Raw genomic sequence first — 50,444 nt, forward strand, 5'->3', positions numbered from 1 at the left:
TATATAGGAAACTAGGTAAATATAAAACTATTTAAATAGTTGTTTTATTCATGCTGGTTTGAGGAGTCTTTGATTTTCAAAAACATTAATAAATTATATTAAGCTACCTCTCATTGAGGTATATTTTTTTGTGTAATACCCCTTATTATCTACAATTTTCTTTATGGCATATAAGAATTTATCAATTTCATCTATTGTATTGTAAATACCAAAACTAATTCTAACCATACCAGGCTGAATATCCTTAGATGCAAGAGTCATTTCTTCTATCATTGATTTAGGAATTTTTAAAAGCCTTTGTAGATATGGATGAGCGCAGAAACATCCACTTCTTACAGCAATGCCAAATTCATAGGATAGTATTTTGGCCACTATAGTATGGTGTATTCCTTCTATATTAAATGGAATAATACTAACTTTATTTTGAAAATCGGAATAATTGCTATATATTTTTACTGAATGTATAGATTGAAGATGTTTTGTAGTATATACAGTTAAATATTTTTCATATTCATCAATATTAGACATTCCAATTTTTGAAAGCTCATTTATAGCAGCACCTAAAGTTATTGAACCAATAAGGTTTGGAGATCCAGATTCTTCCTTATAAGGGGAAGCAGTCCATATTACTTTATCATGAGATACGAATTTAATGGTTCCTCCACCGGTATGGTCAGGTTCATACTCATTAAAAAAATCTTTAGGTCCAATTAATACACCACAACCAAAGGGTGCATACATCTTATGTGCTGAAAAAGCAACAAAGTCAATAGGTCCTAAAGGGAGTTGAAGGCCTATAGAAAATTTACTGTGAGGAATCAGTTGAGCTCCGTCTACTAAAATTTTAGCCCCATAACTATGAGCTAAATTTGCTATGGTATATATAGGATTTTTAATGCCAGTAACATTTGAAGCTCCGGTTATTGCAACTAAAGAAATTCTTCCATTATATAGTTCTAGTTTAGACTTAAAATCATCCATATCTAAATAACCTTCATCATCTACTTCTACATATTTCACTTCAAAATTTTTTCTCCATGGTAAATCATTAGAATGATGCTCCATAGAAGTGGATAGAATAATTGACTCCTTATCTTGACTAGCTAATATACCAGCTAGCTTATTTATAGCTTCAGTACAGTTTTTTACATATATAACATCCATCATATCACTATAATCATTAATGAAAAATTTCACAATTTCCCTTGAAGTTTCATACATATAGGTGGATAATTGAGATTTATATCCATCTCCTCGATGTATTGAGGAGTAATAAGGAGAAAAGTTTATTACTTCATCAATTACAGATTTTAATGGAGGCGTTGTAGCTGCATTATCGAAATTGATACCTATGCAATATGATTTATCTATCAATGGTACTTTAATATCTACTCCATAAACTAATTCTCGATATGGATTATCCCTAAAGTTACTCATTTTTTACCTCCTTAATTAAATAGTTGTTATTATATAATATTAAAGATATATTTTATTGGTGCAGATATTAAAAGAATAGTTGACATAAATACTCTGATTTGATATTATTAAACCATAGTAAAGTACTCAACATTAAGGAATGATTTTTATGAAGTTATCAACTAAGGGAAGATACGGGGTTAAAGCTATGGTTGACCTAGCTATTAACTACGGAAAAAGCCCTATATCTATTAAGAGTATTTCAAGTAGACAAAATATTTCGGAATATTATCTTGAACAGTTATTTTCTGTGTTAAGAAAAGCAGAGCTAATAAAGAGTATAAGAGGAGCCAATGGAGGATACATTCTAGCCAAGGATCCAAAAGAAATTACAGTATATCAAGTATTAGAGGTGCTAGAAGGACCTATCGAAATTTCAACCTGCTTAGATAGTGATGGCTGCAATAATATTGATTGTTGCGCAACTAGAATAGTATGGAAAAAAATTAAGGATAGCATTGATTCTGTAACAATGGCAATAACTTTACAGGATATTGTAGACGATTATTCTAACATATTGAAAATTAAAGGAGTGAACCTAAATGAATAAAACAGTTTATATGGATTATGCGGCAACAACATACACAAAACCAGAAGTATTAGAGGATATGATACCTTACTTTACGGAGTTTTATGGTAACCCATCATCTATATATTCGATTTCAAGGGAAACTAAAAAAGCTATAGATAAAGCAAGAAATAGAATAGCAAAAGCTATTAATGCGGATCCAGCAGAGATATATTTCACTGGTGGTGGATCAGAAGCAGATAACTGGGCAATTAAGGGAATAGCCCTTGCTAACAAAAATAAAGGAAATCATATTATAACTACTAAAATAGAGCATCATGCTGTACTTCACACTTGTGAATATCTTGAAAAACAAGGATTTGAAGTAACTTATTTGGATGTGGATGAAGAAGGGTCTATTAGGTTAGAAGAACTAAAAAATGCTATAAAGCCAAGTACTATATTAGTGACTATAATGACTGCCAACAATGAGATTGGAACTGTACAACCTATTAAAGAAATAGGCGCTATATGTAAAGAAAGAAAAGTTTTCTTCCATACAGATGCAGTTCAAGCTATAGGTCATATAGATATGGATGTTAAAAATATGGATATAGATGCACTATCTCTATCAGGACATAAAATTTATGGTCCTAAAGGTGTTGGAGTTTTATACCTAAGAAAAGGCATAAAAATTCACAACTTGGTTCATGGTGGAGCTCAAGAAAGAAACAGAAGAGCTGGAACAGAGAACGTAGCTGGAATAGTTGGATTAGGAAAGGCTATAGAGCTAGCTATGGAAAATTTAACTGAAGAAAAAGAAAGATTAACTTATTTAAGAGATAAGCTTATAAAGGGATTACTAGAGATCCCATATTCTAAACTTAATGGTTCTGTAGGAGATAGAAGACTTCCAGGAAACGTAAATATTAGTTTTGAATTTATAGAAGGAGAGTCAGTTCTTTTAATGCTTGATGCTAAAGGAATATGTGCATCAAGTGGAAGTGCTTGTACATCTGGATCTTTAGATCCATCTCACGTATTGTTATCTATAGGGCTTCCTCATGAAGTTGCCCATGGTTCATTAAGACTTACGATGGGTGCTAAAACAACTGAAGAAGAAGTAGATTATGTAATAGAAACTGTACCTGCAATAGTACAAAGGCTTAGAGATATGTCACCATTATATGACAGTTTCTTAAATGGAAAAATAAAAAGTTTTTTTAACAAGGAGGACAAATAATTATGATATATAGTGAAAAAGTAATGGATCATTTTACAAACCCAAGAAACGTTGGAGAAATAGAAAATGCTAGCGGAATTGGAGAAGTTGGGAATGCTAAATGTGGAGATATAATGAGGGTTTATTTAAAAGTTGAAGATGAGAAAATCGTAGATTGTAAATTTAAGACTTTTGGATGTGGATCTGCCATAGCATCTTCTAGTATGGCTACAGAGCTAATAAAAGGAAAAACTTTAGATGAAGCGTGGACACTTACAAATGTAGCTGTAGCAGAAGCTTTAGATGGACTTCCACCAGTTAAAATGCATTGCTCAGTTCTTGCAGAAGAAGCTATTCATAAAGCTATAAATGATTACAGAGAGAAACAAGGATTACAGCCTTGGGATTACGAAGAACATGATGATATACATGATCAAGTTCATGGAGAATAGGTGTGATACTTAGATGAAGAAAAAAGTTGTAATAGGGATGAGTGGAGGCGTTGACAGTTCTGTAGCAGCATATCTTTTAAAAGAACAAGGATATGATGTCACTGGAATAATGATGAAGTTATCTCCAGATAATCCTGAATATGCAGAAAATGAAGGTGGTTGTTGTTCTCTTTCAGCAGTTAATGATGCAAGACGAGTAGCAGATGTTTTAGATATACCCTTCTATGTTATGAATTTTAAAGCTCCTTTTAAAGAGCATGTAGTAGACAATTTTATAGAGGAGTATTTTAGTGGGAGAACCCCAAATCCTTGTATAGAATGTAATAGAAAAATTAAGTTTGAAGAATTTTTAAGAAAAGTTCAAGGGCTAGGCGCTGATTATATTGCTACTGGGCATTATGCTACTATAGATTTCAAAGATGGAAGATATAGATTAAAGCGTTCAGAAGATGATAGAAAAGACCAAACCTACGCGCTATATACTCTAACACAAGATCAATTGGCACATACTTTGATGCCTTGTGGAGCTTATTCTAAAACAGAAATCAGGGCTATCGCTGAAAAAATAGGTTTGGAAGTATTTAGAAAGAAAGATTCTCAAGAAATTTGCTTTATACCTGATAACAATCATGGTAATTATCTTTCTAGATTTAGTGGAAGAGAAGTTGTACCAGGAAATTTTGTAGATAGTACTGGAAAAATTTTAGGTAAGCATAAGGGCATAGTATATTATACTATAGGTCAGAGAAAAGGTCTTGGAATTGCTCTTGGAAAACCTGTATTTGTAACTAACATAATCCCAGAAAGAAATGAAGTAGTTTTAGGCGAAGAATCAGAAATCTTTAATACTACGCTTATTGCTAAAAACATAAATTTAATTCCTATGGATAAAATAGAAGGAGAGATTATGGTTGAGGCTAAGGTAAGATATTCAGCTAAACCGGCTCTTGCAAAACTAACTCAATTAGATGAAAATCATATTAAGTTAGACTTTGAAACCCCTCAACGGGCTATAACTAAGGGTCAGTCTGTAGTTTGTTATCAAGGGGACCTTGTTGTTGGTGGAGGAATTATTGAAAGAGTTATAAAATAGTAAATTAAATATAATTTTAAAGTACAATAAAAAGATTGAATGATATTTTAGGGTTGTCTTAAAGAGAATCAGCTAGATTTATTGATATAAGTTTAGCAATCTTTAAGACAATCCTTGAAGTCATTCTAGGAGGGATTTTTATGGATTACAGTGATAAAGTTCTAGAACATTTTTATTCACCAAGAAATGTAGGTACTTTACCTGATGCTGATGGCATAGGTGAATGTGGAGATGTAAGGTGTGGAGATGTAATGAAGATATATTTAATTATAGAAGATAATGTGATTAAAAATGCTAAATTTATGACCTTTGGTTGTGGATCTGCTATTGCATCATCCAGTATTGCCACAGAACTTATTATTGGAAAGACTCTAGAAGAAGCTTGGAATCTTACTAATGAATCTGTTATAGAAGCTTTAGATGGATTACCATCTTCTAAAATTCATTGCTCCGTACTTGCAGAACAAACTATACACAAGGCTATTAATAACTATAGAGAATCTCATGGACTTGAAAAGTGGAAGGATAAGTATAACAATGAATAGATGATGTTTTTGGTTATATAACTTAGTCCACATTAATATTAGTATAAACTCTCTTTAAATAGGCAAGGATAGAAATATCATTTCCTATGAAGGGAGTTTATTTTATGGCTAAAAGTAGAGATTACATCTATATGGATGTAATGAATATCCAAGGAAAAAAGATAGGATATATAAAGGATTTATTAGTTGATTTTAATAAGGGGGAAGTGATAGGATTTAAAATTAGCCCATATAGATTATTGGGTAAGGAGTTTAACGTACTAAAAGAGAATATAGTATATTATAAGTCTCAGCTAGTAATTAACAATATAGTTAAGGATAAGTACTTAGAATTTTCAAGTATTCTGAATATGCATGTTATAGATAAATGTTCTAATATATTAGGTTTAGTAAGTGAGGTTATATTCGGTGATGATGACTTTAAAATAAAAGGACTTGCAGTAAAAGATTATAATATATTCAGCATGTTTAAAAGTAGAAGTATTTTATTAAAACCATACTTGATACTAGGAGACGATTATATATTATATACAGCTGAAAACACTAATATAGCTTTGGAATGTATGCCTAATGTAGGAAAGAAAAAAGCTACTAATAAGGATGTATATTATGAAAAAGATTGATTGGAATTGGAGTAACTTAGGTAGGTTAGCAATAGCTCTATTAATTATAGGTATAATAATATTTTTATTGTGGAAGTTTCCTATTTTTACTGAGGTTTTAGGAGTAGTGATAATATCCTTTATAATTTCATATAGTATTAGACCTTTTCATAAGTTCTTTATGGAAAGGGGACTTAATAGAAAGTTAAGTGCTTTAATAGTAATTCTATCTATTATATTATTTGTAGTTATAATATTTTCTATTTTAGTTCCATGGATATATAATGAAAGCTCCAATTTTGCTGAAGTAATAGGTGAGATGAAAGGTTATTATGAAAGAATTACTGGAGATATTAAATATGTTACTGATAGTCCTTTCGTTAAGGAAGTATTATATAATTCCTATGAAAGATTCAAAGACGCTCTTATGGTAATTATATCGAATTTTTTATCAAAAATTGTATCTATAGCTGAAAATTTGTTATTGCTATTTATAATACCAACTTTAGTGTATTTCTTTTTAAGCGACGGAGATAGTATTTCAAAAGGAATCATGAAGTATATGCCTTTTAGCAATAAATATGCCATTAGAAGAGCTTTAAATCACATGGATAAGGTAATGGAAAGATATATAATAACTCAGTTTGAATTGTGTGGAATAATTGGTATATTGACCTTTATAGCACTAAAGGTAAGTGGTATAAAATATGCTTTAATATTATCTTTAGTAAATGCAGTGTTTAATATAATACCATATTTTGGTCCGGTTATAGGAGCTATTCCAATAATTTTAATAGCACTTTTAACATCTACTAAGAAAGCTGTTATTGTTATATTTTGGTTGTTTGTAATTCAACAGCTAGAAGGAGATATTATATGCCCTAAAATTTTAGGTGAAACTGTAGATTCTCATCCAGTAACCATATTATTACTACTTATAATAGGTGGAAGTATAGGTGGAATTTTAGGGATGATTATTGTAATTCCAGTATGGGTAATGATTAAAATAGTTGTAGGAGAAATAGATTATTATTTATTTTAGTTTAGAATTATTGACAATTGCTGAAATGCTAAATATAATTTATCATATAAGTAGAGAACCAGAATCTATGATTTGGTGTGACTCACTTACTTAACGAAGGCAGTGAGTCGAGTTTCAATTAAATAGAGAACTCAAATCTATGATTTGATGTGAATCACTTACTCAGCGAACGTAGTGAGTCGAGTTCCAATTGAATATGAAGTTATGATAAGAATTAGTAGATATGGGAAACTTTCAGAGAGAAAGTGGTAGGTGAAAACTTTCAGTGAAACATATTGAAGCTGTCTTGGAGCTATAATTAATTAAGAGATACTAGTTAATCTAGTATAATTAGGGTGGTAACGCGGAAAACTTTCGTCCCTTTTCAGGGATGGAAGTTTTTTTTATTTTATTTTAGAAAAATTGAATAAAAGTCATTGTTATTAGAAATAATTAGGAGGAATGTAATATGAATAATATGGGTTTAAATGAAATAAGAGAAAGCTTTTTAAAGTTCTTTGAAAGTAAAGAGCATTTAAGACTTAATAGCTTTTCTTTAGTACCTAAGAATGATAAGAGTCTTTTACTAATAAATGCGGGGATGGCTCCATTAAAGCCATATTTTACTGGTATTCAGACGCCACCAAGTAAAAGAGTAACAACTTGTCAAAAGTGTATAAGAACTGGTGATATTGAGAATGTAGGAAAAACCTCAAGGCATGGTACTTTTTTTGAGATGTTAGGAAATTTTTCTTTTGGAGATTATTTCAAAGAAGAAATTATAGTATGGGCTTGGGAGTATATAACAGAGGTTTTAAAAATATCTAAGGATAAACTATATGTAACTATATATCTTGAAGATGATGAGGCTTTTGATATTTGGACTAAGAAAACTGATATAGAGTCAAGTAGGATCTTTAGATTAGGTAAAGAAGATAACTTCTGGGAACATGGTGCTGGTCCATGTGGTCCATGTACAGAAATTCACTATGATAGAAAATCAGATCTTCCGCAAATAGAAACTACTGAAGAATTTATTAAAGCTGGTGATGATGATAGAGTAATTGAATTTTGGAATTTAGTTTTCACACAGTTTGACGGAGATGGTAAGGGTGGATATGAGAGATTAGCAAATCCTAATATAGATACAGGAATGGGACTTGAGAGAATATCTACTATAATGCAAGGTGTAGATAATATCTTTGAAGTAGATACAATTAAGGATGTTTTAAGTGCAGTTTGTAAAAAAGCTGGAAAAACCTATGGCAAAAATAAAGATTTAGATGTGTCTATAAGAATAATAACTGACCATGTAAGAAGTATTACCTTTATGATTGGAGATGGAATATTACCATCTAACGAAGGTAGAGGATATGTATTAAGAAGACTTCTTAGAAGAGCTGCAAGACATGGAAGAATTTTAGGAATCACAGGTACATTTCTAAATGAACTTTGTAACGTAGTTATTGATAGTTCAAAGGGAGCTTATAAAGAATTAGAAGAGAAAAAAGACTATATTAAGAAAGTCATTAGCTTAGAAGAAGAAAGATTTGCAGAAACCATAGACCAAGGTATGGATATATTAAAATCCTATATCGATGAAATGAATACTGAAAAGATAAATGTATTAAGTGGAGAAAAAGCATTTAAACTTTATGATACTTTTGGATTCCCAGTTGAACTTACCGAAGAAATTTTAGTTGAAAAGGGAATGAAAATTGATTTTGATGCTTTCCATAAAGAAATGGAAAATCAAAGGAATACAGCAAGAGCTGCAAGAGGTACATCAAACTACATGGGAAATGATGAAGGTGCTTTAAACAATATTCCAATGGAAATAACTACTGAGTTTTTAGGCTATGGAACTATAAGTAGTAAAGGTAAAGTTTTATCTATGATAAAAGATAATGAGTTTGTAAGCAAAGTAGGAGAAGGGGAAAGATTTGTAGTTGTTACTGAAAAAACTCCATTTTATGCAGAAATGGGGGGGCAAGTAGGAGACATTGGAACTATACACACGGATAAATTCCAAGGAAAAGTTTTTGATTGTAAAAAAAGTACCAGAGGTCATATACTTCACTTTGTAGAAGCTATTAAAGGAGAACTTAAGATAGATGAAATTGTTGAACTGTTAGTAGATTCCACTGTGAGAAGTAATATATGCAAAAATCATACTGCTACTCATATGCTTCATGAAGCTTTAAAAGAAGTCTTAGGAGACCATGTAAATCAAGCTGGATCTTATGTAGATGGGGATAGATTAAGATTTGACTTTACCCATTTCTCAGCTATGACTTCAGAACAACTTAAAGAAGTAGAAGAAAGTTTAAACAGTGAAATTCTTAAAGCTTATGATGTAAACACGGAGATTATGACTATAGATGAAGCTAAAGAAAAGGGAGCTGTGGCTTTATTCGATGATAAATATAAAGAGGATGTTAGGGTTGTATCTGTAGGTGAATATAGCAAGGAACTATGCGGTGGAATTCATGTTAAGAATTCTGGCGAAATAGGGCTGTTTAAGATTCTAAATGAGAGTGGAGTAGCAGCAGGAATCAGAAGAATTGAAGCTGTTACAGGTATTAAATCTGAAAGTTATGTAAATGAAAAAGAGGAGTTATTAAAAGAAATATCGGCAACTTTAAAGTGTGGAGAAAAAGATTTATTAAATAAGTTAAATGGATTACTTACTACTTTAAAAGAAAAAGAAAAAGAAATACAAGGATTAAAGGAAAAATTAGCTAGTGGTATTGAAGATGAAATAATTAATAAAGCTGAAAATATTAAAGGAATCAATGTAATTGCAGCTGCGCTAGATGATATTGAAGGAGATGCACTTAGAAATCTATGTGATAAACTTAGAAATAAGGTTTCAGATGCAGTTGTAGTTCTTGGGAGTAGAGTTGCTGGAAAGGTTCAATTTGTTGTAATGGCTAGTAAGGAAGCAGTTGCAAAGGGTGCTCATGCTGGAAAGATTATTAAAGAGGTAGCTATCATCACTGGCGGTGGTGGTGGTGGAAGACCTGACATGGCACAAGCAGGTGGAAAGAAACCAGAAAAACTAGATGAAGCAATTTCAAAGGTAAGTCAAATAGTAGAAACTTTAGTAAAATAGTATACTTTTTGCATCCAATGATGGTATAATAGAAAATAAAGTAAGGTTGAGAAGGTGATATAATGGATAAACAACATACAGTTCAGTTTGATGTAATGAAAGATAAGAAAGATATGACAAAAGTTATACTAACTGATGTATATGATGCTCTAATTGAGAAGGGCTATAATCCAGTTAACCAGTTAGTAGGCTATCTTATATCTGGCGACCCAACTTATATAACCAACTATAATGGCGCAAGAGCATTAGTAAGTAAACTAGAGAGAGACGAGATATTAGAAGAAGTTTTAAAATCTTATCTAGATATAAAATAAAAATGCCTTTTAAGGCATTTTTATTTTAAAATTACACATAATATGTAATAGGTAAAAGTATAATACAGTCCATTAAAGATGTATATAGTGTTGGAATAATAAATTGATTTTATCCATTAGTGTTAATTATAATAGCATATAATTATTAATTTGTAATGATCAGAATAAGGAGCACCCATATAAGGATAAAGAAGAGGTTTATCCTATGACTACCCGCTCTAATACTCCCATCTTCTTTAAAGTGGGAGTAAAGAGCGGCTACGACCCTGGATAACGATTTCTAACCTTCAGGGGGAGTAAAAACTCCCTCTGAAGCAAAGAACTCTGTTTATCATAATGGAGCTCCTATATTTGTAATATACAGTTAGGAGAAGAGCATGAGAGTACTTGGATTAGATGTGGGTGATAGAACTATTGGAGTAGCTATAAGTGACCCACTAGGCTTCACAGCTCAAGGAATTACCACCATAAGACGTAAAAAGGAAGAGGCAGATATAGAAGAAATTATAAAAATATGCAACGAATATAATGTTGAAACTATAATTTCAGGATTACCTAAGAATATGAATGGTACTATAGGTGAGCAAGCAGAAAAGGTACAAAGATTTTGTGAAGCGTTAAGGGAGCACGTAAACATAGAAATTAAATTTTGGGATGAAAGACTTACTACTAGGGCAGCACATATGGCTATGTTAGAAGCTGATATGTCAAGAAAAAAAAGAAAAGGCTTGGTTGATAAGATAGCTGCTACTTATATTTTACAGGGGTACTTAGATAGTCTTAGTAAATAATATTATCATGAATAAGATAATATATAGTATAAACTTAAATAGGCACTTATAGCTTACAGAATAGAATTGTAATATAGATAATTTCTATATAGAAAAATACTACCAATATGTAGAAGGAGGAAATTTTTATGGAAAATTTTTTAGAAAATATAACATTGACTGACGAAGAAGGTAATGACGTTGAGTTTGAAGTTATAACCAAGTTAGAAATAGAAGATACAGAGTATTTTATAGTAGCGCCTATTGATGATGAAAATGAGGATGCTATTGCATTAAAGGTTCTTAAGGATGAAGATGGAGAAGAATACTTTGCAACAGTAGAGGATGAAGAAGAGTTTAACATGGTTAATGATGCTTTTGAAACTCTATATGATGAAGGTGTTATAGAATAAATATACTTCACCTAGTGGTGAAAGGAGTAGTGTTAATTTATGTCTAATGAGAAAATTGAAAATTTAAAACTTATTCTAAAAGAAAAGGGCTATAAATTGACACCTCAAAGAAGGTCTATACTTGATGAGATTATTAAAAATGAAGGTAGCCACTTAACCACAGAAGAAATATATGATTTAGTAAAGGTTAATTGTCCGGAAATCGGACTTGCAACTGTGTATAGAACTGTTCAGTTATTAGAAGAAATGGGAGTGCTATATAAACTTGATTTAGATGATGGATGCAGTAGATACGAACTTTGTGATGAAGATGAAAGTCATCAACATCATCATTTGATTTGTCAAAATTGTGGTAAAGTCATTGAGGTTGAAGGAGATCTTTTAGAGGAGTTAGAGCAGGGAATAGAAAAAAAGTATAACTTTAAAATAAAAAATCATAGTTTAAAGTTTTATGGAATTTGTGATAATTGTTCTTTACAATAATAACTTTATTATTAGTAGAGATGTTATATAAATCTATACTATATGATATTAAAATTTCTATTAGAAATTAAATGTATATATGTACAGATTAGATTAAGATGCTCAAAAACCTAATCTTTTATATTAATAAAGTTAGGCAGAGCATAAAGAAAATTATGTAGAAAAGGAGGGTAGGTTTTGAAAAAAGAAAAAGAGAAGATTAAAATAATTCCTTTAGGGGGATTAAATGAGATAGGTAAAAATCTAACTGCTATAGAATATAAGAATGATATAGTTGTTATCGATTGCGGATTGAAATTTCCAGATGATGAGATGTTGGGAATTGACGTAGTTATACCAGATGTTACTTATCTAGTTAAGAATATTGATAGAGTAACTGGAATATTTTTAACCCATGCTCATGAAGATCATATTGGTGCTTTACCATATGTATTAAAGCAAATTAATGTTCCTGTTTATGGGACTAAACTTACACTGGGAATTGTGGAAAGTAAATTAAGAGAGCATGCATTATTAGGAGTGGTTGACTTAAGAGAAGTTAAGCCAAAGGATATCATAAAGCTTACTAGTGTATCTGTAGAATTTATTAAAACAAATCACAGTATAGCAGATTCGGTAGCTATAGCTATACACACACCATTAGGTGTAGTACTTCATACTGGAGATTTTAAGATTGACTTTACACCTATAGATGGCAAGGTTACAGATTTAACTAGATTTGCAGAGCTAGGGAAAAAAGGAGTAACTGTACTCTTAGCAGACAGTACTAATGTAGAGAGACCAGGATACACTATGTCTGAAAGCATAGTTGGAGAAAGTTTCGAAAAGATTTTCCATGGTGCTAAGGGAAGAGTTATTGTTGCAACTTTTGCTTCTAATATTCATAGGGTTCAACAGATAATAACAGCAGCTAGAAAGTATAATAGAAAAGTTGCACTTTCTGGTAGAAGTATGGAAAATATAATCGCAGTTGCTATAGAACTTGGATATATTACTATAGAAGAAGATGCATTAATAAGTATAGATTCTATGGGGAAATATCGTGATGATGAAATAGTTATGATAACTACTGGAAGTCAAGGAGAACCTATGGCAGCTCTTTCAAGAATGGCAGCTTCTGAGCATAAGAAGGTAAATATACAAAAGGGAGATCTAGTAATATTATCTGCATCGCCTATACCAGGAAATGAGAAATTAGTTTCTAAGGTTATAAATCAATTGTTTAAACAAGGGGCAGAAGTAGTATATGAATCACTAGCAGAAGTTCACGTATCAGGTCATGCATGCCAGGAAGAGTTAAAACTTATGCATTCTTTAGTAAAACCGAGATTCTTCATACCAGTTCATGGTGAATATAGACATTTAAAACAACATGGTGAACTAGCTGTTAAGTTAGGTTTGTCGGAGAAAAATGTGTATATAGGAGAAAATGGAGATCTTATTGAAGTAAGTAGAACATCTATAAGAAAAGCAGGTACAGTAGCTTCAGGGCAAGTTTTTGTAGATGGACTTGGAGTTGGAGATGTAGGAAATATTGTTCTAAGGGATAGAAAACATCTATCACAAGATGGTATCCTAACTGTTGTAGTTACCATGGGTAAAGATACTGGAAGTGTTATTGCAGGTCCAGATATAATTTCAAGGGGCTTTGTCTATGTTAGAGAATCTGAGGATTTAATGGATAAGGCTAGAGAGGTTGTTAAAGAGGCCCTTGCACATTGTGAAGAAAAACACATTACGGAATGGCCTACTATAAAAGCAACAATTAGAGAAGCTCTTAGAGAGTACCTTTATGAAAAGACTAAGAGAAGACCAATGATTTTACCTATAATTATGGAAGTTTAAAAAACTTCATTTTTCATTAATTGTTATAAGTTAAGATTACACAAATAGTAATTAATGATAAATCTATTCTGTATTGGGATTTAATAATGTTTTAATAACATTGACTTTTTATCCACATAATATTAGAATTGAAATAGTTAATTTAAATTGGATACTTAAGTATCCAATTTTATTTTGTGGTTTATTATTAAAATAAAATTTTGGAGGAAAAATATGAATTTATATACAAGAGAAGATATAAGAAACATCGCTATAATAGCTCACGTTGACCATGGTAAGACAACTTTAGTGGATGCGCTTTTAAAGCAGAGTAAAGTATTTAGAGAAAATGAAGTAATGCAAGAGAGAGTTATGGACTCAAATGATTTAGAGAGAGAAAGAGGAATAACTATTCTTTCAAAAAATACTGCAGTAATGTATAATGGAGTAAAAATAAACATTATAGATACTCCAGGCCATGCTGATTTTGGTGGAGAAGTTGAGCGTGTACTTAAAATGGTAGATAGTGTTTTACTTGTAGTAGATGCTTATGAAGGAGCTATGCCACAAACTAAATTCGTTCTAAAAAAGGCCCTTGAGCTTGGATTAGATCCAATGGTTGTTATCAATAAAATTGATAGAAAAGATGCAAGACCAGAGGCAGTTATAGATGAGATCTTTGACTTATTTGTAGAATTAGGTGCTACAGATGAGCAATTAGATTTTAAAATAATATATGCATCTGCTAGAGATGGAGTTGCAGTATCAGAACTTGAAGATGAACCTGTAGATATGGTTCCATTATTTGAAGCAATTATTGAAACTGTGCATCCACCAAAAGGTTACATAGACGAGCCACTACAAATGCTAGTAACATCAATAGATTACAACGAATATGTTGGTAAAATTGGAATAGGTAAGATTGAAAGAGGAACTATTAAAAAGAATCAAACCGTAGCTCAAATGTCAAAGGACGGATCAAAGAAAAATGTAAAAGTATCAAATGTTTATACTTACGATGGATTAAAAAGAGTTGAGGTAGAAGAAGCTAAACTTGGTGATATTATAGCTATATCAGGAATTCCTGGTATAAATATTGGAGAAACAATAGCAGATGCTACAAACCCAGAAGCATTGCCATTTGTTGATATTGATGAGCCAACGCTTAGTATGAACTTTATAGTTAATAACTCACCTTTCGCAGGTCAAGATGGAGATTTTGTTACATCTAGACACTTAAGGGATAGACTTATGAAAGAACTTGAAACTAATGTAAGTTTAAAAGTTGAAGAAACTGATTCAGCAGACTCATTTAAAGTTAGTGGAAGAGGAGAACTTCATCTTTCAATTCTTATTGAAACTATGAGAAGAGAAGGATATGAATTCCAAGTATCTAAGCCATCTGTTATATACAAACATGAAAATGGAGAACTTTTAGAACCTATGGAAAACTTAACAATGGACGTACCAGAAGAGTATATGGGAGTTGTTATGGAAAAAATGGGTCCAAGAAAAGCAGAGATGGTTAACATGACTAGTGCTGTTAATGGATATACTAGACTTGAATTTAAAGTTCCATCAAGAGGAATAATTGGATTAAGAAATGAGTTTATGACTGAAACTAGAGGAAATGGAATAATGAACCACGTTTTAGTTGGTTATGAAAAATACAAAGGTGATATAGTAGAGAGAAACAGAGGATCTCTAGTTGTGTTTGAATCTGGAGAGTCTATTGGATATGGATTATTCAATGCACAAGAAAGAGGAAGATTATTTATAGGACCAGGAGTTCCAGTATATCAAGGAATGGTTTGTGGAGAATGTTCAAGAAATGAAGATATAGAAGTTAATGTATGTAAGAAGAAACATCTTTCAAATACAAGATCTTCAGGATCAGATGATGCACTTAAATTAATACCAGTACCTAATATGTCATTAGAGCAATGTATAGAATTTATAGCTTCTGATGAGCTTGTAGAGGTTACTCCAAAAACTATAAGATTAAGAAAGAAAATACTAGATCCAACCCTAAGAAAGAGAGCAGCATTAAAGAAATAATATTTCCGTTCATGGGGGTGTAATATGAAGAAAATTGTAAGTATAATTGTAATAGTATTAATAGTAATATTAACAGTCAGTGGTTTTTATTACAATTATTCGACAAAGTCTCCATTAAAAGGTGAAGAAGTCACCGTAGTTGTAAATGAAGGGGATTCGCTTTACAACGTATTAGATAGGTTAGATAATCAAGGTTTTATAAAAAGTAAAACATTAATCAAGATTTATATGAAGTTGCATAATACTTCAGCAGAACTTGTACCAGGAACATTTAAGTTATCAGGTAATTTAAGCTTTGAGGAGATAATTGCTGTTTTAGAGAATAAAAATAATGAAGGCTCTATATCTGTAACTATTCCAGAAGGATATGATATAGAAAAAATGGCTATATTATTTGAGGAAAAGGGATTATTTACTAAGGATGAGTTCTTAAAAGCTATAAAAGAATATGCAGCTCCTGATTATATTCCATCAAAGGAAGGAAGGAGATATGATTTAGAAGGATTTTTATTTCCTGATACATATTTCTTTAATCAAGGAGTTAAACCTAATGAAGTTATAGCTACTATGAATAATGCTTTTAATTCTAAAATTAATAGCATTATTCCTGAAGGAACTAATATTTACGATATAATAACTATAGCTTCTCTTATTGAAAATGAAACTAGAGTAGATGAAGAGAGACCATTAGTTTCCTCAGTTATATACAATAGGTTGAAAAAGGAGATGAAGCTACAGATTGATGCTACAGTTATTTATGCTTTAGGTGAGCATGTAGATACTGTTTTAAATAAACATTTAGAGGTAGACTCACCTTATAATACTTATAAAAATCATGGATTGCCATTGGGGCCTATATCTAGTCCAGGAATATCATCAATTTTAGCAGCAGCTAAGCCTGAAAGTACTGATTATTTATTTTACGTTTTAGAAAAAGATAAAACACATCATTATTTTACTGATAATGATGTAGACTTTATGAATAAGTTAAAAGAATTAGGATACTAAGATATTAAATTTAGAATAAAAAGTTGTAAGCTCAATAATTTTGAGCTTATAACTTTGTATTATAAAATTATTATATTCTTAATAGTAAATGTATATGATATGTATAAGAGATTTTAAATAGAGTATATAAATAATGATTAAATTATATAGGATTATATGGAGGAAGAAATGAGCGGTATTACATATGATTATATGGAAAATTACTTAAGAGGTCTCATAGGAGATTCTAAAGGGATGTTAAAAGAGTTAGAAAATTTTGCAGAAGAAAATGCAGTGCCTATAGTTCAAAAGGAAACTGCTAGATTAATAGAGTTTATGATTAATTTAAAAAAACCTAAAAAGATACTTGAGCTTGGCACAGCAATAGGATACTCCTCCATTTTAATGTCCTTAGCATCGGAAAATAATGTTACTATAACTACCATTGAAAGAGATGAAAAAATGGTAACCATAGCAACTGAAAATATAAAAAAAGCAGGTTTAGATGAAAAGATATCAATAATACAAGGTGATTGTTTGGAAGTTCTTGAAGGATTAGATGATGAGTATGATCTGATTTTTATGGATGCAGGTAAAGGTCATTATAGTGAATTTTTACCTCATTGCATAAGAATGTTATCAAAGGATGGAATAATTATATCAGATAATGTATTATTTAGAGGTATGGTTGCATGTAAAGACTTGATGATAAGAAGAAAAATTACTATAGTAAAAAGAATGAAGAAATATATGGAAACAATCTCAAAGGATGAAAATTTACTTACAACAGTAATACCAATGGGAGATGGTATAGCACTGACAGTTAGGAGGAATGAAAATGAAAACACCGGAACTATTAGCTCCAGCAGGGAACTTGGAGAAGCTTAAAGCAGCATTAAATTTTGGAGCAGATGCAGTATATCTAGGTGGTAGCAAGTTAAATCTTAGAGCTTTTGCAGATAATTTTAGCAATGAAGAATTATTAGAAGGTATAGAATTTGCTCATTCAAAAGGTAAAAAAGTATATGTAACTTTAAATGTATTTCCACATAATGATGACTTAGATGGTTTAGAAGATTATCTGAAGGAATTATATGAAGCAGGAGTAGATGCAATTATAGTATCAGATCCTGGTATAATTTTGATGGCTAGAGAAACTGTACCAAATATGGAGTTGCATTTAAGTACTCAAGCAAATACTGTTAACTGGAAGACTTGTGAGTTTTGGCATAAGATGGGGGTAAAAAGAGTTGTTTTAGCTAGAGAATTATCCCTTGAAGAAATAAGAAAGGTACAAGAGAAAATACCTGAAACTATGGATTTAGAGATATTTGTTCATGGTTCTATGTGTATGGCATATTCAGGAAGATGTCTTATATCTAACTATATGGTAGGGAGAGATTCTAATAGAGGGTCTTGTGCGCAACCATGTAGATATAAATATCATCTAGTAGAGGAAAAACGTGAAGGAGAATATTATCCTATCATGGAAGATGATAAGGGAACATATATAATGAATTCTAAGGATTTATGTATGATTGAGCATATTCCAGAACTTATGGAAACTGGAGCACTGTCATTTAAAATAGAGGGTAGAATGAAGAGCACTTACTATGTGGCAAGTGTTGTTAAAGCTTATAGAGAAGCTATAGATGAATATATGAAGTCTCCAGAAGACTATAAGTTTAATCCAAGATGGTTAGAAGACTTAAATAAACCTAGTCATAGGCAATACTATACTGGATTCTATTTCAATGAAGAAAATAAACAAGTTCAAGATAGTTCAGCCTATGTAAGAAATTATGACATTATAGGTATAGTTAAGGATTATAATAAAGGAACAGGAATAGTTACAATTGAGCATAGAAATAAAGTAGTTGAAGGAGCTCAAGTAGAGGTTTTAAGACCAATAGGAGAAAATAAGCAAGTTGTTCTTAGAGACCTTCATGATGAAAAAGGAAATAAAATTGAGTCAGCACCTAGTGCAAAAATGATATATACGGCTAAAGTTAATGAAGAATTAGAAGAAAATGATATTATAATAAAGGCTAAGGAGGAAGTTTAATGAAACGTCCAGTTATAATAGGAATAACAGGTGGAACTGGTTCAGGGAAAAGTACCATAGCAAAGGAAATATGCAAAAGTTTTGATGGAAATTGCATAGCTATGATAGAACAGGATTGTTATTATAAGGACCAAAGCCATTTAACTATGGAGGACAGAGTAAAGACAAACTATGATCATCCATATGCCTTCGATACAGCCTTATTAGTAAATCATTTAAAATCTTTAATTGATGGTAAAGCTATTGAGAAGCCTCAGTATGATTTTGAGGTACATAATAGAAAAAAAGAAACTATAATGGTAGAACCAAGAGAAATAGTAATAGTAGAAGGAATACTTGTTCTTGAGGATGAATCTCTTAGAGATATGTTAGATATAAAAATATATGTAGATACTGATGCAGATGTAAGATTCATAAGAAGACTAGTAAGAGATCTTAATGAAAGAGGAAGAACTGTAGATTCAGTAATAACTCAATATTTAACTGTAGTTAAGCAGATGCATGAACAATTTACAGAGAATACTAAGAAGTATGCAGATATTATTATCCCAGAAGGTGGACATAATAAAGTAGCTATAGAAGTTATTAAAGGAAATATCCACCAGATATTAGCAAGACAAGAGTAATTATTACATAGGTCAGTATAATCAAATTTCAAAAATTTGGTATTAAACACCTTTCTTTAGTCAAAGATTATACTAAGGGAGGTGTTTTTATTGTTTCAAAAAAGTAATAAAGGACAGGTAACTAAGAGAAATTATTACCTATTATCCATTATGATATTAATGTTTATAGGATTAATTATTAGGTTTATCTATGTTCAATTAATGGAGGGGCCTACACTTTCAGTATCTGCTAATGAACAATATTACTATGAAGAGGATATAAATAATATTAACTTTAAGTTGCTTGATCGAAATGACAATAATATTTTTGAAAGTACATTAAAATATTATATAGTGATAGATCCATTAACTTTTTATACATTAAATGAGGAAGCAGCTTTTATTTCAATGAAAAATGTATCCTATATACTGCGAAGTTTTAATAGAGATTATGATATTTCCTTATTACAATATGAAATTGAAAATGGAAATAAACAATATGAAATTGATAAAGAGTGTTATGAAAAGTTAAAAAATATAGAAGATGTAAGAGGGATGTATGTATACGAATATACTGAATATAAAAAGTATAATGATTGGAATATAAAGAATATACTAGCTAGTGGAGTAAAATATTCTGATAATTCAAAGCTGAAAGATGAGGGAACACTAGAAAGAGAAATATATGAATATATTAAGGATAATAAAAAAGAGCAATTAAAGCTTGAAAAGGATGTTAGTGGTAATATTATTAAAAAAGTATTTAGTGATATAAAAGGTAATAATAATGTAGCTACAACCCTAGATTATAATATTCAAAAAAAAGTAGAAGAGATTTTAAAAAGTAAAAATTATGAAGAGTACGGTCAAATTGGAGCAGTACTAATGGAAAGCACCACTGGGGATATATTATCAATGGCGCAGAAAAATGATAGCTTATCTAATGTAAATATTGGAATACCTAGTGGAAATGGTTTTTTACTTGGTTCTACCTTTAAAACTATACTATATGAAGCAGCTTTAGAAAATCAATTAATAGGAAGAGATGAAAAGTTCTATTTAAAGAAAATTTTCCCCAAAAGTATTGAAAAGCTAGGTTCATATAATATGGAGCAAGCATACATAGCATCATCTAATGATACTTTTGCTCAAATTGGATGGAAGGTTGGAATGGATAGAATATATGAATTATCTAATAGATTAGGGTTATTTAATAAGACGCTAAATCTTCAAGATGAGAAAAGTGGAACGATAGAAGGATATAAGGTAGAAAATAACTTAGATATCATTACTAATACATCTATAGGACAAACGGTGAGAACTACACCGCTAGCAGCATTATCCATTCCTAATACAGTAGTTAATGGTGGTAAATATATTAAACCTAAAATTATAAATAAAATAATAAGTGAAGAAGGAAAAATTTTAAAGAAGTATGAAAGTGAATCTATAGAGGTCTTCAGTGAAAGTACTGCTAATATAATTAAAGAAGGTATGATAGGTGTAGTAAATGATGAGCTTGGTACAGGAAGCAATGCTAAAATAGATAATATAGAAATCGGCGGCAAAACTGGTACTACTGAATATTTGAATGGAGATAAAAAGTGTTCTGATGGCTGGTTCGCAGGGTTTTTCAAATATGATAACAAGTATTATTCAATGGTTATATATTTACCACAGGTAGAAGAAAAAAGTGGTAGTAGTCAAATTGCATGTTCTGTATTTAAGGATATAGTAGAAAGTTTAACTCATAGTAATATTATGAAACTAAACTAAAGTTAGATTTTACATTGTATAATATAATATTCCTAAAATTTAAAATTTTTCTTTGAAATAAATATTACCATATAGTCACTTTTCCCCTAAAGTAAACATATTATAATAATAAGCACTATTAGGGGGAGCATAAATGTTTTGCTTGAGTTGGTTATTGAATGTAATTAGCGAATATGCCTTACTTACAGGATATGTTTCAGGAAATAACTCTTTTCCACAGCCACTTACAGAAGTAGAAGAAAAAGAATATTTACAGAGATTAAAAGATGGAGATCCTGAAGCAAAGGGTGTCTTAGTTGAGAGAAATCTAAGATTGGTAGCACACATAGTAAAAAAATATTCATTTCCTGGGAAAGAAGTGGATGATTTAATATCAATTGGAACAGTAGGATTAATTAAGGCAATAGATTCATTTGATATGGATAAGGGAACTAGGTTAGCGACTTATGCTGCAAGATGTATAGAAAATGAGATTCTTATGCTTATTAGAAACAATAAGAAAATTAGAAGTGAAGTATACTTGCAAGATCCCATAGGTCTAGACAAAGAAGGAAATGAAATATCCCTTATGGACATATTAAGTAGTGATAAAGATTCCATTTTGGAGGTAGTGGAAAATAAGATACAAGTGAAAAAATTATATTGTATACTGCAAACATGTCTTCAAGAAAGAGAGAGAAGAATAATAGAAATGAGGTACGGGTTAATAGATGGGAAACCAAAAACACAAAGAGAGATAGCTTCAATATTAGGTATTTCAAGATCCTATGTATCTAGAATAGAAAAAAGAGCATTAAAGAAACTACTTAAAGAGTTAAATTTTGGAGAAGGCTAATAATATATATTAATTAATTATTTACTATATAATTATATTTATATTATAAAAGGTATTGATATGTATTGATTCATATATATTTATGAATCAATACATATCATATTTTTTAGAAAACTTTAACTAATGTTAAAGAATTATATAAATATAAATATATTTAATACGATTATATAAATTGATATACTAATTAAAATTATAGTAAACTTAATGTAAAGTAGATAATTATAAATATAGCAATGTAGGTGGAAATGTATTTTATTATATGTAAGGAGATAAAAAATGGAACTAAAGGAACTTTTAAAATATGTGGTTGAAAATCAAGGTTCAGATTTGCATCTGTCTGTAGGAGCACCTCCTATTCTACGAAGAAATGGAGAATTATCAAATATAATAGAAGAAGTTTTATCTGAAGAAATAGTTAAGAAATATAGTAAGGAAATCCTTGGAGAAGATTACTTTATATATAATGAAATAGGGGAGAGAGATATACTATATACTCTACCGGATGTAGGCAGGTATAGGGTTAATGTATATAAAGAAAGAAGTTTTGATACTATTGCAATTAGAGTAATACCAGTAAAAGTTCCAACTCTAGAAGATTTAAATATGCCTACAATTATAAAGGAATTTACAAATAAAAAGGATGGTTTAATTCTTATAACTGGGCCAACTGGAAGTGGTAAGAGTACTACTATGGCAGCTATGATAAATGAGATAAATTCAAATAAAAAAACTCATATTGTGACTTTGGAGGATCCTATAGAGTATTTACATAATCATAAGAAGTCTCTAATTAATCAACGGGAAATAGGAAGGGATACGGAAAGCTATGATAGTGGGCTAAGAGCCATACTTAGAGAAGATCCAGATGTAATTTTAGTTGGAGAAATAAGAGATTTAGAAACTATGTCAGCAGTACTTCTGGCAGCAGAAACAGGACATCTAGTAATTTCTACATTACACACCATAAGTGCCTACAAAACAATTGATAGGATCATAAATTATTTTCCGTCAGAACAGCAATTAAGGATAAGAAATCAGCTTTCTACGGTGTTAAAAGGTATAGTATGTCAAAGATTATTTAAGAAGGTGGATGGTAGTGGAAGAGTTGCAGCTCTTGAGGTAATGGTTAATACCCCAGCAGTTCAAAATTTAATTAGAGAAGGGAAAATACATCAAATACCATCAACTATGGAAACTTCGTCAAAATATGGTATGCAGACTATGGAAATGGCTATAAGTAAAATTATAAGATATATTGATAAAGAAGAACTGTAAACAGAGTTCTTTGCTTCTTAGAAAACCTATAATATCAATGGTATAGGGAATTTAACTATTGTGTTTTTTTTAATTAAGTTTTATACTATAGATAGAATATAAATGATTAAATGGCGTATTTATAATATATTGAGATAATTTCGTTATTTACCTGTATATGGTAGTAAGGTATTATAGAGACTAGGCATTATATAAATATATTCTAAAAATATTCTGCTATTTTGAAGGAATTTCATTTTTCATGTTGAATATACCTTTGTACACTGTAAACTTCTTAGGGAGTAGAATGTGGGAGGAATATGTTATATGAATAATTACATTGTTGGAATAGATATAAGTTCTTCAAAGGTATGTGGAGTAGTTGGGAGATTAGACCAAGAAAACAAAATACAAGTTATGGGAATTACTACTTCAGATTATGAGGGAGTTAAGGATAATGTAATGTTGGATGAAGAGGATATTTCTTATATTTTACGCAATGTAGTAGAGCGTTTAAAGGAAATTGTAAATTCACCATTAGAAGAAGCATACTTATCTGTACCAATTTCTTTATGTGAAATCGTAAAGACTAAAGGTGTTTTGTCTTTCCCAGAAATGAAAGAGATTAGCAAAGAAGATATATTAAATGTGGGAGAAGTTGCAAAGTTTTGTGTTGGCAAGGAGCAAGAAATTGTCCAAGTTGATATTGAAGAATACATAGTTGATTCTATGAAGAATATTACTAATCCATTAGGAATGAAAGGGAAGGTACTAGAATCAGAAGGCAACGCATTTATACTAGGTAAAAAATATGTTGATGGATATAAAAAATGTTTAAAAGAAACTGGAATCGAGATAAAGGGATGGGTAGTTAATGCTATAGGTATAGGCAAGGATATAATTGAAGATCTTGAACTTGCCAAAGGTGTAGCAATTATCGATATTGGAAGTTCTAATATGGAAGTTACAGTTTTTAAGAATAATAGATTCTTAGATTACTTTTCAGTACCCTTAGGTGGTAATAATATTACAAATGATATTTCTATTTGCCTAAAGTTATCATTACAAGATAGTGAGAGATTAAAATTTAAATGTAATACTTTATTGAACGATAATTCAACTGAAAGTCATAAAATAAAGATTAATACTAGTGGAAATAGTATAGTGGAAATTAATTATGAAATGTTAGTAGATATAATAGGTGAAAGAGTTAAAGAACTACTTGAAATAATAAATAAGCGCATTGAAAAAGAGCAATTAAGTGATCAAATTGGCAGTTTCGTAATTGTTGGAGGTGGAATATCTTTATTTAGAGATATTACGACTATAGCTTCAGAAATATTAGGAAAGCCAGTTAGAATAGGTGTTCCAAATTATGTTGGAGCAGCAAACCCAATATATTCAACAGCTACAGGAATCATAAGAGATGTTTTAAGTAAAGAAGAAATATTTAATAAAGAAAAAAGTTCCTGTGAAAGTTGTAATGAAAAGTTGAGTAGTAGCAATAATAGAAGTAAAGAAAATAAGTTTATAGCAAGACTAAAAGGAATTCTAAAGAGTTTTTCTAATGAGGAGGTAATAAAGTGATTGATTTCGATGTTCAAAATGATGATTTATGTAAAATTAAAGTTGTAGGTTGTGGTGGCGGTGGAAACAACGCTGTAAATAGAATGATTGAAGAAGGACTTAAAAATGTTGAATTCATAGGTATTAATACAGATAAACAAGCATTAGTTTTATCTAAGGCTGAGTTTAAAATCCAATTAGGAGACAAGCTTACTAGAGGCTTAGGTGCAGGTGCAAATCCCGAAATAGGAAGAAAAGCAGCAGAAGAAAGTAAGGAAGAAATAATTGAAGCATTAAAAGGTGCAGATATGGTATTTGTTACTTGTGGAATGGGTGGAGGAACTGGTACAGGAGCTGCACCAGTAGTAGCAGAAATAGCTAAATCTATGGGGATTTTAACTGTAGGTGTTGTAACTAAACCGTTCCCTTTTGAAGGAAGAAAAAGAATGATTCATGCAGAAGCTGGAATTAAGGCTTTAAAGGAATCAGTTGATACATTAGTAACAATTCCAAATGAAAGATTATTATCTCTTGTGGATAAAAAAACTACTCTTGTAGAATCTTTTAGAAAAGCAGATGATGTTTTAAAACAAGGTGTACAAGGTATTTCTGACTTAATAACTATACCAGGATTAATTAACTTGGACTTTGCAGATATAAGCACTATTATGGTTAATAAAGGACTTGCTCATATGGGAGTAGGTGTTGGAACTGGCGATAATAGAGCGCAAGATGCTGCAAGAGAAGCAATAGCAAGCCCACTTTTAGAAACTTCAATTATAGGAGCAACTGGAGTACTTTTAAATGTTACTGGGGGATCTGATTTGTCTTTGTTAGAAATTAATGAAGCTGCACAAATAGTACAGGAAGAAGCTGATCCAGATGCAAATATTATATTTGGTGCTGTAATTGATGAGAGCTTAAATGATGAGATAAGAATAACAGTTATTGCTACTGGATTTGATTGTGAAAAAGCTAAAATGGAAAGTGGAGTAAGCTTTGACTCTATTAAAAGTCAGAGTCCTAAATCAGAGGTAGCAGCAACTCAATCAAGTGAAGCTACTACACCTTCTAAAGAGGAAAGTGAAGATTTTACAGTTCCTACATGGCTAAGAAAAAGCATGAGATAATATAAGATTATTATATATTTTATTAAGAGACTATTGCAAAATGATTTTTAATCATTTTGCAATAGTCTCTTCTTATTTAAATTTTAAAAATTCCATGTAAAGGCTGATTTAGAATGAAAGGTATTCTATTTCAGCCCTTTATTATTTCAGGGACTTTTGTTTAAATTACACAGTTTATTTTTTAACAGATACTTAATTTAAAAAAAAAATCGTAAAATGACATAATTTTCTAGTAATAATATGAAATTTTACCATACAATTTTACAAATTTTACCGTAAGTAACCTATATAATAATCTTTAAGGGGGTAAATAAAATGGTAGTGTACTTAGATATGCTTTTGTTAGAAAATTTTTTAGTGAATTTATTTTTATTAACAATAACTATGCAAACTATAAAAAAGAAGGTTTTAATGAGTAGGTTAATGCTAAGTTCAGCTATTGGTGCTTCATATGTTTTTGCTATACTTATTCCTAAGCTACAGTTTTTTACATCTACGCCCTTTAAAATAGTAGTAGCTCTACTGATGATGATGATATCTATTAAAGATAAAAGTATGGGTGAAGTATTAAAAGCTACGGGAATATTTATATTGTATTCTGTGCTTCTTGCAGGAATGTCTTTTTATATAGCCATAAAGGATAATCCATCTTTATCATCAAGTGCTATGATATATAATTTTTCCTATAAAAATCTTATATTGTCTTTAATGATTATTTATATGTTAATTTATAAGTTGACTGTATATGTAAAAGATAGACGCTCATTAATTAATTATGTATATACTACTGAAATATGTATCGATAATGTGAAGACTATAATAAAAGCCTTTTTAGATACAGGTAATGAACTTAGAGAGCCGGCAACAAATTTGCCTGTAATAATTGTAGAAAGGAAGTTTTTCAAAGATTTAAATTTAAAGAACCATAGCATATATAACATTCCTTATTCTGTGGTAAGTGGATGTAATGGAAAACTTATTGGAATTAGACCAGATAGTGTGAAGATAAACATTAACGGAAATATAAAAGAGGAAAGTTTGATATTGGCATTTTGTGATAATAAGCTTAGTAAACATAGTGATTATAATGGACTTTTACCAAGGGGGATTATAGAATAGGAGGAATTTTTATGAATAAAATATCAAAAAAATTTTTAGAAGTGAGAAATGGGTTGCAAAGCATACTAAGTAGATTTTTAAGTAAGTTTAAAGGCTTTGCAAAATCAATTTACTACATAGGGGGAAATGATGCATTACCACCACCATTGACTAAAGAAGAAGAGGAAGTATTGGTAGAAAACCTAGAAATGGGAGATGAAAGCATAAGATCCATATTAATTGAACGTAACTTAAGATTGGTAGTTTATATAGCAAGAAAATTTGAAAATACAGGAGTAAATGTAGAGGATTTAATATCAGTAGGTACTATAGGACTTATAAAAGCCGTAAACACTTTTGCACCAGAAAAGAAGATTAAATTAGCAACCTATTCTTCTAGATGTATAGAAAATGAAATACTTATGTATCTAAGAAGAAATAATAAGATAAAAACAGAAATATCTTTTTATGAGCCATTAAATATTGATTGGGATGGAAATGAACTGTTATTATCAGATATATTAGGAACTGATAGTAATGTAGTATATAACTATATAGAAGAAGAAGTAGATAAACAACTTCTTGGAATTGCTATGGATAAATTAAATAGTAGGGAAAAAGAAATAATAGAGTTGAGATTTGGACTAAATGGAATTACAGAAAAAACCCAGAAGGAAGTTGCGGATATGCTTGGTATATCTCAATCCTACATTTCTAGATTGGAAAAAAGAATAATTAAGAGACTTAAAAAAGAAATTAATAAAATGTTATAAGGTTGTCTTTAGTATAAAAAAGCTACATCAGGAAATAATTTTAATGTAATTATTCTGAAGGGAATGAGACCTTATGATGATTAATAAAGTAGAAATTTGTGGAGTGAATACTTCGAAACTACCTGTATTAAAAGAGAAGGAAATGAGGGAACTACTAATCAAGATAAAGCAAGGTGATAAGGGCTGTAGAGAGGATTTTATAAAAGGAAATCTAAGGTTAGTATTAAGTGTAATTCAAAGATTTAATAACAGAGGGGAAAATGTAGATGACTTATTTCAAGTAGGTTGCATAGGTCTAATGAAGGCTATTGACAATTTTGATTTAAGTCAGAATGTTAGATTTTCCACTTATGCAGTACCGATGATAATTGGAGAAATTAGAAGATACCTTCGGGATAATAACTCTATTAGAGTAAGTAGATCTTTAAGAGATATTGCTTATAAGGCATTACAAGTGAGAGATAAGCTTGTTAACAAAGATAATAAAGAGCCAACTATCTCTCAAATTGCAAAAGAACTAGAAATGCCTAAAGAGGAGATAGTATTTGCACTAGATGCAATTCAAGACCCCATTTCATTATTTGAACCTATTTACCATGATGGTGGAGATGCCATATTTGTTATGGATCAAATTAGTGATAGTAAGAATTTAGATGATGGATGGCTTGAAAATATATCAATAAAAGAAGGTATGAAAAAGCTTACAGATAGGGAAAAACTAATCTTAAACTTAAGATTTTTTCAAGGAAGAACCCAAATGGAGGTTGCTGATGAAATTGGAATATCTCAAGCTCAGGTTTCGAGATTGGAAAAGACAGCACTTAAACATATGAGGAAACATGTGTAATATGCTTATTTACAGGTAGGTAGCTTATTTTAGAATTAAAACTAGTTGCAATAGTTTATGTAATGAAATCATATTGTATTAAAATTCATTGCAATGAGGTTAAAATTAAAAAATTATAACTCTACAAAAAGGAGCCTAGGCTCCTTTTTGCTTTATAGATTATTATAGATTTAGAATATGTGGATAATTTGATATGAGCCTTTGTATGAAAATAAACATTTATATCTTATACAATATATTGAATAGGTAAGCTTAAAATTATGAAAATTTCAAATTGAGTAAAATTTGATTAAAAGATAGCTGTTCTGTTAAAATATTTTTAGGGGAGATATTATTTAACTTATGTATTAAATTTTTTTGAATTTATCATGCTGATGGATAAAAATAGTATATTTGCAATTTATTAACGAAATAGATTATTATAGGATAAGTTATTTGAGCAGATTTTAGTAATTCTGAAATATTGGATGAAGTTAAGTATATATTTGAAATTGAGGTGATGGAATAGTGGAAGGCGAAAGGATAAAGGAAATAATGATCCAGAGAAAAAATATGAAGTATAGATTAGTTTTTCAAGGAATTATTGTAGGTTTAGTAACAGGAGTAGTAATAGTACTTAATAGGATACTAATAAATAAATTCTCGCTACTTTTTAATAATTTTTATTCATGGGGAAATAAGGATTTATTAAAAGCGATTTTAGTTATTGGAATTTTAGCAACTATTGGAATAATAGTAGGAATCATGGTTAAACATGAAGGCATGATTTCAGGTAGCGGTATTCCTCAAGTAAAAGGACGAGTTATAAATAAATTAAAAATGAATTGGTCTAGAATATTAATATACAAGTTTATTGGAGGATTTTTAGCTTTGTCAGCTGGGCTTTCTGTTGGTAGAGAAGGTCCTTCAGTTCAAATTGGAGCTTCAATAGGTGAAGGAGTTGGAGAAAAAAGTTATAAAAATATGCCAGTTAAAAAGGAATTTTTAATAACAGCTGGAGCGTCGGCAGGTTTGTCTGCTGCATTTAATTCACCTTTATCTGGAATAATCTTTGCATTAGAAGAAATTCATAGAAATTTTTCTCCATTAGTATTATTGACGGTTATGCCGGCGGCTATAACTGCAGATTTTGTGACAAAAAGATTTTTAGGCATTGAGCCAGCTTTAACTGTGGGTGCAATGGATGCATTACCATTAAATTATTATTGGATTTTAATTATATTAGGTATTTTAACAGGAATAATGGGAGTTATATTTTCAAAGGGAATATATTTATTTCAAGATTTATATTCTAAATTTAAAAATATACCTGAAGAAGTAAAAATAATGATCCCCTTTGTACTAACAGCAATTATTGGATTGACAGTACCTATGTTATTAGGTGGAGGTCATGAGCTGATATTACATTTATCTTTAGAAGAAAAATCAATCTTATTTTTAATAATAATATACATAATTAAATTTTTATTACTTTTAATTTGTTTTGGATCTGGGGTACCAGGTGGGATATTCTTACCAATGTTATTATTAGGAGCAATTATAGGAGCTATAGTTGGAAGTTTTTCAATAGATGTTTTTGGAATAAATAGCTCATATATTATTAACTTTATAGCTTTAGGTATGGCAGGATATTTTGCATCTGTAGTCAAAGCTCCTATAACGGGAATTGTTCTTATAATGGAAATGACAGGTTCTTTTAATCATTTGTTGTCTTTATCAGTAGTAGTTATAATTTCATACATTACTTCAGAGTTGTTAAAAAATGAACCAATTTATGAGGTGCTATTAGAAAGATTGCTAAAAAGGGTTGGATTAACTAAAGAGGAAAGTGACAGTAAAAAGACCATATTAGAATTTTGCATTGAAATGGGAAGTATAGGTGAAGGGAAATTTATAAGTGAGGTTGATTGGCCGAAGGGCTGTCTTCTTGTCTCTATAAAAAGAGGAGAAAAAGAAATAATACCAACAGGTAATGTAAAATTAATAGGTGGAGATTATATAGTTGTTTTAGTAAATGTAGATAGACGATGTTTTATAATAGAAGAAATAAATAAACTTACTTTAGTATAAAAAATAGAGCCTAGGCTCTTTTTTTATGTTCTATATTATTTTAAAGAGAATATAGATTAAATGATATAAAATTTAAGGAGGGAGTTTTTTTATGGAAACTTCAATGTTTGCAATAAATAGTTTAAAAACTATGGAGATAATAGATATTAACACAGGTACTAAACTTGGCTATATAAAAGATTTTAAAGTTAATTGTGAAGAATATAAATTAGAAGCAATAATACTTCCAACACAAAAATCAGGATGGTTTTCAAAAAATGAAGATATAGAATTGCCTTGGGAGAGAATTAAAAAAATTGGAGTAGATGTTATTTTAGTAGATGGAGAGGGTATTGTTGAAAATAATTAGGAGAAAATAATTAATTATATACAAATAGTGAATACTTTGTGTATAATCGTAGTATAAACAGAAAAAACTTAGAGGATGTGATTATAGTGAAGTGTCCTTATTGCAATGGAGAAGAAAGTAAGGTTGTAGATTCTAGAGCAACAGAAGATGATGGTGCAATTAGACGTAGAAGAGAATGTCTTAATTGCAATAAAAGATATACTACCTATGAAAAAATAGAGGATATACAAATATTTGTTATAAAAAGAAATTTAACTAGAGAGTTATTTAATAGGGATAAAATCATAAGTGGTGTTATCAGAGCCTGTGAGAAAAGACCTGTATCGAGATTAGAGATAGAAAACTTAGTAAATTCTATTGAAAAAAGACTTAATAATACCATGACTAGTGAAATAAGATCTGAGGAAATAGGAGAATTAATATTGGAGAAATTAAGGTATATGGATGAAGTTGCTTATATAAGATTTGCATCTGTATATAGAAAGTTTGATGATATTAATAGCTTTATAGAAGAGATAAAGGGTTTAAGTGGTGATAAGTAATATGAGATCTTATAACATAGAAAATAATGAATTTCTAACCTATGATTTAGATGATATAACCATTGGATTTTCTACAGCAAAAAATAATTTAAACTTTAATAAAGCATTTAATGAAGGAAAGTCTAGTTTAAATAATTTAAAAAAGTGGTTTAAAGTAAATGAGGTTGTATATTTAAATCAAGTTCATGGAACTAAAGTATTTTCTTATGAAGAAAATATGGATATAGTAAACTATGATGGAGATGGTATTGTAACAAAAGAAAAACAGGTTGCTATTGGAGTATTTACAGCGGATTGTGTACCAATAATTTTAGTAGATACTAAAAATAAAGTAATAGCAGCTCTTCATAGTGGTTGGAAAGGAACTTTGAATAATATAGTTTCTAAAGGAATTAAAGTTATGAAAGAAAATTATGGGTGTAATCATAGCTATATTAAAGCTTTTATAGGACCTCATAATAAAAGCTGTTGCTATGAAGTAAGCCAGGAGCTTATAGATAATTTCAAGGATTGTGATTTATTTAAAAATCAACAGATTAATTATGGTAGAAATTTAGATTTACAAAAATGTGTAGAGATACAGTTAATGAATGAAGGTATCAAAAATAATGATATAGTATGTTTAAATTTATGTACATACTGTAGCAAGGATAAAAAGTTATATTCATATAGAAAAGAAGAAGAATCTCATGGTAGGTTATTTTCCTTTGTATTTATCCATGAGTTTAAGGAGTGATATTTATGGAAAAAACAATATTAGTAGTTGATGATGAGGCACATATTCAGGAACTAATTAAATTTAATTTAACTAAGAATGGGTTTAAGGTTATAACTGCTGATAATGGAATTGATGCATTAAAAATAGCTGAAGATGAAAAACCAGATCTAATATTTTTAGACCTCATGTTACCGGGGATGGATGGGTTAGAAGTATGTAAGTCTATTAGAAAAAAATCATCTATAGAGTCTACACCAATAATTATGATTACAGCAAAAGGTGAGGAGTTAGACAAGATTTTGGGCTTAGAGTTAGGAGCAGATGATTATATAACAAAACCTTTTTCGGTGAGGGAACTAGTAGCTAGAGCTAAAGCTATATTAAGAAGAACGAGTTTTAAACAAGAAGACAATAGCTTTAAGTTTGGAGATATAAATATAGATTATCAAAAACATGAAGTATATAAAGGAAAAGAAAAAATAGAGCTTACATTAAAAGAGTTTGAACTTTTAGAAATACTGATAAAAAACAAAGGAAAAGTTATGACAAGAGATTTTCTTTTAGATAAGATATGGGGCTACGAATATGTAGGAGAAACTAGAACTGTAGATGTCCATGTGAGACATTTAAGACAGAAAATAGAAGATAATGACAAAAATCCAATTTATATTCAAACTATTAGAGGTATAGGATATAAATTTAATTCTGGGGACAGTTATGAAAGATAATTCACGAAGAACTATGAAAAAAAGACTAATGCTAAGTGTTTTTGCAGCATTAGTTTTTGTATTAGGATTTCTAACTACAGTATTTTATACAATAGTTACCTATGAAAGTGAAGAGAGTGCTAAAGAACAATTAAATGTTTATGCTTATTTAGTAAGTGAACAGTTACACAACATTGACCAGGCGAGTTTTTCTAATGTAGTAGATAAAATGAAAAATTTGAATATTAGAATTACTATTATAAATAGCAATGGCACTGCCCAATTTGATTCTTTAGGAAATGTGGAAAAATTAATAAATTATAATAATAAAGATGAAGTTATCATGGCTAAATCTAAAGGGGAAGGTACTGTTACTAGATATAGTGATAGGGAAGAAACGTATGTTATTTACTATGCTGTAGCTATAGAAGATGGTATAGTGGTTAGAGTTTCAACCCCTGTAAAAGCAACACATAAATTAAATGATACATATATAGTATGGTATGGTAGTGCTATAATTATAATGATTTTTATATCTCTTTGGATTGCCAATAAGTTATCCTATATAATTGTTAAACCAATTAGAGATTTAGATGTTATTACTTCTATGATCACTAATGGAAATTTAAGTAGAAGAATTAAAATTACCACCAATGATGAGCTTGGTAAGTTAGCTTTGAACTTTAATCATATGGCTGATAGACTTGAAAGTAGCTTACATGAGGTAAGTGAAAAGCAAAATAGACTTTCAGCAATTCTTCAAAGTATGGAAAGTGGCGTAATTGCTATAGATAATAGTCACAATATAATAATGATAAACAACTATGCAAAGAAAATTTTTAATATTAAAGAAGATGTAGTAGGCAATCCAGTTGAAAATATATGTAAAGAAGTGAATTTAAAATTTATATTTTCTATGAGAGATAGAGATATTAAAGAGTTTAAGTTAAGTGCTCCTACTATAAAATTTCTTAGGGTTAGAACCGCAGATATTATAGTTCATAATCATCAGCATATTGGAGCAGTAGCAGTAATACAAGATATTTCTGACTTGAAAAAGCTAGAAAATATGAGAACTGAATTTGTGGCTAATGTATCCCATGAACTTAAAACTCCGCTTACATCTATAAGAGGTTTTGCTGAGACTTTAAAAGAGGTTGATGATGATGAGACTAAGAAAAAATTTTTAACTATAATAAATGAAGAAGCAGAAAGACTTACAACACTTATATCAGATATATTATTGTTATCACAAATTGAGCATAAACAAGAATTTAAGAAAGAAGTATTTAATGTAAATAAAGCTATAGAGGATGTTTTTTATTTAATGAAGAATACTGGTGAACAAAAGCAGGTGCATGTAAGTATAGTTGGAGATGAGATACCTAATATTCTAGGAGATAAGGATAAATTTAAACAAATGCTTATAAATCTAGTAGATAATGCAATAAAATATAGTGAAGCCTTTGATACAGTAGTAATAACAAAGATAATTTATGATACCTACTTTAAAGTTATTGTAGAAGATAGTGGTATGGGAATTGCAAAAGAATATATACCAAGACTTTTCGAAAGATTTTATAGGGTAGATAAAGCTAGATCTAGGGCAAAGGGTGGAACAGGATTAGGTCTTGCTATAGTTAAACATATAATTATTGGTTTTAATGGTAGTATAGATGTAGAAAGTACTTTAGGCGTTGGTACAAAATTTATTATTACAATTCCATATCATATAGAAAAATAGAATAATTAAGATAAGATATTCATAAAAGACTAGAGAGAAAATAAAATGTACCCTTTGTCAAGGACAGTTTAAAAAAAGACTAGGCGGTACTAAGAAGATGATTTCTGTATTTTACAGGAGTCATCTTTTTTAAATTCCATTGACCTCTATAATTATTGTAGTAATCCATATATTCATCAATTTCTTCCAAGAGTTCAGCAAATGTATTACAATTTTAAATATTTGTTTCGTTCTTAAGATGTCCAAAGAATGACTCCTGCGGAGCATTATCCCAGCAGTTACCTCGTCTAGACATAGATTGTCCTATATTATACTTTTTAAGCAATTTCTGAAATATGGGACTAGTGTAATGTGCTCCTTGATCTGAATGAATAAATGAATCTGAAGATATTAAATAGTTATTTGATGAAACCAATTTTTCAATAGTTTCAGTCACAATATCTATTTTTAGACTTTTAGATATATTATAGGTTAATAATTCATTGGTGGAACCATCTAAAACGGTTGACAAATAAGCCCTTTGACCATTTTTATAAAATAGATATGTTATATCAGTAAGTAATACCTTTCCAGGGACTTCTTGCTTAAATTCTCTATTTAGTAAGTTTGGTAGGACTGAATGTTCTTTGGTGGCTTTCATCATTCTTCTATATGGGTTAGCTTTTCTATGTGGGCATATGATATCATATTTATCCATGATTCTTCTAATACGCTTTAGATTATATTGCATATTAAACTGATTTTCTAAAGTCATTTTAATTTGTTTAGCACCCTTTTCACGATTCTTAAATTTAAATGCTAATAATACATTGTTATAACTCTCCAAATCACACTCTTCGCGTGCTATACGATTAGTATGCGCTTTCATAGAAAAGTAATTATAATATCCAGAACGAGAAACATTTGATATTTTACATAAATAACTAACCATATTTTTAAGTTTATATTTATCAATAACTGACTTTATGATGAGATATTTTTCTTGCGTCAGCAACTTTATTTTTGGGTTTTCACACCCCTTTCTAACATATCTAACTTTTTTAAAAGTTCATTTTCTGCTTCTAATAATTTAATTTTAGCCTGTAATTTTTCATATTTTTCTTCAATGGATAAATTACATTCACTAGTCCTTCCACTATTGAATTTCCTTGTATATTGCAGCTGTGCAATTCCATTCTTTCGAAAAGCCGCACGCCATCTTTTACCTGATGATCGAATACGACTTTCTCCAATAATTTCTATATCAAAGCCATATTCTTCGAATATTTGTCTTGGAAACTTTCCGCGTTCATTTTCACTAATAAATATTCTTTTAAACTCATCCGAGTATGTAATTCCTTTGATACTAACCTTTTTAACATATTTATTTTTAGATAAAATCTCTATTTGACATTCAGTAAATAATTTTTGCTCATTATATTTCTCCTAATGTAAACTCCTCTTTATTTCATTATACATAAAAGTACCCTACGGGATAGACTTTTTTAGTGTCTATCCTATAGGGTACATTTTAAAATTCTCTAGTCTTTTTCTTATGAAGTTAAGAGCTTTGTTTATGTTAAGTATTATTAACCTAAGTAAAGTTTTTTTAATATATGGATAATAATAGCTTAACTAAGAAAGGATATAATCAATATTGTAAGATAAATAAAAAAACAAATTGGAGGGGAATTTAAATGAAAAAGAAGTCAATAAAATTATTAATAGCAGGAATAGTTGCAACAATGACCATGGGATTATTAGTAGGTTGTGGCGGAAAGGATACTTCCAATTCAAATAATAGCGGTAATAATACTAGTGATAATAAAGCAAAAGCAATAACTATTAAAATATCAGGTTCAACTTCTGTAGGGCCATTAATGGAAAAGGAAGCAGAGAGTTACAAAGATGAAAATCCAAATGTTACTGTAGAGGTTCAACAAATAGGATCTTCAGCAGGAATAAAAAATGCTGTAGAAGGTATTAGTGAAATAGGTATGGCTTCACGTGAGTTAAAAGATGAAGAAAAATCAGAACTTGCTGAAACAGTAATTGCTTATGATGGAATAGCCTTAGTAGTCCATCCATCAAATAAAGCAGAAAACTTAACTATGAAACAAATTAAGGACATATATACAGGAGCTATAACTAACTGGAAGGAAGTTGGAGGAGTTGATGCCCCAATAGTGGTAGTTTCAAGGGAAGATGGTTCAGGAACTAGAGATGCGTTCCAAGAAATTGTAGGATATACTTCAGAAGAATTGGAGAAAAATGCAACTATAGCAGAAGGTAATGGAAGTGTTAAAACTACAGTTTCAACAAATAAAAATGCAATAGGATATATTTCTTTTGAACAATTAGATGATTCAATTAAGGATTTAAAAATAGAGGGAAGTGAAGCAACACCTGAAAAAGTATTAAGCAAAGAGTATAAATTATCAAGACCTTTCTTAGTAGTATATAAAGAAGATAAATTAACAAAGGATGGAAAACAATTTATTGACTACATTTTAAGTGAAAAAGGTCAAGGTATTGTTGAAGAAGCTGGTGGAATAAAAGTAAAATAGATAATTTATGCGCCACAATGGGTATAGACCTTTGAGAGAAAAATTATCTTAAAGGTCTATTGAATTAAAATTGGAGGTCAAATATATGTCAGTGAAATCAGTTAAGACGGAAAAACCCCACAAACTTAAGGGGATAAAATATATAATTGATGATATATCAGAGAATGTTTTTAAAGTATGTGCTTTAATAGCGGTAATAAGTTTAATTTTAATAATAGGTTTTGTATTTTATAAGGGTTTGACACCGTTTATATCTAAAGGATATTCCTTTGGAGAATTTTTACTAGGAACAGAGTGGATACCTAGTTCAGAAAAGTATGGAATTCTTCCTATGATAATTGCTTCTATATATGGAACCCTAGGCTCTCTTGTTATAGGGGTACCCATAGGAATATTAACAGCTATTTTTATTGTTGAAATAGCACCTAAATCAGTAGCAAAGATAATGTCTCAGGGAGTGGAATTATTAGCAGGAATTCCTTCTGTATTATTTGGAGTCTTTGCACTTGGAATAATAGTACCAGCTATTCAAAGTAAATTATCCCTTCCTAAAGGACAAAGTTTACTTGCAATTATAATAGTTCTTTCAGTAATGATGCTACCAACTATTATTTCAGTGGCAGAAACAGCTATAAGATCAGTACCAAAGCAATATAAAGAGGCATCTTTAGCTTTAGGTGCATCTAAAATTGAAACTATATTTAAAGTAATTTTACCAGCAGCTAAGTCTGGAGTTTTAACAGCTATAGTACTAGGGATGGGAAGAGCAATAGGAGAAACCATGGCAGTTATCTTAGTTGCTGGGAATAGCCCCATAATACCAAATAATATAACAGATAGTGTAAGACCTCTCACTACTAATATAGCATTGGAAATGGGATATGCCTTTGGAACACATCAAGAAATGCTTTTTGCAACAGGAGTAGTTTTGTTTTCTTTCATTCTATTGTTAAATTTTGTAATAGCTAAAATATCAGAAAAGGCAGGTAATTAATATGAGAAAAATAAAAGACAATATATTAAAAACTATTTTATGGTTATCTGCAGCTATTACAGCTCTAATTATTGCTATTATAGTAGGATATATATTTAAAAAAGGTTTTGGACTTGTAGATTTTAACTTTATTTTTGGAGATTATTCTCCCACAAATGGTGGTGGTATATTTCCGATGATTGTTACTACATTGTTAACGGTAATATTATCTTTATTAATATCAATTCCGATAGGGATTTGTGGAGCTATATATTTACAAGAGTATGCAAAGCAAGGAAGAGGAGTTAAATTAATTAGGTTTGCAACAGAAAGTCTTGCAGGTATACCATCTATAATATATGGACTATTTGGAACAGTATTCTTTGTATCTACTCTTAAATTGCAATTTTCAATTGTATCAGGTTCTTTAACATTAGCTATTATTGTATTACCTGTAATTATAAGAACCACAGAAGAAGCTTTAAAGACAGTTCCTCAAAGTTATAAAGAAGGTGCAGTAGCTTTAGGTTCAACTAAGTTTGAAGTTTTATACAAAATAGTAGTTCCTAGTTCAATGCCAGGAATTTTATCAGGAGTAATATTATCTATTGGAAGAATTATAGGCGAATCAGCAGCAATTCTTTTAACCGCTGGTACAGTAGCTGCAATGCCACAAAACCTTATGTCTAGTGGTAGGACTCTTACTGTACATGCTTATCTAGTTACTAAGGAAGCTGGAAATATAGAGCTAGCATCTGCAATTGGAGTTATACTAATATTTATAATTTTAGCTTTAAGCTTGATAGCTAAGGGAATCACCAAAACAATAAATAAAGAAAAATTTTAATCATTAGAATGTAACTAGGAGGAAATATAATGTCAATAATATCTGTAAAAGATCTTAATTTACACTATGGAACAAATCATGCTCTTAAAAATATAAATATAGAAATAGATAAGAATAGTGTTACAGCTTTAATAGGTCCATCGGGGTGTGGAAAGTCTACTTTTCTTAGAACTTTAAATAGAATGAATGATTTAATTGATGATGTAAAAATAGAAGGGCAAGTTTTTTTTGAAGATAACAATATCTACAAAGAGCTAAATGAAATAGAATTAAGAAAAAGAATAGGAATGGTATTTCAAAAACCAAATCCATTTCCAATGTCTATCTATGATAATATTGCCTATGGACCTAGAATTCATGGAATAAAGGATAAAAAGAAGTTAGATGAAATTGTAGAGAAATCTCTTCAAGGAGCAGCTCTTTGGAAAGAGGTAAAGGATAGGCTTAAAAAAAGTGCTATAGGATTATCGGGAGGTCAACAACAAAGACTTTGTATTGCCAGGACCATAGCTGTTGAACCTGAGGTCATACTAATGGATGAACCTACTTCTGCATTGGATCCAATATCAACTTCTAAGATAGAGGAACTTATGGACGTGCTTAAAGAAAAATACACTATAGTCATAGTAACTCATAATATGCAACAAGCAGGACGTATATCAGATAAAACAGCATTCTTCTTAAATGGAGAAATTGTGGAGTATGGAAAGACAGAAGAGATGTTTCATATGCCAAAGGATAAGAGAACAGAAGATTATATCACAGGAAGATTTGGTTAATAATAGAATGAAATTAGGTAGTTATCAATAATTAAAATTTATAAAGTGTAGGTGAAGAAGATGACAAGAAATAGTTTTGATCTTAAATTACAACAACTTCATGAAGATTTAATGGCCATGGGTGAGGCTGTAGCCAAACAAATAGAAGATAGCATTGATGCATTAAAAAAACAGGATGAAATCTTAGCAGAAAAAGTAATTCAAAAGGATGATGTAATAGATGACTTTGAAGAAGATATAGAGGATAAGTGCATAAAACTAATGGCTACAGAGCAGCCCTTAGCCAGTGATTTAAGAAGGATATTTATCACTACAAAGATCATAACTGATTTAGAGAGAATGGGAGACCATGCTGTAGACATAGCTAAGATTTCAAAAAAACTTATAGGAGAAACTTATATTAAGGAACTTATAGATATACCTAATATGGCTAAAATTGTAGAAAAAATGATTAAAGACTCTTTAGAGGTATATATAACTACAGATATAAATAGAGCTCATGAAGTAAGTAAAATGGATGATCAGGTAGATAGATTATTTAAGAGTATATTTGATGAATTACTTGTAATAATGAGAAATGATCAAACTACTATAAATCAAGCTAGTCAATTTTTATTTATATGCAAGTTTTTGGAACGCATGGCAGACCATGCTACCAATATTTGTGAATGGACTATATATTTAGAGAGCGGAGAAAAACTAAAATTAAATTAATTTAAATCCACCTTCAAATTACAAGTTGGCTATGTGTAGTCAGCTTTTTTATTTTACTTAGAAATTAAATTATATTTTTGTTGAAAAATAGAAAGCTTTGAGGTAATCTTAATGAGGTGCATTGACTAGGGAATATAATTAAGATAATATAACATAATAGTGGTATAATCATGCTATAGGAATGAAGGAGATACAAATATGAAAAATGAAATAAGTAAGGTTATTCCAAATTCTATTGCAGAAGAAGTAGATATCGAGGTTGGAGATAGACTTTTAAGGATAAATGAAAATGATGTTAAAGATATAATAGATTATAAATTTCTTATTACTGATGAAGTACTTCTTTTAGAAGTGGAGAAGAAAGATGGAGAGATTTGGGAAATTGAAATTGAGAAGGATTATGATGAAGATTTAGGGATAGTATTTAGAGAAGGAATTATTGATAAACCTATGACATGTCATAATGATTGTATTTTTTGCTTTATAGATCAATTACCGAAAGGAATGAGAGAAACTTTATATTTTAAGGATGATGATTCTAGACTATCCTTTTTACAAGGAAATTTTTTAACTTTAACTAATATGAAAGAAGAGGATATAGAAAGAATAATAAAATACAAGATAAGTCCTATAAATGTATCTGTACATACTACAAATCCAGAACTTAGAGTTAGAATGCTCAACAATAGATTTGCGGGTAAAATATATGATATACTTAAGAGGTTATCAGCAGCAGGAATAAAGATGAACACTCAAATTGTTTGCTGCCCAGGAATTAATGATGGAGAAGAATTAGTTAACTCTATAGAAGATTTATATAGACTTTATCCTAATGTTAATAGTGTAGCAGTAGTACCCTTAGGGATAACTAAGCATAGAGAAGGATTAAAAAAGCTAAATTTATTTACACAAGAAACTTCTTTAAAACAAATCAATTTAGTTAAAGAGCTACAAAAAAAGTATTATGAAGAAAGTGGAACACCCTTTGTTAGATTGTCAGACGAATTTTATATAGTATCAGGTGAACAATTACCAGACTCTGAGCATTACCAAGGATTTGAGCAAATTGAAGATGGTGTAGGAATGGTAACTCTATTAAAGGATACCATAGATACTACACTTCCAGATTTAAAGAAAGATGGAGTGGGATCTTTTACCTTTGTAACAGGGGCTTTAGTTTATCCTGAAATAGTACATATAAAAGATAAAATTCAAAGGTTAAATAATAATATAAATATTACCGTAGAGGAGATACCAAATAAGTTTTTTGGAGAGACTATAACAGTAACAGGGCTTTTAACAGGAGTAGACATAATAAACACACTTAAAGAAAGAGAAGTTGGAGACTATATAATAATACCCGATAACGTCCTTAGAAAAGGATATGAACTTTCTAATTCAGATGAAGCCATACTGTTAGATGATTATACTGTGGAAGATTTGTCTAGAGAATTAAATAGAAAAGTTATTATTTGTGATTTCACAGGAGATGATTTAATAACTATAATAAATGAACATTTAAGGGAGGATTAATATGGGAAAACCAGTAGTTGCTATTGTTGGAAGACCAAATGTAGGTAAGTCTACACTTTTTAATAAATTAGCAGGAAAGAGAATAGCTATAGTAGAAGATACACCAGGAGTTACAAGAGATAGAATTTATGCAGAGGCTGAATGGCTAAGACATAACTTTACAATTATTGATACTGGTGGAATTGAGCCAGAAAATGAAGACATTATAATGGTTCAAATGAGAAGGCAAGCAAATATTGCTATTGAAACAGCAGATGTAATTGTATTTATAGTAGATGGTAAAGCCGGTCTTCATCCATCAGATTATGAAGTGGCACAAATGCTTAGAAAATCAGGAAAACCAATAACATTAGTAGTAAATAAAATTGATAGAAGAGAATTAGAAGATAATGCTTATGAATTTTATAACTTAGGTATAGGTAATCCAGTAACTATTTCAGCGACTCAAGCATTAGGTCTTGGAGATATGCTTGATGAAGTTGTAGCTCATTTTGATGAGTTGGGAAGTAGCGAAGAAGATGAAGAATACATAAAAATTGCCATGGTGGGTAAGCCTAATGTTGGAAAATCTTCACTTATAAATAAGTTACTAGGTGAAAATAGAAATATAGTAAGTAATATTCCAGGCACCACAAGAGATGCTATTGATAGTAAATTAGAAACTGATGAGGGTAAATTTATATTAATAGATACTGCAGGATTAAGAAGAAAAAGTAAAATTAAAGAAGAGATAGAAAGATATAGCGTTATAAGAACTCTTACAGCCATAGAGAGAGCTGATGTATGTATATTGATTCTTGATGCTACAGAAGAGTTAAGTGATCAAGATGAAAAGATTATAGGATATGCCCATGAACTTAATAAGGCAATAGTTGTAATAGTTAACAAATGGGATTTAATTGAAAAAGATGACAAGACTATGAATGACTATAAAGCTAGAATCGGTAGAGGATTATCTTTTATGCCATATGCTAATTATCTATTTATATCTGCATTAACAGGTCAAAGGGTAAACAAAGTTTTAAATGTAGCTAAAGAGTGCTACAATAATTATACCAAGAGGATAGCTACAGGGGTATTAAATGATGTGGTAAGTAAAGCTGTACTTATGAATGAACCTCCAGTAGTTGCATTAAGAAGACTAAAAATTTATTATGTAACCCAAGTGGATATAAAACCACCTACATTTATATTTTTTGTAAATGATCCAGCTTTACTACACTTCTCTTATGAGAGATATTTAGAGAATAAGTTAAGGGAAAGTTTTGATTTTAAAGGTACTGGAATAAAAACTATATTTAGGAAGAGAAAAGAAGATTAATAAAAGTTTTATATCCTTTATTACAAATGGATTTTTAGTAAATAAGAAGAAATTAATAGAGACAATGAGAATAAATAATATAATATTTATTCTCATTGTTTTATATAATTTAAGAAAGTAGGGATAAGGTGAATAAGATTTCTTTTATAGGAGGAGGAAGTTTCGGTACAGCTTTAGCTGTATTACTTTCTAAGAAAGGGGCAGAATGTTCTGTATGGTGCCATAGTGAAAGCACAGTTAATGATATTAATATAAAAAGAGAAAATGCAAAGTATCTTAAGGGAATTGCCATACCAGAAAAAGTTACTGCCTATGGTGATCTTGAAGAAACTATAGAAAATAGTAATATAATAGTTCTTGCAGTACCTTCAAAGGCTATTAGAGAGATTTCAAAAAAAGTAGAGCCTTTTCTTAAAGGTGATGAAATAATTGTAACTGTGGCTAAGGGCATAGAAAATCATACATTAAAAAGAATGTCAGAAATAATTGAAGATGAAATAAAAGGTCATCCTGTAGTAGTGCTATCAGGTCCTAGTCACGCAGAAGAAGTAGCAATGAATATACCTACTACAGTAACGGTATCATCAAAGGATATGAAAGCTGCAAAAAAAATCCAGGATGTATTTAGCAATAATACATTTAGAGTTTATACAAATAATGATCTTATTGGAGTGGAAATAGGGGGAGCTTTTAAAAATATCATTGCCCTTGCTGCTGGGATTTCAGATGGCATTGGATATGGAGATAATACTAAAGCAGCTCTAATGACTCGAGGTATGAGTGAAATAATAAGGGTTGGAACTAAGCTCTCAGGAAAAGCTGAGACATTCTATGGGCTTACAGGAATGGGTGATTTAATAGTTACTTGCACTAGTATGCATAGTAGAAACAGAAGAGCAGGAATATTAATTGGAAGTGGAAAGACAATGGAAGAAGCCGTAAAAGAGATAGGTATGGTTGTAGAAGGAATTGAGGCTGTTAAAGCCTTTCATGAATTAAAATCTAAAACTGATGTAGATATGCCGATAACTACTGCATTGTATGAAGTTCTTTTTAAAGGTAAGAATGCTAAAGAATGTGTTACAAAATTAATGGGAAGAAAATATAAGGATGAAAACAATGAATTGTAAACATTTATTTAATTAAAATATTTTATTTTGATAATATCTTAATATTTGATATAATGATATAAGGTTAGATAGATGAGAATTAATTTTATTTTCAATGAAAAATTGAAGATAAAGGTAGGAGGCTAACAAAAACGTATGTTGAATAATAAAAATTATACAAAGAAAAAAAATGCATTTTATAAAAGAAAAGATATTTTCTATAAAAAGAAATCAGGTTTTAATAATGGAACTACAATAATTATTGGGTTGTTATTTTTAGTGGGTATAATGATCGGACTTGTGTTAAAGGAAGATTCAAAAGTCCTTAATACAGCTAATATATTCAACAATGATTATGAGAATAAAACTTCTAAATATAGCCAAGGGAAAACAACACCTTCTAGGGGCAATAGTATTAATGAACATGAATATAACGATTTAGAAGAAGTACCTGATTTAAATGACTCTACAGTTAGCGCTACCTTAACAAAGGATGAGATAAATGAAATAAAAAATATTATTAATAGTGATACGACAGGATTATATACATTGGTAAACAAAGAAAATTTACTTTCTAAGGAGTATATGCCAGGTAATTTAGTTATTCCGAATATCAACTTAGTATCTGAAAGAAGTAATGAAAAAAACCTAGTTAGTGGAACTATGATTGAAGATTTAGAGCAGATGTTTTATGATGCTCAAGAAGAAGGTATTAATTTATTTTTAAGTAATGGATTTAGAGGATATGATTCTCAGACATATATCTACAATGAGGATATTCAAAATAAAGACAGTGAACATAGTGAATATGTAGCAAAACCTGGTGAAAGTGAACATCAACTTGGATTAGCTATTGATATTACTAGCAGAGATATGGCCTTTGATTTAAATCAATCCTTTGAGAATACCAAAGAAGGTGCTTGGGTTCTAGAAAATGCTTATAAGTATGGCTTTATTTTAAGGTATACTAAGACTAAAGAAGATATAACAGGTTATAAATATGAGCCATGGCATTATAGATATGTTGGAAATAAAACAATTAGTAAACTTTGTCACAATAAGGACTTAACATTAGAAGAATTACTTAGTTATGCTAAAAGTGAATAATTTAATTTAAAAACTTATCAAGTATTAAAAGTTTTCCTTTGAAAATAAAAAGGGGAACTTTTTTATTTTATTAATGCATAATATTAATTCTATATCAATATATATATAATGTTAATATGTAGTTGCGGGAGGGTAGCCTTGGAAAATTTTGATATATATAAAGATATAGCAGAAAGAACTCAAGGGGATATATATGTGGGGGTAGTTGGACCAGTTAGAACAGGTAAATCTACTTTTATTAAAAAGTTCATGGAACTAATGGTTATACCTAACATAGAAAATCCTCATAAGAAGGACAGAGCAAAAGATGAATTGCCACAGAGTGGATCAGGAAAATCTATTCACACTACAGAACCTAAATTTGTTCCTAATGAGGCTGTAGAAATTCAGTTTGAGGACGGAGTGAAATTTAAAGTTAGAATGGTTGACTGTGTTGGATATATAGTAAAGAATGCATTAGGCTATACAGAGGCTGATGCACCTAAAATGGTTTCTACTCCATGGCATGATTATGAAATTCCATTCGAGCAAGCGGCAGAAATAGGAACTAAGAAGGTAATAACAGATCACTCTACAATAGGTATAGTTGTAACTACAGACGGAAGTATCACAGGCTTAGATAGGGAGGATTATGTAGATGCTGAGGAGAGAGTTATAAAGGAGCTTAAAGAGATAAATAAGCCATTTATAATAGTTCTAAACACTGTAAATCCAAATTCAGAAGAGAGTAAAGGACTAGGAAGGGAACTAGAAGAAAAGTATGATGTTCCTGTAAAAGTTATGGATGTAATGAATATAGGAAATAATGAGATTACAGAAATATTTGATACAGTTCTAAGAGAGTTCCCGGTAAAAGAAATAAATATTGATATGCCTCAGTGGATGGAGAGTTTAAATTCATCTCATTGGTTAAAGGTAAACATAATGACTATTCTAAAAGCCATGTGTAAAGATATCTATAAAGTTAGAGATGTTAAGAGATGTCTTGATGCCTTTAAAGGAATTGAATTCTTATCAGACATAAAAGTTAAAGAAATGAACATGGGAGAAGGTACTTCCTGCGTGGATATTAATCCAAAACATGAATTATTTTATAAGATTCTTGGAGAGATTTGTAATACTAATATAAAAAATGAAAATGATTTATTAAATATTATGGAGAGTTTCTACAAGGCTAAAATAGAATATGATAAGGTTGAGGAGGCATTAAAAGAAGTTAATGAGACAGGTTATGGATTAGTTGCACCACAGCTTACTGAAATGAAACTAGAAGAGCCTGAAATTGTTAAGAAGGGTAATCAATATGGAGTAAAACTAAAAGCCTCAGCTCCATCATTACATTTAATTAAAGCTGATATTGAAACTGAAATTCAACCAATAATGGGTAGTGAAAAACAAAGTGAAGAGTTCTACAAATCAATTTTAGAGCAATTTGAAAATGATCCTTCACAAATTTGGCAAAGTAACATGTTTGGAAAGTCTTTAGAAGAATTAGTTAAAGAAGGACTTCAAAATAAACTTTACAAAATGCCTGAAGATGTGCAAATTAAACTTCAAAAAACCCTTCAGAAAATTATTAATGAGGGAAATGGTGGACTTATCTGCATAATTATCTAATGAATGTTAAGACATTTTCTTTAAATTCAAAAATATAGTTTTGAAATTAATATTAAATTCAAAACTATATTTTTTATTGTATAATTCTAAACATTGTAATATATTTAATTATGTAAAAGATTTCATTGGAATGATTATAATGGATAAGGTACATTTACAATGCCCTTGATAAAGAGATATAATTAAAATTGATTATAAACAAGTTAAGTGTAATTGAACTTTTATTTTGGATTGTAAATAATAAAGATTTTGGAGGTACATAAAGTATGAGTAAAGTTGTAGTAATATTTAATGGTGGAACTATATCTATGAAGGTAGATGAAAAAATAAAAGCAGCGGTGCCTAATTTAACAGGTGAAGAAATAATGTCTATGGTAACAGGTATTGAATCCTATGCAGAAGTAGAATCATATACATTTTCTAGCCTTCCAAGCCCTCATATGACCCCAGATATAATGATGGAATTATCAAATTATGTTAAGAAGTTTTTAGAAAGAGAAGATGTAGATGGAGTAGTAGTTACCCATGGAACAGATACTCTTGAGGAAACAGCTTATTTTTTACAGCTAACTATAAATAGTGAAAAGCCAGTAGTAGTTACGGGTTCCATGAGAAATAGTTCTGAGCTAGGATACGATGGACCTGCTAACTTAGCAGCATCAATTTGTACTGCTACATCTAAAGAGTCAAGAAATCGTGGAGTAATTGTATGTTTAAATAATGAACTAAATTGTGCTAGTGAGGTTACAAAGTCTCACTCTATGCACCTTAATACGTTTCAAAGTCCAGAATTTGGGCCAATAGGCATTGTTGACAGTAATGAAGTAAGGTTTTATAGAGGAAGCACTACAAAGGAATATATAAATACTGATGTAATAGAAAATAATGTTCAGCTTATTAAATCCTGTGCAGGAATGGATGGAACACTTATAGATTATTGTGTTAGTCAAGGTGCTAAGGGATTAGTAATTGAAGCTATGGGGAGAGGCAATATTCCACCGTTAATGGCTAATTCTGTAGAAAAGGCTATAAATAAAGGTGTGGCAGTAGTTATAGTTTCCAGGTGTTATAAGGGGAGAGTTCTAGATAGTTATGGTTATGAAGGCGGAGGAAAACAATTAAGAAATATGGGTGTTATATTTGGGGATAGCATGCCAGGGCAAAAGGCTAGAATAAAAATGATTTTAGCCTTGGGAAAAACAAGGAATTTAGACGAAATAAGAGAAGTGTTTGAAAAAGGACATTATTAATATACGAACATTATAAATAAAAATAAAATTAATATACGTAAAAATCATTGACATAGGTATATAAAGTTGATATTATAATCTTGGAAAAAGAAATAATCACTAATTTTCATATAGGTCTAATGCGATGGATTAGATGTTTCTACCGGATACCGATAAAATCCGACTATGAGAATTCCTATGTTAAAAAAACTGTCACTGGGATTCTTATCCAGTGACTATTTTTTTGCAATAATACATATTAATAGGAGGACAAGTATTATGGAAAAATTTTTTAAGTTAAAAGAAAATGGTACCGATGTAAAGAGGGAAGTTGTTGGTGGATTAATAACTTTCTTAACTATGGCGTATATAATAGCCGTTAATGCTAACATATTAGGAGATCCTGGTGTTGGAATGAATCCAGGAGCAGTTGTTACAGCAACTTGCCTAGCAGCTGGTGTTACTACTATTTTAATGGGAATCTATGCCAATCTACCATTAGGATTAGCTTCAGGTATGGGACTTAATGCATTCTTTGCATATACAGTAGTAATGGAAATGGGGATATCTTGGCAAATAGCGTTAACAGCAGTATTTGTAGAAGGAATTATATTTATTTTATTATCATTAACAAAGGTTAGGGAAGCTATTGTAAATTGTATACCAACTAACTTAAAATATGCAGTTACTGCAGGTATTGGACTATTTATAGCATTTATAGGTTTTGGTAATGCTGGAATAGTAGTTGGAAGTGAAGCTACAAAGGTAACCATGGGTAGCTTAGTAAGTCCAACAGCGTTAATTACAATATTAGGTGTAATGGTTATAGTAATTTTATCTAAAAAAAATGTAAAAGGTGCAATACTTTGGGGAATGGCTGCTAGTGCTATAGCTGCATGGATATATGCTGCTTTATCACCAGAAGCTGCTACAGCTGCAGGAATATATTTACCAAAAGGTATTTTAAAGTTTGAATCTATAGCACCTATTGCAGGTAAATTAGATTTCTCAGTATTCACTAATGCGGGAACTATATCAGAATTTATTTCAGTTGTGTTTGTATTCTTATTTATAGACTTCTTTGATACAGCTGGAACTTTAGTTGGAGTAGCATCAAAGATTGGAATGATAGATAAAGATGGTAAAGTTAAAAATGCAGGGAAGGCATTACTAGTAGATGCAATTGGAACAACTTTTGGAGCTCTTGTAGGAACATCTACAGTTACAACTTATGTAGAGAGTTCTGCTGGAGTTGCATCAGGAGCTAGAACAGGTCTTTCAGCAGTAGTTACAGGAATATTATTCTTACTTGCTATGTTCTTATCACCATTATTTGTTGCTATACCAGGTTGTGCAACAGCACCAGCTTTAATTATTGTAGGGTTCTTCATGATAGAATCAGTTAAAAATATAGATTTTTCTGATTTCACTGAAGGTGTACCAGCGTTCCTTACTATAGCATTAATGCCTATGACATATAGTATTGGAGATGGATTAATGATAGGAATGTTATCTTATGCTATATTAAACCTAATAGCTAATATTACAACTAGGGAAGCTAAGGATAGAAAACAAGTATCTTTCGTTGTATATATTCTAGCAATAATATTCTTATTAAAAATAATCTTTGGTTAAATAAAGTTTTAAATGTATATTTATTAATATCAGTGATGTTATTGAACTAATTTATAAATAAGGGACATAAGC

At 30.2% G+C, this 50,444-nt stretch carries 45 protein-coding genes, 1 pseudogene, 1 riboswitch and 1 other annotated feature; of the genes and pseudogenes, 44 read left to right on the forward strand and 2 right to left on the reverse strand.

Features of this window, described 5'->3' with window-relative positions; translation table 11 throughout:
* Positions 1 to 93: 93 nt before the first annotated feature.
* Positions 94 to 1,437 carry an aminotransferase class V-fold PLP-dependent enzyme gene (locus B3Z56_RS08585; protein WP_346878605.1) on the reverse strand — a complete coding sequence of 448 codons (1,344 nt, stop codon included), beginning with the start codon at positions 1,435 to 1,437 and terminating at the stop codon, positions 94 to 96.
* A gap of 148 nt (positions 1,438 to 1,585) precedes the next feature.
* Between B3Z56_RS08585 and B3Z56_RS08590 the strand changes: the two genes are divergently transcribed.
* The 32 genes from B3Z56_RS08590 (at position 1,586) to B3Z56_RS08745 (ending at position 34,962) form a co-directional block, all read left to right on the forward strand.
* On the forward strand, positions 1,586 to 2,026 hold the full coding sequence (locus tag B3Z56_RS08590) for an RrF2 family transcriptional regulator (RefSeq protein ID WP_035133236.1): 441 nt from the start codon (positions 1,586 to 1,588) through the stop codon (positions 2,024 to 2,026).
* Positions 2,019 to 3,227: a cysteine desulfurase NifS gene (gene nifS, locus B3Z56_RS08595; RefSeq protein ID WP_346878606.1), complete on the forward strand. Its 1,209-nt coding sequence runs from the start codon at positions 2,019 to 2,021 to the stop codon at positions 3,225 to 3,227. Before B3Z56_RS08590 ends, nifS begins: the two co-directional genes overlap by 8 nt.
* A gap of 2 nt (positions 3,228 to 3,229) precedes the next feature.
* Complete coding sequence (nifU, locus tag B3Z56_RS08600; RefSeq protein ID WP_035133240.1) at positions 3,230 to 3,658, forward strand: Fe-S cluster assembly scaffold protein NifU; 429 nt, start codon at positions 3,230 to 3,232, stop codon at positions 3,656 to 3,658.
* A gap of 13 nt (positions 3,659 to 3,671) precedes the next feature.
* Positions 3,672 to 4,751, forward strand: coding sequence for a tRNA 2-thiouridine(34) synthase MnmA (gene mnmA / locus B3Z56_RS08605; RefSeq protein WP_035133242.1), 1,080 nt, complete (start codon positions 3,672 to 3,674; stop codon positions 4,749 to 4,751).
* A 140-nt stretch (positions 4,752 to 4,891) separates the two neighbouring features.
* Complete coding sequence (nifU, locus tag B3Z56_RS08610) at positions 4,892 to 5,296, forward strand: Fe-S cluster assembly scaffold protein NifU (RefSeq protein WP_346848304.1); 405 nt, start codon at positions 4,892 to 4,894, stop codon at positions 5,294 to 5,296.
* Between the two features lie 104 nt (positions 5,297 to 5,400).
* On the forward strand, positions 5,401 to 5,919 hold the full coding sequence (locus B3Z56_RS08615) for a PRC-barrel domain-containing protein (protein ID WP_035133245.1): 519 nt from the start codon (positions 5,401 to 5,403) through the stop codon (positions 5,917 to 5,919).
* Positions 5,906 to 6,940 carry an AI-2E family transporter gene (locus B3Z56_RS08620; protein ID WP_346848305.1) on the forward strand — a complete coding sequence of 345 codons (1,035 nt, stop codon included), beginning with the start codon at positions 5,906 to 5,908 and terminating at the stop codon, positions 6,938 to 6,940. Before B3Z56_RS08615 ends, B3Z56_RS08620 begins: the two co-directional genes overlap by 14 nt.
* 195 nt (positions 6,941 to 7,135) lie before the next feature.
* Positions 7,136 to 7,305, forward strand: a binding site (T-box leader).
* 83 nt (positions 7,306 to 7,388) lie between these two features.
* Entirely contained in the window at positions 7,389 to 10,034 is a 2,646-nt protein-coding gene (gene alaS / locus B3Z56_RS08625; RefSeq protein ID WP_346878607.1) for an alanine--tRNA ligase, read from the forward strand.
* A gap of 62 nt (positions 10,035 to 10,096) precedes the next feature.
* Positions 10,097 to 10,348 (forward strand): IreB family regulatory phosphoprotein, encoded by a 252-nt coding sequence (locus B3Z56_RS08630; protein ID WP_035133250.1) that lies wholly within the window; start codon positions 10,097 to 10,099, stop codon positions 10,346 to 10,348.
* A gap of 377 nt (positions 10,349 to 10,725) precedes the next feature.
* Complete coding sequence (gene ruvX, locus B3Z56_RS08635) at positions 10,726 to 11,139, forward strand: Holliday junction resolvase RuvX (RefSeq protein ID WP_346848307.1); 414 nt, start codon at positions 10,726 to 10,728, stop codon at positions 11,137 to 11,139.
* 128 nt (positions 11,140 to 11,267) lie between these two features.
* Entirely contained in the window at positions 11,268 to 11,531 is a 264-nt protein-coding gene (locus B3Z56_RS08640) for a DUF1292 domain-containing protein (protein ID WP_035133255.1), read from the forward strand.
* Between the two features lie 39 nt (positions 11,532 to 11,570).
* Positions 11,571 to 12,014, forward strand: coding sequence for a Fur family transcriptional regulator (locus tag B3Z56_RS08645; RefSeq protein ID WP_035133257.1), 444 nt, complete (start codon positions 11,571 to 11,573; stop codon positions 12,012 to 12,014).
* Positions 12,015 to 12,191: 177 nt separating this feature from the next.
* Positions 12,192 to 13,859 carry a ribonuclease J gene (locus B3Z56_RS08650; protein ID WP_346848308.1) on the forward strand — a complete coding sequence of 556 codons (1,668 nt, stop codon included), beginning with the start codon at positions 12,192 to 12,194 and terminating at the stop codon, positions 13,857 to 13,859.
* A gap of 213 nt (positions 13,860 to 14,072) precedes the next feature.
* Complete coding sequence (typA, locus tag B3Z56_RS08655) at positions 14,073 to 15,896, forward strand: translational GTPase TypA (protein WP_346848309.1); 1,824 nt, start codon at positions 14,073 to 14,075, stop codon at positions 15,894 to 15,896.
* A 24-nt stretch (positions 15,897 to 15,920) separates the two neighbouring features.
* Positions 15,921 to 16,904, forward strand: a complete 984-nt coding sequence (gene mltG, locus B3Z56_RS08660; RefSeq protein ID WP_346878608.1) for an endolytic transglycosylase MltG — start codon at positions 15,921 to 15,923, stop codon at positions 16,902 to 16,904.
* A gap of 168 nt (positions 16,905 to 17,072) precedes the next feature.
* Positions 17,073 to 17,771, forward strand: a complete 699-nt coding sequence (locus tag B3Z56_RS08665) for an O-methyltransferase (protein ID WP_346876446.1) — start codon at positions 17,073 to 17,075, stop codon at positions 17,769 to 17,771.
* On the forward strand, positions 17,722 to 18,948 hold the full coding sequence (locus B3Z56_RS08670) for a U32 family peptidase (RefSeq protein WP_346848312.1): 1,227 nt from the start codon (positions 17,722 to 17,724) through the stop codon (positions 18,946 to 18,948). Before B3Z56_RS08665 ends, B3Z56_RS08670 begins: the two co-directional genes overlap by 50 nt.
* Positions 18,948 to 19,574, forward strand: a complete 627-nt coding sequence (gene udk, locus B3Z56_RS08675) for a uridine kinase (RefSeq protein ID WP_346848313.1) — start codon at positions 18,948 to 18,950, stop codon at positions 19,572 to 19,574. The genes B3Z56_RS08670 and udk overlap by 1 nt, the downstream gene beginning before the upstream one ends.
* Before the next feature lie 90 nt (positions 19,575 to 19,664).
* Positions 19,665 to 21,329 (forward strand): penicillin-binding transpeptidase domain-containing protein, encoded by a 1,665-nt coding sequence (locus B3Z56_RS08680; RefSeq protein WP_346848314.1) that lies wholly within the window; start codon positions 19,665 to 19,667, stop codon positions 21,327 to 21,329.
* A gap of 133 nt (positions 21,330 to 21,462) precedes the next feature.
* The gene (gene sigK, locus B3Z56_RS08685; protein ID WP_035133266.1) at positions 21,463 to 22,164 is read left to right on the forward strand and encodes an RNA polymerase sporulation sigma factor SigK; all 702 of its coding nucleotides are present in this window, start codon (positions 21,463 to 21,465) and stop codon (positions 22,162 to 22,164) included.
* A gap of 276 nt (positions 22,165 to 22,440) precedes the next feature.
* Complete coding sequence (locus B3Z56_RS08690; protein ID WP_346876448.1) at positions 22,441 to 23,439, forward strand: type IV pilus twitching motility protein PilT; 999 nt, start codon at positions 22,441 to 22,443, stop codon at positions 23,437 to 23,439.
* A 306-nt stretch (positions 23,440 to 23,745) separates the two neighbouring features.
* A complete protein-coding gene (ftsA, locus tag B3Z56_RS08695) occupies positions 23,746 to 25,005 on the forward strand; it encodes a cell division protein FtsA (protein WP_346876449.1) in 1,260 nt (419 codons plus the stop codon).
* Positions 25,002 to 26,114, forward strand: coding sequence for a cell division protein FtsZ (gene ftsZ / locus B3Z56_RS08700; RefSeq protein ID WP_343824218.1), 1,113 nt, complete (start codon positions 25,002 to 25,004; stop codon positions 26,112 to 26,114). The genes ftsA and ftsZ overlap by 4 nt, the downstream gene beginning before the upstream one ends.
* Positions 26,115 to 26,429: 315 nt before the next feature.
* The gene (spoIIGA, locus tag B3Z56_RS08705) at positions 26,430 to 27,233 is read left to right on the forward strand and encodes a sigma-E processing peptidase SpoIIGA (protein WP_346878609.1); all 804 of its coding nucleotides are present in this window, start codon (positions 26,430 to 26,432) and stop codon (positions 27,231 to 27,233) included.
* Positions 27,234 to 27,244: 11 nt separating this feature from the next.
* Positions 27,245 to 27,985 (forward strand): RNA polymerase sporulation sigma factor SigE, encoded by a 741-nt coding sequence (gene sigE / locus B3Z56_RS08710; protein WP_346848319.1) that lies wholly within the window; start codon positions 27,245 to 27,247, stop codon positions 27,983 to 27,985.
* 73 nt (positions 27,986 to 28,058) lie between these two features.
* Positions 28,059 to 28,832 (forward strand): RNA polymerase sporulation sigma factor SigG, encoded by a 774-nt coding sequence (gene sigG / locus B3Z56_RS08715; protein WP_035132671.1) that lies wholly within the window; start codon positions 28,059 to 28,061, stop codon positions 28,830 to 28,832.
* A gap of 507 nt (positions 28,833 to 29,339) precedes the next feature.
* Complete coding sequence (locus B3Z56_RS08720; RefSeq protein WP_414632445.1) at positions 29,340 to 30,902, forward strand: ClC family H(+)/Cl(-) exchange transporter; 1,563 nt, start codon at positions 29,340 to 29,342, stop codon at positions 30,900 to 30,902.
* Positions 30,903 to 30,993: 91 nt separating this feature from the next.
* Entirely contained in the window at positions 30,994 to 31,251 is a 258-nt protein-coding gene (locus B3Z56_RS08725) for a YlmC/YmxH family sporulation protein (protein WP_346848320.1), read from the forward strand.
* An 86-nt stretch (positions 31,252 to 31,337) separates the two neighbouring features.
* Entirely contained in the window at positions 31,338 to 31,793 is a 456-nt protein-coding gene (nrdR, locus tag B3Z56_RS08730) for a transcriptional regulator NrdR (RefSeq protein WP_035132824.1), read from the forward strand.
* A 1-nt stretch (position 31,794) separates the two neighbouring features.
* On the forward strand, positions 31,795 to 32,529 hold the full coding sequence (gene pgeF / locus B3Z56_RS08735) for a peptidoglycan editing factor PgeF (RefSeq protein WP_346848321.1): 735 nt from the start codon (positions 31,795 to 31,797) through the stop codon (positions 32,527 to 32,529).
* Positions 32,529 to 33,239 carry a response regulator gene (locus B3Z56_RS08740; protein WP_278245238.1) on the forward strand — a complete coding sequence of 237 codons (711 nt, stop codon included), beginning with the start codon at positions 32,529 to 32,531 and terminating at the stop codon, positions 33,237 to 33,239. The genes pgeF and B3Z56_RS08740 overlap by 1 nt, the downstream gene beginning before the upstream one ends.
* A complete protein-coding gene (locus tag B3Z56_RS08745) occupies positions 33,229 to 34,962 on the forward strand; it encodes a HAMP domain-containing sensor histidine kinase (RefSeq protein WP_051824030.1) in 1,734 nt (577 codons plus the stop codon). Before B3Z56_RS08740 ends, B3Z56_RS08745 begins: the two co-directional genes overlap by 11 nt.
* A 79-nt stretch (positions 34,963 to 35,041) precedes the next feature.
* Here the strand turns inward: B3Z56_RS08745 and B3Z56_RS08750 are convergent.
* A pseudogene (locus B3Z56_RS08750) lies at positions 35,042 to 36,348 on the reverse strand (IS3 family transposase).
* 290 nt (positions 36,349 to 36,638) lie between these two features.
* Between B3Z56_RS08750 and B3Z56_RS08755 the strand changes: the two are divergent.
* From B3Z56_RS08755 to B3Z56_RS08810, 12 genes are all read left to right on the forward strand, one after another.
* Entirely contained in the window at positions 36,639 to 37,508 is an 870-nt protein-coding gene (locus B3Z56_RS08755) for a phosphate ABC transporter substrate-binding protein (protein WP_346848323.1), read from the forward strand.
* Positions 37,509 to 37,593: 85 nt separating this feature from the next.
* Positions 37,594 to 38,502 (forward strand): phosphate ABC transporter permease subunit PstC, encoded by a 909-nt coding sequence (pstC, locus tag B3Z56_RS08760; protein WP_346848324.1) that lies wholly within the window; start codon positions 37,594 to 37,596, stop codon positions 38,500 to 38,502.
* A 1-nt stretch (position 38,503) separates the two neighbouring features.
* Positions 38,504 to 39,328 (forward strand): phosphate ABC transporter permease PstA, encoded by an 825-nt coding sequence (gene pstA / locus B3Z56_RS08765; RefSeq protein ID WP_346848325.1) that lies wholly within the window; start codon positions 38,504 to 38,506, stop codon positions 39,326 to 39,328.
* 29 nt (positions 39,329 to 39,357) lie between these two features.
* Positions 39,358 to 40,107: a phosphate ABC transporter ATP-binding protein PstB gene (gene pstB, locus B3Z56_RS08770; protein ID WP_346848326.1), complete on the forward strand. Its 750-nt coding sequence runs from the start codon at positions 39,358 to 39,360 to the stop codon at positions 40,105 to 40,107.
* A 60-nt stretch (positions 40,108 to 40,167) separates the two neighbouring features.
* Complete coding sequence (gene phoU, locus B3Z56_RS08775) at positions 40,168 to 40,821, forward strand: phosphate signaling complex protein PhoU (RefSeq protein WP_346848327.1); 654 nt, start codon at positions 40,168 to 40,170, stop codon at positions 40,819 to 40,821.
* Positions 40,822 to 41,019: 198 nt separating this feature from the next.
* Positions 41,020 to 42,354, forward strand: a complete 1,335-nt coding sequence (locus tag B3Z56_RS08780) for a DUF512 domain-containing protein (RefSeq protein WP_346848328.1) — start codon at positions 41,020 to 41,022, stop codon at positions 42,352 to 42,354.
* Between the two features lies 1 nt (position 42,355).
* On the forward strand, positions 42,356 to 43,675 hold the full coding sequence (gene der, locus B3Z56_RS08785; protein WP_035132691.1) for a ribosome biogenesis GTPase Der: 1,320 nt from the start codon (positions 42,356 to 42,358) through the stop codon (positions 43,673 to 43,675).
* Between the two features lie 128 nt (positions 43,676 to 43,803).
* Complete coding sequence (locus B3Z56_RS08790) at positions 43,804 to 44,805, forward strand: NAD(P)H-dependent glycerol-3-phosphate dehydrogenase (protein ID WP_346848329.1); 1,002 nt, start codon at positions 43,804 to 43,806, stop codon at positions 44,803 to 44,805.
* 135 nt (positions 44,806 to 44,940) lie between these two features.
* Entirely contained in the window at positions 44,941 to 45,891 is a 951-nt protein-coding gene (locus B3Z56_RS08795; RefSeq protein ID WP_346878610.1) for a M15 family metallopeptidase, read from the forward strand.
* Positions 45,892 to 46,029: 138 nt separating this feature from the next.
* The gene (gene spoIVA, locus B3Z56_RS08800) at positions 46,030 to 47,508 is read left to right on the forward strand and encodes a stage IV sporulation protein A (protein WP_346848331.1); all 1,479 of its coding nucleotides are present in this window, start codon (positions 46,030 to 46,032) and stop codon (positions 47,506 to 47,508) included.
* A gap of 266 nt (positions 47,509 to 47,774) precedes the next feature.
* The gene (locus B3Z56_RS08805; RefSeq protein ID WP_035132697.1) at positions 47,775 to 48,758 is read left to right on the forward strand and encodes an asparaginase; all 984 of its coding nucleotides are present in this window, start codon (positions 47,775 to 47,777) and stop codon (positions 48,756 to 48,758) included.
* 86 nt (positions 48,759 to 48,844) lie between these two features.
* Positions 48,845 to 48,944: riboswitch (purine riboswitch) on the forward strand.
* A gap of 72 nt (positions 48,945 to 49,016) precedes the next feature.
* Positions 49,017 to 50,372, forward strand: a complete 1,356-nt coding sequence (locus B3Z56_RS08810) for an NCS2 family permease (RefSeq protein WP_346848332.1) — start codon at positions 49,017 to 49,019, stop codon at positions 50,370 to 50,372.
* The last annotated feature ends 72 nt before the right edge of the window (positions 50,373 to 50,444 follow it).

It is taken from the genome of Clostridium sp. UBA7791, from assembly GCF_002480755.1.
Taxonomy (GTDB): domain Bacteria; phylum Bacillota; class Clostridia; order Clostridiales; family Clostridiaceae; genus Clostridium_J; species Clostridium_J sulfidigenes.

What these genes read in the sequence shown, in the direction of transcription:
- mltG (WP_346878608.1), top strand. Translation starts at nt 15,921, where the DNA reads ATGAAGAAAATTGTAAGTATAATTGTAATAGTATTAATAGTAATATTA.
- ruvX (WP_346848307.1), top strand. Translation starts at nt 10,726, where the DNA reads ATGAGAGTACTTGGATTAGATGTGGGTGATAGAACTATTGGAGTAGCT.
- B3Z56_RS08585 (WP_346878605.1), bottom strand. Translation starts at nt 1,437, where the DNA reads ATGAGTAACTTTAGGGATAATCCATATCGAGAATTAGTTTATGGAGTA.
- sigG (WP_035132671.1), top strand. Translation starts at nt 28,059, where the DNA reads ATGATGATTAATAAAGTAGAAATTTGTGGAGTGAATACTTCGAAACTA.
- B3Z56_RS08805 (WP_035132697.1), top strand. Translation starts at nt 47,775, where the DNA reads ATGAGTAAAGTTGTAGTAATATTTAATGGTGGAACTATATCTATGAAG.
- B3Z56_RS08780 (WP_346848328.1), top strand. Translation starts at nt 41,020, where the DNA reads ATGAAAAATGAAATAAGTAAGGTTATTCCAAATTCTATTGCAGAAGAA.
- B3Z56_RS08615 (WP_035133245.1), top strand. Translation starts at nt 5,401, where the DNA reads ATGGCTAAAAGTAGAGATTACATCTATATGGATGTAATGAATATCCAA.
- der (WP_035132691.1), top strand. Translation starts at nt 42,356, where the DNA reads ATGGGAAAACCAGTAGTTGCTATTGTTGGAAGACCAAATGTAGGTAAG.
- nifS (WP_346878606.1), top strand. Translation starts at nt 2,019, where the DNA reads ATGAATAAAACAGTTTATATGGATTATGCGGCAACAACATACACAAAA.
- B3Z56_RS08665 (WP_346876446.1), top strand. Translation starts at nt 17,073, where the DNA reads ATGAGCGGTATTACATATGATTATATGGAAAATTACTTAAGAGGTCTC.
- pgeF (WP_346848321.1), top strand. Translation starts at nt 31,795, where the DNA reads ATGAGATCTTATAACATAGAAAATAATGAATTTCTAACCTATGATTTA.
- mnmA (WP_035133242.1), top strand. Translation starts at nt 3,672, where the DNA reads ATGAAGAAAAAAGTTGTAATAGGGATGAGTGGAGGCGTTGACAGTTCT.
- B3Z56_RS08670 (WP_346848312.1), top strand. Translation starts at nt 17,722, where the DNA reads ATGAAAACACCGGAACTATTAGCTCCAGCAGGGAACTTGGAGAAGCTT.
- B3Z56_RS08690 (WP_346876448.1), top strand. Translation starts at nt 22,441, where the DNA reads ATGGAACTAAAGGAACTTTTAAAATATGTGGTTGAAAATCAAGGTTCA.
- B3Z56_RS08620 (WP_346848305.1), top strand. Translation starts at nt 5,906, where the DNA reads ATGAAAAAGATTGATTGGAATTGGAGTAACTTAGGTAGGTTAGCAATA.
- nifU (WP_035133240.1), top strand. Translation starts at nt 3,230, where the DNA reads ATGATATATAGTGAAAAAGTAATGGATCATTTTACAAACCCAAGAAAC.
- B3Z56_RS08590 (WP_035133236.1), top strand. Translation starts at nt 1,586, where the DNA reads ATGAAGTTATCAACTAAGGGAAGATACGGGGTTAAAGCTATGGTTGAC.
- spoIIGA (WP_346878609.1), top strand. Translation starts at nt 26,430, where the DNA reads ATGGTAGTGTACTTAGATATGCTTTTGTTAGAAAATTTTTTAGTGAAT.
- alaS (WP_346878607.1), top strand. Translation starts at nt 7,389, where the DNA reads ATGAATAATATGGGTTTAAATGAAATAAGAGAAAGCTTTTTAAAGTTC.
- pstA (WP_346848325.1), top strand. Translation starts at nt 38,504, where the DNA reads ATGAGAAAAATAAAAGACAATATATTAAAAACTATTTTATGGTTATCT.
- phoU (WP_346848327.1), top strand. Translation starts at nt 40,168, where the DNA reads ATGACAAGAAATAGTTTTGATCTTAAATTACAACAACTTCATGAAGAT.
- B3Z56_RS08810 (WP_346848332.1), top strand. Translation starts at nt 49,017, where the DNA reads ATGGAAAAATTTTTTAAGTTAAAAGAAAATGGTACCGATGTAAAGAGG.
- udk (WP_346848313.1), top strand. Translation starts at nt 18,948, where the DNA reads ATGAAACGTCCAGTTATAATAGGAATAACAGGTGGAACTGGTTCAGGG.
- B3Z56_RS08795 (WP_346878610.1), top strand. Translation starts at nt 44,941, where the DNA reads ATGTTGAATAATAAAAATTATACAAAGAAAAAAAATGCATTTTATAAA.
- typA (WP_346848309.1), top strand. Translation starts at nt 14,073, where the DNA reads ATGAATTTATATACAAGAGAAGATATAAGAAACATCGCTATAATAGCT.
- B3Z56_RS08630 (WP_035133250.1), top strand. Translation starts at nt 10,097, where the DNA reads ATGGATAAACAACATACAGTTCAGTTTGATGTAATGAAAGATAAGAAA.
- ftsA (WP_346876449.1), top strand. Translation starts at nt 23,746, where the DNA reads ATGAATAATTACATTGTTGGAATAGATATAAGTTCTTCAAAGGTATGT.
- pstB (WP_346848326.1), top strand. Translation starts at nt 39,358, where the DNA reads ATGTCAATAATATCTGTAAAAGATCTTAATTTACACTATGGAACAAAT.
- sigK (WP_035133266.1), top strand. Translation starts at nt 21,463, where the DNA reads ATGTTTTGCTTGAGTTGGTTATTGAATGTAATTAGCGAATATGCCTTA.
- B3Z56_RS08645 (WP_035133257.1), top strand. Translation starts at nt 11,571, where the DNA reads ATGTCTAATGAGAAAATTGAAAATTTAAAACTTATTCTAAAAGAAAAG.
- B3Z56_RS08755 (WP_346848323.1), top strand. Translation starts at nt 36,639, where the DNA reads ATGAAAAAGAAGTCAATAAAATTATTAATAGCAGGAATAGTTGCAACA.
- sigE (WP_346848319.1), top strand. Translation starts at nt 27,245, where the DNA reads ATGAATAAAATATCAAAAAAATTTTTAGAAGTGAGAAATGGGTTGCAA.
- pstC (WP_346848324.1), top strand. Translation starts at nt 37,594, where the DNA reads ATGTCAGTGAAATCAGTTAAGACGGAAAAACCCCACAAACTTAAGGGG.
- nifU (WP_346848304.1), top strand. Translation starts at nt 4,892, where the DNA reads ATGGATTACAGTGATAAAGTTCTAGAACATTTTTATTCACCAAGAAAT.
- B3Z56_RS08725 (WP_346848320.1), top strand. Translation starts at nt 30,994, where the DNA reads ATGGAAACTTCAATGTTTGCAATAAATAGTTTAAAAACTATGGAGATA.
- B3Z56_RS08745 (WP_051824030.1), top strand. Translation starts at nt 33,229, where the DNA reads ATGAAAGATAATTCACGAAGAACTATGAAAAAAAGACTAATGCTAAGT.
- B3Z56_RS08640 (WP_035133255.1), top strand. Translation starts at nt 11,268, where the DNA reads ATGGAAAATTTTTTAGAAAATATAACATTGACTGACGAAGAAGGTAAT.